This is a genomic window from Chloracidobacterium sp. (assembly GCA_016711345.1).
Taxonomy (GTDB): domain Bacteria; phylum Acidobacteriota; class Blastocatellia; order Pyrinomonadales; family Pyrinomonadaceae; genus OLB17.
This window is the reverse complement of the sequence record JADJTD010000001.1, coordinates 980,415-1,038,085: the sequence shown is the minus strand read 5'-3', so window position 1 is coordinate 1,038,085 and position 57,671 is coordinate 980,415. Positions and strand designations below refer to the sequence as shown.

Genomic DNA, 57,671 nt, shown 5'->3' with positions numbered 1-57,671 from the left:
CTTGACCTCTACGCCAAAGATCGGCTGGCCGACCGTGCCGGGTTTAGAAGGCTTGTCGAAATGATTGAAACAGGCAAGCGGCGATGTTTCTGAAAGCCCGTAACCTTCCCGCACACGAACGCCGAATTTCTCCTCAAACTCCTTCATCACCTCGACAGGCATCGGTGCTCCGCCTGATGTGCAGACCTTCATCGTTTCAGCGATGCGGCTGACATCATAGCCGGTTTCATTGACGTACTTCAGCAAGCCCCAATACATCGTCGGAACGCCGATCCAAAAATTTACTTTCTCTGCAACCATCGTGTCGAGAACAGCTTTCGCATCAAATCGCGGCAGCAGAATAACGCGGCAGCCGCCATACAGATTCGTGTTCATCTGCACGGTCTGCCCAGTCGTGTGAAACAGCGGGAGTGTTATCAACACCGTCTTTTGTTCGCCGTCGGTAAAATCCAGCATCGGCAAATGCGTTGACCAGGTGGTCGTCACATTTGTCATCAGATTTAAATGCGTCAGCTCAGCGCCTTTAGGTTGGCCGGTCGTACCTGATGTATAAAGGATCGCGCAAGTGTCATCTGGTCGCGTTGGAAATATCTCAAAACTATCACTCTTGTCAGCTATAAGTTGCGAGAGTGTCTGATGTTCGGCATACGGACTTGGATCTGCCAGATCTTTGGTCATTACGATCAGGTCGCGACACGCCTCAACCTGGTCAAAGCCTTCTTTTACATTCCGTGCCATTGGCAGATCGGGAACATCTTCAAAAGTGAACACCGCTTTCGCATCGGAATCGGACAGATGATATTCAATATCGCGGGGCTTGAAAAGGACACTGAGTGGCACAACAGCCGCACCAACTTTCATTATCGCGTAATAAATAACGGGGAAGTACGGAATATTCGGACAGCACAGAGCGACCTTGTCACCGTGACCTATACCCATCGCGACAAGCCCGTTTGCGACTTTATTCGACACCTTGTCGAGTTCGCCAAAGGTCATTCGAACGTTTTCCCAAACCACTGCTTCGCGCTGCGGAGTGAGCCGGGCATTATGCGAAATTATAGACGCCAAATTGAGTGTCGTGGCGGTGGTTTCCATAAACGTGATGTTTGATCCAACTAATTATACAACAGTTTTGTCTACAAAATTGATGCTTTTCGTAGCAGATATATCATCGCCTAATTTCTGGATCGAGTGAACTCTCCACTCATCATGCTGTTCTGGGAAATCGGTTCGAAAATGCCCGCCACGCGATTCCTCACGCCAGAGAGCGGCAGCGGCAACTAGTTTTGCAAGCGTCACAAAATTTCGTGACGACGAACTCAGATTTCCGGCCGACATCTGATCAAATTCTTTCAACGCTCGTTTTAAGGAATCGCGATCCCGAAGAATACCGACGCGTTCCCACATAATGCGTTTGATACGTTTTTTTACCGCAGTTGAAATTTCATTTGAACGGTCTTCGGTCTTAGGTCTTTGGTCTTCGAACTCCGCACTCCACACTCCCCCGTCCGCACTGTCAAGGGTTGCTGCTTTGCCTGCCCTTGCTCCAAAAACCAAACCTTCGAGCAGGGAATTTGAAGCTAGACGATTTGCTCCGTGAACGCCGGTGCATGAAACTTCACCGGCAGCATAGAGCCCCGGAACTGAAGTGCGTCCCCACAGATCGGTGCGAATGCCGCCCATGCAGTAGTGCGATGCGGGCGAAACGGGCAGCATGTTCGTCGCGATATTCAGGCCGTAAAATTTGCAGGTTTCGTAGATCTTTGGAAAGCGGTGTTGTAGGAAGTTTTCATCGAGTGCGGTCATGTCGAGAAAGACATTTCGCGTCCCAGTCCGACGCATTTCAGCGACTATCGAACGCGAAACTATGTCACGCGGTGCAAGCTCCGCTCGTTCGTCGTAACGCGGCATAAAGCGTTCGCCGTATTTGTTTTTCAGGATGCCGCCTTCGCCGCGCATCGCTTCGCTCAACAAAAAACGAGGAGCTTTTTCTAGACTCAGAGCAGTCGGATGAAACTGGATAAATTCCATATCGGCCATCTCGGCACCGGCAAAATACGCCATTGCCATTCCGTCTCCGGTCGCGACCGAAGGATTGGTCGTGTGTAGATATAATTGCCCTGCGCCGCCGGTACACATGATCACTGCCTTTGCATAAATTTCACGCGGCGCACGTAGAATCGGGTCGAGAAACCTCACACCAACACAGAGGCCATCGTGAACGAGCAGGCTTTCGGTATTAGCAAAAGGCGTTAGATTAATTGTTTTCTCTTGCCCGGCACGAGCGATCAAAGCACGAACAAACTCAGCCCCTGTCGAATCGCCGTTCGCGTGAATTATCCGCCGCCGCGAATGAGCAGCTTCTTGCGTAAAGACTAGCTTTCCGCCTTCGCGATCAAATTCGGTGCCCCAATCGATAAGTTGTTTTATGTATTTCGTGCCTTCCGTAACAAGCGTCTCAACCGCCTGCGGATCGCACAGCCCCGCACCCGCAACAAGCGTGTCGTCTTCATGGAGCTCCGCATTATCATCGTCCGACAACACAACCGCAACGCCACCCTGCGCGTATTCAGTATTAGATTCACTCGCCTTGTCCTTAGTTAAAACGGTAACTCGCCCGCCGCTAGCGGCAAGCTCGATCGAAGCCCGCAACCCAGCAACACCGCTGCCGATGACAATAAAATCTGTTTCCAATGACATTGAGAAAAATGTAGCAGATTCGTCCGCAACTATCGAATCAAAATAAAAAGCCTGCATGAACAAACATGCAGGCTTTTTATGAATAGATCAAAAATTCCATTAACCCGGAATCTTCAATTCCTGTCCCGGATGGATCATGTCGGGGTCTTTGATGATGTCGCGGTTGGCGTCGTAGATGGCTTTCCAGGTGATGCCGTATTTGGCGCCGATCTTGCTTAGGTTGTCGCCTGATTCGACGGTGTAGGTGTTTGCTCCGCCGCCGGCTGCGCTTGAGTCGGTGACGTTCAGGATCAGGTCGCCCGAACGAAATTCGGGGTCGATGCGTTCGTATTCGTCCCAGATCGCCTGTTTTGCTTCGGCACTTGGTGCGGTTGCATCGATGTGCAGAACTCCGTCTCCTTCGCTCAACTCATAGGTCGTGCCGTTAGAATTGGCGAGTTCAAGAAGTGTTTGATATTTCTCTTGTAATGACATATTTCCTCCCTAATCGGCCTATTTAATTGTGAGCTTGTTGTTTACTTTTTTCACGTCGGCTTCTTGTGCGGCCTTCATGACCTCGGCGAGACGGTCTTTGGCAACTGTGCCGGTTAACGTGACTTCGCCATCTTTGACTGCGACGTTAACTCCGCTAATGCCCATTTTCTTTAATACCTCATCAATGGTGCCCTTTTTCATCGGGTCAGATGCCTGCACGTCATCAATCGGTGCCGGCGGCGGCGGAAGCGGCTTTGTCTTGAGGTTTGCTGCATCGACGGATTTAATGCCTTCGACGCCCTTGACCGCAGCCTCGGCCTTTGTTTTTACGGTTATATCAGCGACCTCGCCGGTCAGCGTCGCAACACCGTCTTTGACGGCCACGGTAACGCCGGCAACCTTATCGGCAGACAGCTTTTCACTAGCCGCTTTCTGTATGTCCGCATCGCTCTTGCCGCACGCACTCAAAAATAGAGCGACGGCCAAAGTGAGAATTGTAAAAAATTTAATTTTCATTACTTCCTCCAAAATGTTTATATTTTGTCCTTTAATTATCAAAAATGGCCTTTAATAAAAGGCGGTACCAAGCATAAATTCTTTCCGACCAAGGGTGCGGAGATACTAATTTATCCAGTAAAAATATATTGATGCAAATCAGGCGGTTTAGCAATGTCGGAGCGGGAATTTCACGAAAAAATTTCCTCTTTCATCATTCGAGCCACATCATACGACGTGAAATCGGGCCGAATGACAAAATGCCATTCAGCCAAACAGTACACTTTTTGTCTGTCTTCAAAGAGCTTTAGTGCCTTTTGCTTGTTTCTCGCAAGCGGGCGATCTTTCCGCGAAAACGCGATGTTCCGCCAGCAATGATCGAACGAAGCCTCGAGCCACACACTCGTAAAGCCATTTTCTTGCAATAATTTGCGGTTTTGCTCAATGGTCCACGCACCGCCGCCAAGCGAAAGTATCTTTATGTCAGAGGCATTCAATACTTCTTTGAGGTTTTCGGTTTCGATCTCACGGTATTTGCCTTCGCCCTCGGCGTCGATGATCTCAGCGATCTTTCGATTCTCACTTGATTCGATGACGAAGTCGAGATCGACCTTTTTGCACTTCAGCATATTCGCAAGGTGCCGTGCGACGCTGGATTTCCCAACGCCCATAAAACCGGTCAACGCAATGTGAGTATCTTTGGCCATTGGTTAGATATTATGTTGACCGGGTGATGCTGGCAAGCACATCAAAAAAGCCCGGAAAGGAAACATCAACGCAATGAGCATCGATGATTTCTGTTTCTCCGTCCGCCAAAATCCCAGCGACGGCAAATGCCATCGCGATTCTATGGTCGCCGAACGAATCGACAACAGCTCCCTTCAGCCGAGATTTTTCGACCTTAAAGCCATCGTCAAACTCGGTTACCTCGGCTCCCATCCGTTTCAGGTTTTCTGTGATCGCGACAATGCGGTCGGATTCCTTTACGCGAAGTTCTCCCGCATCGCGAACCTCGATCCCATGTTCCAATTGCGTGCCGAGTATTGCAATGATCGGCAGTTCATCGATCATTTGGGCGATGATCGGACCGTTAAGTAGCAGTCTTTGTTTACGGGGCAGCAGCCCACCATAGACATTGATCGTTCCAACGCGTTCATTACAAACGTCAGTGAATGTGTGAATCTCAGCATCTGCGCATAGATCAAAAATAAGATCACAAATAGCAGTTCTTGTCCTATTAACGCCAACATTGGTCATCTCAATATTTGAGCCTCTTAAACAAGCCGCCGCCACGATGAAAAAAGCAGCTGACGAGATGTCCGACGGGATCTTCACATCATGTGCCTTGAGAACTTCGCTTCCAGAGACCGTTACTTGCTTCCGATCCTTCCGCATTGATGTCCTTACGTTTACATCAAACCATTCGAGCATGCGCTCAGTGTGGTCGCGGGTCCAGATCGTTTCAATAATCGAGGTGTCGCCATCTGAGTTGAGAGCGGCAAGCAGAATACTCGATTTTACCTGAGCGGAAGCAATATTCTGTACATGTGCAAAAGATCGCAGCGGATAGATTCCCGATATTGTCAGCGGCGGTTTGTCGTCACTTGAACCGATGCGTGCGCCCATTTTTTCGAGTGGATCGATCACGCGCTGCATCGGCCTTTTTTTTAGCGACTCATCGCCGATCAGCGTTGTTTCAAAGTCTTGCCCTGCGAGAATGCCTGCGAGCAGACGCAACGTCGTTCCGCTATTTCCGCAATCAAGCGGCCCTATGGGTTTGCGAAAGCCATTCTTACCAACGCCTTTTACGAGCACATCATTACCAATTTGTGTGATCGACACGCCAAGTTCCTTGAGGCATTTGATCGTAGTTTGGCAATCCTCGGCCGTGCTGAAGTTTTCGATCCGCGTGTCGCCGACGGCCATTGCGGCGATAAGCGCGGCCCTGTGCGAGATCGATTTGTCTCCCGGCAGATGTACTGTTCCGTGCAGCGATTTGGCCGGATAGATCCTCATATCGACAATTTTAGATTTATCGCGGGCGTTTGTCTTGACAGCAACTACTTTAAAACTATAACTTACAAAGCATACATTGTGTCTGAAATACGAGAGATCAAACTGCCCAGCCGTATCGAATCAGTCGAAGAAGCAGCCATGAAGGCCGCTGACTTTGCTGCCGAGCGCGGACTTGACGAAGAATTTACCTATGCCATCGACATGGCCGTCCGCGAATCGGTCGCTAATGCGGTCAAGCATGGCAACAAGTTCGATGAATCCAAACACGTTGAGGTGAAGATGGAAGACTCCGAGGAAGGCTTTGGGATCACGGTTCGAGATTTTGGCGAGGGATTTTCAGTTGAAGAAATACCTGATCCGACCAATCCTGAGAATTTACTAAAGACAAACGGTCGCGGCATTTTGTTCATGCGTTCATTTATGGACGATATTGATTGGTCGAACCACCCCGAAGGCGGCCTCGTCGTAGAGATGTTCAAAAAACGGTAATCTCTGATGTCTGTTTGGATTTTCGATCAGAGTGGACTAAAATCGGCTATTAACCTAACGAAACTAAACTTGAGGAGATAATAATGTCTGATATTAATATTACTGAACGCCAGGCCGGCGACGTTGCGATTCTTGATCTCGCGGGCAAAGTAACGATCGGCGAAGGCAGCGTGGCACTTAGAACAGCTATTCGACGGCTGCTTGGCGAAGGCAAGAATAAGATCCTGCTTAATCTGGCAGGTGTCGGCTATATCGATTCGAGCGGCATCGGCGAATTGGTTTCGAGCTTTACAGCCGTCAAGAAAGAAGGCGGCACGTTGAAGCTTTTGAAATTGACGCAAAAGATCCAGGATCTTCTCGCGATCACCAAGCTCTTGACGGTTTTCGACGTATTCGATGACGAAGGCGAGGCCCTCAGCAGCTATAACTAAGAGCTGCGTGGCTTCACGGCAACAGATCCGAAAATAATAGGATAGAGGAATATTTTATTGTTCCTCTATCCTTTATTCTTTTATTGGCGATCAAATACATCTAACCGAGCAGGACATTCATCTTTTAAGAGACAAACCATCGCCATTGGAGAATTGAATTCATGCGTCTAACAAACCTATTAGCATTTATCTTGTTGCTCTCATTTTGTGTTACCGGACAAGGCGTGCAGCTGGGCTTTGACCTCAGCAATTACGGCGTCAAGATCGAGGCCGATAGGCGGCTGATCGTGGTTCTTGCAGCTCTCGAAATGGCCGAGACAAAGACTCCTGCCGGTAGTGAAAAGCTGATAAACACGCCTCTCTCGGAAAAAGGAACAAAATTCAGGACTCAGTTGCTGCAAGACACTGCGGCGCTCGATCCTGACCTGCGCCGCCGCATCTCTGCGTTTGTCACGCAGTACAAAAAACGCCATCCAAATTTTTCTGATGCTCAGATCGTAGCTCCGTTCATGTCGATGGCACTTACCCTTACTCCCGCACCGGAGTTTGCTGATCCGGTAATAACGAACGACCTGCCCGGAAGCTTGCTCGATGTTTTAGACTTCGCGCCGTTGGCTCGCGAATTTTATCGCCGCTCCGGAATAAATTCAAAATTGGACGAATACGCGCGAAGCTACGGACGCGAAGCCGACGGCGTACTGCGAAGTTCTACTCGCGAAATGGTCAGCGAACTGCTCGATTATCTGCACACGCGGCCGCAGCTATTTTCAACCGAAAAAACGCAGATCGAAACACAAAAGACGAAGAGCAAAACGAAGATCAAAAAAGTTGAGACACGCGTTCTTGAGCGTCACTTTTTCATCGTTCCCGAAATGCTTGCAGCGCAGGGAAACGTTAATTTTCTGAATGCCCGCGACGATTATTATGTGATTCTGCCGCCTGACAAAGACCTCAGTTTTTCCGACGTTCGCCGGGCATTTTTGCAATTTGTGATCGATCCGCTTGTACTGAGCAATTCCAAGGATATTACTGCCTTGCGCGATTGGGTAAGACCGCAGCTCGACGAGCGCCGTAAAACAGATCCCTCGATCACGCCCGATGTGTTCTTGACCGTTTCACGTTCATTGGCGGCGGCTGTCGATATTCGGCAGGCTGAATTCGTTAAAAAGAACATCGCAACCGATCAGGCTCGTCGAAAGATCGACACGATGAAAACCGACGCTGAAAAACGCGCGGTCTCAGCCGAACTTGAAAAATTCAAACAGTCGTTGGCTGACGAATCGGTACTTCGACTATTTGAGGATCATGAAAAAGGCTTGGTGCTTACGTTCTTTTTTGCCGAAAAACTGAAGGAGATTGAAGAATCCGGGTTTGATATTGCGGCATCGCTCGGCGACATGATCGCTTCGTTCGACCCTGCTAAAGAAAGCACTAGCATCGCCGCGACTGTCGATGCGAGAACGAGAGCCCTCGCCGCACGCGAAGAGCGAAAAAGTCAACAGGGAAGTCAGATTGTCGTCGTCGAAAATCCCGTAACCGTTCGGCTTCGCGAAATTCAAAAGTCGATCGACGCAAAAGATCTCACAAAGGCCGCCGCCGATTTGAAACAGCTCCAAACCCAGAACCCAAACGATCCCCGAATCTTTTACAACCTCGGCCGCGTCGCCGCTCTCGAAGCCACAAAGCTCGAAGACGCCGACGCCCAAGCCGCCAAACTCATCGAAGCCAAAGAGGCCTACAGCAAAGTCATCGAGGTAAAAACCGTCGACACCGATCCCGCGCTCCTCTCCCTAACCTACGTCGCCCTCGCCCGCATCTACGAACATTTCAACAACAACGCAATGGCAATCAAACTCTACGACGAAGCCATAAAACTCGGACGTGTCGGCGCCTTCAACGACGCAATGGCTGGCATGCAAAGGCTGATCAAATTGCAGTAGGCAATAATTAAATTCAAGGTTTTCTTGTCTCTAAAGTCACTTGTAAGCGCAAGCTGAGTGTTCCGCCCTTACGGACGTGCGGGCTTATGCATCTGGCTTAGCTACGAAAATACAGGAACAGACACAAAATAAGAACATTTTTGTTTTCGTGTTCGTTCGTGTATTTTCGTGGTTACTTCTTAAATTTTTGTCGGAAAGTTGCGTCAAATCGAGAAAACCACGCCATATCGAGAAAGTTGGTCTTCCAATTTGCCTTGAAATGCGCTAGGTTGATGCGGGATCGTTGTAACGTCGATGATCTTTGATCTTTGAAAACCAGTCGAACGGCAGCGGAAAGCTGTAACGATCTGTGCCACAAACCGCGCATTTTGTAATACTTTGTCAGACAAACGGCGATTCTGAAAAATTAAAGGAATATCGCTAAGTCAAACCATAAACATAATGTTTACATCGTTTAAGGCGTCCAAGCTGGTTACAGATCGCCATATTTTGAACAAAAAAGTTTTTTTCAAAAAAGTGCGGAACGCAGCCAAAAACCGACAATAACCTTATTCGTTACAACATTTACATCGTTCCACACCTATGTGGAACGGTGTGGAACGCTTGGAACGGCATTTTCCGTGAAAAAAAACGGTGGGACAGTGGGACACTTTGGGACAGTCAAAATTCTGAATTCTGAATTCTGAATTCCGAAAACAGTCTGATAACGTCTAATCAATGGTAAATAAAGACTTTCGGAGCGGTTTGGTCGCGTTGATAGGGCGGCCGAATGCAGGGAAATCAACTTTGCTCAACCGTCTGGTCGGTGAAAAGATCGCGGCTGTTTCAAATAAGCCGCAGACGACACGGCATCGGATCAAGGGCATTGTGTCGCGTGATGACGGACAGATCGTATTTGTCGATACGCCGGGCGTGCACAAGCCGGGACATTTGCTAAACCGAAGAATGATGTCGGCTGTTCACGACGCGATAATGTCGGTCGATCTGCTTGTGCTGATGCGTGATGCGAGCGTTTCGACGGGCAATGGCGACAAGTTTGTGCTTGAGCTCGTGAAACAAGCTGAAAGCAAGGCGATACTTGTTCTCAATAAGATCGACAAGATCAAGGACAAAGCTGCTCTGCTGCCTTTGATGGAATTTTATTCAAAGGAATATGAGTTCGCTGAGATCATGCCGGTTTCTGCTTTGAAGGGCGATGCGATCGATGATTTGTTGTCTCTCATCGTTAAACATCTACCCGTAGGCGAGCCTATTTTTGATGTTGACGAGATGACCGACCAGTCGATGCGCAGCATCGTTTCTGAGATGGTCCGCGAAAAGATCTTGCAATCGACCGGCGAGGAAATTCCATATGTGACAGCCGTCGTGACCGAAGTTTTTGACGAAAGCGACCCGACGATGACAACCATTTTCTGCGCGATCTATGTCGAAAAACCTTCGCAAAAAAAGATAGTAATCGGTAAGCAAGGCGCTCGCGTAAAGGACATTGGGACACGGGCGAGAATGGACATCGAAAAGCTGCTGGGCAAAAAGGTCTTTCTGAAATTATTCGTAAAGGTCGTCGAAGATTGGCGCAACCGCGAACGCGATTTGGACGACATAGGTATCCGTGAATAGGGCTTTAACGCAGAGAACGCAGAGAAGGAATGAAAAATTGGTTTGCAGTCGATATTGTGGTTCATGCTGATGCAGCCGAAGCCGTCGAATCGGCGTTCAATCGGCTCGAGTCTCTTGGCAACGAGATCGACAGCTTTCGACATGCGGATGGCGCACCACTGCGTGTAACCGGATACTTCGATGCGTTGCCTAACGAGGCGGATATTCGTCTCGCGGTGGATGCGTCGTTAATGATCTATGGTTTTACATCTGACGCCGTAAAAGATATCACTACTCGCGCAGTGGAACAGACAGATTGGCTCGCAGAGTGGAAAAAATATTGGAAGCCAACTGTTATCGGCAATTTTATCATCGCTCCGCCGTGGGAAGTCGTTGATAAGACCGAAAAGATCGTCATTAGCATCGAACCGAACATGGCGTTCGGCACCGGAACGCACGAGACCACGCAGCTTTGTCTGCAGGCGATCACCGACAATTACCGCAACGGACAATCGTTTCTAGATGTCGGAACCGGAACCGGAATTCTGGCGATAGCGGCAGCGAAATTAGCCAAAGATAAACTTGAAATTCTAGCCTGTGATACCGACGCGGATTCCGTCGCCATCGCAAAAGAAAATGCTATCTTAAATGGTGTCGGCGAGAAGATCGAATATTTTCTAGGGTCGATAGATGGCGATACACCAGCTTTTGATTTTGTATGCGCAAATCTTACGATTGACGTGATCGTTCCGCTGCTGCCATTGCTGCTTGAAAAGACGAAAGAGACATTGGTGCTGTCTGGAATCTTGCTTGAGCAGAGAGACATCATTGTTTTGGATCTTCAGAAATTTGAGATCTCAAATTTCAAATTTGAAACTTCCGGAGAATGGATCGCGGTAATTATTTCAATGGACTAGGTTTGGCAGTCGGCATTGCCAGAGGAATATCGCCGTCGTCGGTAATCGTGATCAAAGGATTGCGCCGTTTTGGTTTTGAACGAGGCATCGCAGTTTTTAGCACCGGACGCTCAATGGGAGATTCTAATTTTTTAGGTGACAGTGGGGCGGTTCTCTTCAAAATCGTTCCGCCTTTGCCTGTGATCCAAAGATTGTTTCCGCCACGATAAACAACTGCCTGCAGCACTCTGCCGGTAATGTTCGGCTGCGTCTGCCAAGTCACGCCGGCGTCTTCGGTTACAAGAACCGTTCCGAATTCACCCGCCGCGATAGCACTCGCAGCACCAAAGGACTGAACAGCAAAGAGGCTGTTTCCCGACGCGGTTTCCATATCCTTCCACGTCGCGCCGCCGTCGGATGTTTTGAGAATTATTCCACCCGAGCCTACAGCAAATCCGCTTTTGTTGTCGGAAAAGCTTACGGCATACAGATTGTCTCGGACGTTGGTCTTGATCTTTTTCCACGTAAGAGCGCCGTCGTCGGTTGTGAGAATAGTGCCGCTGTCGCCAACTGCAACGCCGCGTGTCTCGTCAAGGAATTTTACATCTTCGAGCCACAGCTTGGTGCCGGAATCAGAACGCACCCAAGATTCACCGCCTGAAGATGTGCGCATGACAGTTCCGTTCGCTCCCACAGCGAAACCGACTTTATCCGAAATGAAATGCACGCCAAACAGGTCTTCTGTTACATTGGTGACGTTGCTGACCCAACTCGCACCGCCGTTTATTGTTCTCAGGATCGTGCCGCCATCGCCGACCGCCCAACCCAGTTGACCGTCAGCGAACGAAACGGCATTAAGATTTTTGAGGCTCTCGCTAAATACCGGCAGCCACATACGACCGCTGTCGTTAGTGATCCAGATCTTTCCATTAGATCCGACGGCGACGCCGATCTCATCGCTCAGAAATGTAATATCGTTGACATCTTCGCGGCCGCCCTGAGTAAGCCGCTGCCAGCTGAAGCCGCCGTCGTCCGTACGCAGGATGAGGCCGTTTTCGCCTGTTGCCCAGCCTGTAAACGTGTTGGCGAAATAGATGGCGACAAGTTTCGGGTTAGTCCGAACATTGAACGGCAGCCACGTCGTTCCGCCATCGCCGGTCAACCAGACCATGCCATTGGCGTCTGTTATCGAACCGTTCTTCTCGCTGGAAAACGATACCGAAAGCATGTCCGCACGGCTATATATATTTTGATGCGACCATGTCGCGCCGCCATCTGTGCTTCGTGCCACGCAGCCGCCGTAGCCTGTCGCGATGATGGTGTTGGACCTTAGATAAGCGGAACCTGAGACGATCGCATTGCCGCAGGGATTTGAGTTCTGCCACGAATCGCCGCCGTTTGCAGTGGTCAGCAAGACTCCGTTCATGCCTGTAGCAACCGCGTGGTTGTCATCGAACGCCGACACTTTTAGAAGATGTTCGGTGGTGCCTGACGGTTGGACCTTCCACGTCATGCCGCCGTCGATGGTTTTAAGGATGCGGCCGTATGTGCCGCAAGCCCAACCAGTTTTAGAATCGGCTGATACAAATGTAATCCCGTAAAGATGATCGCGTGTGTCGACCGCAACAGTTTTCCAATCGCTGCCGCCATCATCGGTCGTGAGCACAGTTCCGCGAGAGCCGACAATAAGTGCATTATTCGTGTCGCGAACATAAACTCCAGACAGCGTGACGTTGGTCGGCGAAGACTGCTTTTCCCAACGGAAACCGCCGTCTTTTGTTTTCAGTATCGTATTGTCCGAGCCGACCGCGTATCCGGTTTCATTGTCCTTTGCGAAATGGATCGCATACAGCGGATTACCCTGCGGCAGCGGATTTTGCCACGCCCAGCCAAGTCCGGTCTTCTGCGACGAAAGGGTGTTTTGAGCGACGACCGAATGATGGCTGTAAAAAAGCACAAAAAGAAAAAAAAATGATTTGTAAAATCCTGACTGCATCTGAAGAGCGATAGTTTGTGTCTTTTGCGGCTAAATTTCTATAACGCCGAGTTCCACGACGGCTTCGTCCAAAAGAGCTTCGTCGACAAATCCGAGCTCGGCCATTTTGCGTGCCATCGAATCAGCAACTTCCTGTACTTCATGTCCCGAATGTCCCTTGACCCATTTCCACGCTATCGTGTGTTTTTTGGCGGCGGCATCGAGCCGTTTCCACCAGTCGTGATTTGTCTTACGTTTCCAAGTCCCGCCCATCGTCTCGACCACATATCGCGAATCAGACATCAATGTAACCGTGCAGCTTTCCTTCAAATTCTCTAATCCGATAGCAGCGGCCGCGATCTCGGCTTGCTGGTTGGTTGCATTGCCGAGATATTCGCCGACGGCTTTCCAGTAGCCCCTGAACCCAAGCACGGCAACCGCCGCAGCACGCGGATTTCCTCTACCGTTGCCGAGGCTCGATCCGTCACAAACTATCGTTACATCTTTCATCTAATCGCCTATCGAAAGCACATTATCCACATAGTTATCAAAAGTGTCATCGTGCGAGATAACAAAAAGCTGGTCGAAATGTTTGATGCGACTTATTTGTTCTGCGAAATTCTCGCGCCTTTCGGTGTCCATGTTTGTCGTTGGCTCGTCAAAGAACGCGATGCGAATATCGCTCATCTGTTTTAGTATAGCGAGGCGAACCGACAATGCTGCAGACATCTGTTCGCCACCCGAGAGGCTTTGAAACGGGCGCTCATAGCCGTCCTCTTCGAGAACTATCGAATAATCTTCCGTCCATTTCAGCGTCCGCTCGCCGTTGCCCGTGATCTCGCGGAACATCTGATTTGCTTCGAGCGAAACATGATAAACATAATTCCGTGCGACGCGAGGAGCGGCTTCCTTGAGCGTATCACGAATGAAGGCCGTCGTTTCCGCTACGGTTTCAAGTCTTTCTTTGTCCTTGAACTCGGTTTGAAGCGACTTTCTGATAGCGGCAAATCGTTCTAATTCCGCAGCGATCTGCTCCTCACGCGTTTTCGCGGCAGCGAAGGTCGCATGAGTCTCGGCGAGACGACGTTCCGCGTTCAATAATTCACTTCGCTCGATCTTGTGCCGCTCGACGTCGTATCCACCAGCCGCAGATGCGAAAGCAGCCTGCGCCTTTTCAAGGTTTGTTTTGGCAGCAGCGACCTTGTCGTTGGATACCTGAAGTTCTTTTTTAAGCCCCGCAAGCATTGAGGCTTCACCCTCATTTGCCAAAAAGGTGCGGTGAGCATTGATTGTGGCATCACGTTCAGCCGTTAACTGCGACCAGCGTTTGTCAAAATCTTTAAAGTCGTCAAGTTGTTCGATGAAAAGCTTGCGTTCGCTCTCAAGGCGTTCGAGATTGCTCTCAACATTGGTCAAACCTGTTCGTAACTCAGGCTCGCGGATCAAACTTTTCTCAAGCACACGTATCCGTGCCGCAGGATCAACCAACGCCTTCAATTTCGATTGCAATTCAGAATATCGCTGTTCATATTTACCTAGCTGCTGTGCATCTACTTCAAGAGCTTTCTGTTTTATTTTTAGGCCATCAACATCCTTTTGGAGTTCCATACCGAGTCGCTTGAAACTCTCGTTGTCTTCAACTGCTTGTTGGGTGTCGCTCGCATTTGCCTTCACATCTTCACGGTGAGTTCGATAGATCGAGCGCTTGTTTTCAATTTCTCTGTTTATGCTTTCCAGTCGTTCCACAGCATTTCGCGAACCCGCGATCTTATTGCGAACGTCTTCTGTTTCGGTCTCTATTTCTAACTGCTCCGCTGCTTTGGCTCGCAGAGTTTCGATCTCTTTGCGGGCCGCAGCAATATTATTTAGCTCCTGTTCGTGCCTTCGATGCTCAGCTTTGACATTTACGATCGCAGCATCAGTTTTGGCGAGTTCCGATTTCAATTGATCGCGATGTTTTCGTTCACGTTCAAGTTCGGTAAGCTTGCGGAGCGCGGTCAGATGCTGTTCGTGGTGTGAACGAGTTTTATCGATCTTGGTAGCCGCTTCGGTTGCACGAGCTAAGGCGGCTTCAGCTTGCTGGACAATAATTTCTAATTTTTCTTTGTCCGAACGCCTGCGTTCGAGAGTTGATCTGAGATCCGTTAACTGCTTTTCCTGTTCATTAAGCAACTTTACTCTTGATTGTTTGTCAGCCAATTCGGCGGCGATCTTTTCAATCTCACCGTTAAGCTTGTGGGAATGTTCTTTTATCTTATCGTGCTCGGCAGTTACGGTTTCCGAGCGGGATAGTTCGCCTTCCGCTCTCGCGATGCTTTCACGAATCACTAAAATGCTTTGATCGAGAAAGCGCGACGTGTCACGCAGCTTTTCTGCAGCCTGACGATACTCTTCAACCTTTAGCAGACGGTCAAACGCCGATTTTCGCTCGGTTGATCCTTCAAGAAAGATCGCCGTAAACGTGCCTTGGGGAACGCCGATGGCCTGCCGGAACAACGATTTGAGATCGGTGCCCGGTTCGAGGCCGAGATGCTGCCAGAGAAAACGAAAGACCTCTTCCTTTTTATCCGCGATTCGTGTGTTCAGACGCGGATCGGTAACGTGATAGCCTGCACCGCTGTCGCGATAGACTATGTACTCGCGTTCGTCGAGGCTGCTTTCAAATGTGACCCTTACCGAGCCTTTCTTGGCGCCGCGACGAACAAAATCCTCCTTTTTATACTCGAGCAGGTCAAAAAGTGTCCACGCGATAGCTTCGATGATCGTAGTTTTGCCCGCTCCGTTTTCGCCTGTAATAGCGGTCGTTCCGCGTGAAAATTCGAATGTCGATGAGATGTGAGACTTGATATTCTCAAGCTCGATCTTTGAGATATGCATGACGCGATCTGAACTTATCTTTCAAGCTCAAGTTTAGAATAAAATCGCGGCAAAGAAAAAGACGGCAAATTTCATATGGAAATTGCGTAGGAAGCAGGGAATCGGCGACAATTTGCGTATGAAAATTGAAACCGGAGAAATAGTGATAGCGATCCTGCACAGCCCGCGTGAAAAGCTGCTGGGTATTGTCGATGAGATAAATCCCGCGGGTATTTCTGTTCGCTCGATCGAGTTGGGATATTTTGACGATTGGTGCAAGTCTATAAGTGTGGGTGAAGCGCATTTGCAGATGTCGGACAATTTCTTCCCTATGTGGCGCGTCGAGCGGATCACGAGAGACGAGGCGACGGATGATGTGCCGTCGATGTCGGATCAGTTTCACTTCCGAACAGGAAGGTGGCTGTCCGATCAATAAAATGGCCTGCCGTTTCAAAATTGAATCATTCTTAACTGCTGGGAACCATTTGCGACCGTGACGGATCCTATTTCATTCGCGGTTATAAAATACTGATGGCTGTCATTTCTTTCGTTTAATAGTTGCTCCAAGTCATCATAAACTTCAGGGGTCACTGGATCATCGACAAATACCGGCTCAATTACAGCGAGCCGTTTGAAACAATCATGAAGATGCCCTCGCCCCGAGCCAAAATCGCCTGCGTCAGTTCCGACAATGAGACGGATGCGAGCATTTTCGTCTGCAGACCGACTTAGAATTGCCGCAGCTAGTCGAACGCCTCTCTCAAATTGCTCAGAAACCACGACACCTTCTCCGCGTTGTTCGGCTTCGAGTTTTTCACGCAGAGTCAGCTTTTTCCCACCGGTTTTTGGCATCCGGTCATCTAGTATCACGGTTATGAGTTTGTCGTCCTCAGCAGCAAATTCGCGGACGGTCAAGACTCTTGCCCTCGCGGTCGCTTTCCAGTCAATATGCCGCAGGTCATCATTTGGCCTGTAATCACGCAATGCCAAAAGGTCTTCACCGACACCTCGTTTGTTCGCAGTGAATTTTCCCGTGTTGAGTGGTATGTCCTGAAGGTCATGATTGATCGGCATAGGATGTGGAAAAACGATCAAGTCAGTTTCTCGTGCCGGAAGACGTCGCCGGTGATTAAAAAATCCGAATGGAAATTTTGTTGAGAGTTCGAAATCTTTAATGATAAGGCGCCCGCGATGCGGGAAGGTGTGCTTGGCCTTTGATTCGACCGTCTTTTGCGGGCCGATATATACAAAATGATCCAGAGTGCGTCGAACGATGCTGGCGCGGCCGAGCCATTCGGCTATCCATCGTGGGAAAATCGTTTTCAGATCGTCGTCGGCGATCGAACGCTCGCGTTCTTGTCCACGCACCTTTGCGACGATAGAAAATGCCGGAAAGATGCGTTTCCGATTATTGAGGCTGACGAGAATAGGCGTTGACTCACCTGCAAAGATCGTATCGGGAAACCGCATTTTCACATCGAGTTTCTTTAGGCAGATGTTTCCGGCAAAGAAACCGACGATCAGCGTTGCGATCAAGAAAGAAAGTACAATAAAGAGCAAATTGTTGCCCGTATTCCACGCGGAAAATCCGACGATCATTATCAGCACCAGCATCACCGCTCCGCCTGTCGTGAATTCGAACGGCAGGTTCATTTGCGACGCTTCGCGGCCTGCGTTGCGTGCCAGCGGAGGCACGACAAAGATCAAAATTAGCAGAACGAAGACAAGCGAAATGCCGGCCGAAATGCCTGCGAGCCTTATATTACCGGTTTGATGGGCGTAGAGAGTAAGGATCGAAAGGCCGATGCCGCCGAACACAACAAGCAATCCAAGTGCGCCGTTCCTGAGGTCGCGAAGACTAAAAAGCTGACTGATGGATCGCAAGTTCATTGAGTTTGTCGAGTTTTATGAGTTCGTTGAGTGAGGCAAGAAATTTACTCAATGAACTCAACAACTTATAAACTCAATACCTTAAACAGGAACGGTTATCGTCTGTAATATTTCCTGTAAAACGCGTTCGGCCTCGCGGGTTCGCTGACGCAAAACTCCGCTGCGTGAATTGACAATAATTCTATGCCCAAAGCACGGGACGACGAGCCGTTTAATGTCGTCGGCAATGCAAAAATCGCGTCCTTCGATAACCGCGAGTGCCTGGGCCGAGCGAAAAAGAGCAAGAGTGCCGCGCGGGCTTATTCCAAGTTCCAAGGCTTCAGACTTTCGTGTTGCATCGACGATCTGGAGCAAGTAGTCGAGCAGCGATTCATCAAACCTGACTTCCGAAACCAATTGCTGCAATTCAATAACATCGGCCTGCGTCATTACCGGTTCGACGTTGTCCAGCGGATCGACGCCTGCCCGATCTCGCAGTATGCGACGCTCTTCCTCGATATTGGGATAGCCCATATGAAGCCGCAGCATAAAACGGTCAAGTTGCGATTCCGGTAAGGGATATGTGCCGTGATGTTCGGACGGATTCTGCGTTGCGACGACAATAAAGGGAATCGGCAATCTTCGTGAAACGCCTTCGACGGTGACTTGTTCCTCAGCCATTGCTTCGAGCAGGGCCGATTGCGTCTTTGGCGTCGAACGGTTTATCTCGTCGGCAAGCACGATATTTGAAAATATCGGCCCGGCCTTCCATTCAAAATCACCGCTTTTTTGATTGAATAACGAAAGGCCGATGACATCGGACGGCATCAGGTCGGACGTGAACTGGATACGCTGAAACGACAATTCCAGAGCCCGTGCCAGAGCATTGGCAAGTGTCGTTTTACCGATGCCGGGAACGTCCTCGATCAGCAAATGGCCCTTGGCAAGCAATGCGATAAGGGCGAATTTTACCGTTTCCGATTTGCCCCGAATGACGCTTTCAATAGCCGACTGCAGATCGGCGATCTTTGCCGAGGCATCAAAATTCGAGGCTCTTCTTGTGCCTTCGACGGCTGTTTCCGCTACTATCCAATCTCTCATGAGGCTCAAATGAGCGGAAATCCGCCCGAAACTATATTCTACCCGATTATTAACCACCGCCGCATCAAAAAGTTGCAGTAAGAACATCGAATAGCTGCTGCAGAGTATCGTTAGTCATTGTTTTTTATAATGCTTTAACTTAGATGTCTCTACTCTGTCCCAAGTGTCCCACTGTCCCACCGTTTTTTTCACGCTAACCGCCGTTTCAAGCGTTCCAAAACGTTCCACTTTGAAGTGGAACGCTGTAAACGTTGTAACTGAACGAGTTAACAGCGAAAAAAGTCCGCGTTCCACGATTTTGCGAAAAAACTTTTTTCGCTTTGCGCCGCACTTGCGCCGCACCCGAGCGGCGCAACTTAACCTGTTCAATTAATTAAGGTTACAGCCGCAATTTTGCCCTTTTTCACTCATTTTGAAAAAAAAGTTTCTGCGAATGTCCAACGAACTTCAGTTTGTTGCGCCAGAGCCGTCAAACTAAAGTTTGACGGACATTTGTCAAATATCAAAATCGCCGAAATTACAACGATCCCTGCAACAAAGTAGCGCATACGGCACAAATTGTAAATACCAATTTTCCCGATTCGACGTGGCTTTCTCGATTTGACGCAACTTTCTCGATTTGACGTATTTTTCCGATGGCTGGTCAAAAATATTTAGGGAAATGCGGCCCGGTTGACAGATTTATTTTGGCCGCGGGTGCCCCATTTGGGACGTAAATTCCGTTTTTTTAGGTAGAGGACCTATTTTTTATAGATTACAATCAAAAGTCGCGAAGGAGATTCGTCAATGCTGTACATGTCAACATTTCTGCGTTATTTACATTTTTTATTTCTGATGGCCGCTGTGGCTGTAGTTTTTGCTGCGGCAAATGTCGTCACAAATGGGCAATCTTTTGGGCCTGCGAAGTCTCTGAAGGCTATTCAGGCTGCGACCGCCGATGAAGACTTGTCGGCAACGAATAGTATCATCGCCTCTACGACAGCGATCCTGACGGTTACGAAGACCGCAGACACCAACGACGGTGTGTGCGATGCGGATTGCTCTTTGCGCGAGGCTCTCGATGTGGCGGACAGCAACGGCCAGGCCGATACGATCATCTTTAACATCCCGGTAGCCGATACGGGATGCAATGTGACATTTTGTACTATCACGTTGACGAGCCTGATCGCTCCGGCGGCCGATGGCGGCCAACTGACGATGATCGACGGCGGAGTCGCAGCCAATTCGATCACCCTGAGCGGCGGCGGCAGTGTGCCTCAAATTTTTGGTGTGGGCAGCGGAGTAAATCTTAGCGTCAACAGCCTAAATTTCACGCGCACCAGCGGAAGTAACGGCGATGCGACGGTTACGATCACTTCAGGCGGAAATTTGTCGCTTACCAATTCCGCGCTTTACGACAATGCGAATTTCGGCCCGAACGCGGCGATCAGATGCGCTGCCGGCGGTGTATTAAATCTGACGAACGTCACTCTTTCAGACAATTCGTCGTTTGGCGGCGGCGGCATTAATAATAGCGGCACGGTCACGGCGACCAACCTCACAGTCACGGAGAACTACGGCGGACCCTTTGCCGGCGGCTTGACCAACACGGGCACGTTCAACATCAGCAACTCGATCATCGCCGGAAATTTGTCGAATGACAGCAGCTTTCGCGATGTTTCCGGCGTATTCAACTCGCTGGGATACAACCTGATCGGCGAAACGGACGGGACAAACGGATTTGACGCCACAGGCGATCAGACGGGGCCAATTAATGGATCGTCCCTTGTCATGCTTGCGCCGCTCGGTTTTTACGGCGGCAAAACACTGACGCATACTTTGCAAAGCAATCCGCCAAACCCTTCGCCGGCAATCAACTCGGGAACCTCTACGGGAGCATCTGCAACCGACCAACGCGGAGTTGCCCGAGTCGGCAATGTTGACAAGGGAGCATTCGAAGTCAACAGCTCTTACGTCGCAATACTTCCCGGCGGGACGTTGAACACTCCGTATTCTTTCCAACTCATTCCGAGCACATCTACATTCTCATGGTCGGTTACGAGCGGAGCATTGCCGCCCGGCATAACGTTGAACTCAAATTTTGTCCCAAATGCGACGATCGTCCTAAGCGGTACGCCGACGGCGGGCGGCATTTATAATTTCACCATCAGGGCCGACAACGTAATATCGTCAAGTTTTACCAAATACAGATTGTCGATACCAGGCGGCCCGACACCTTCACCTTTTGTCGTAAATACGACAGTGGATACCCAAGACGTAGCCATCGGCGACGGAATTTGTGCCGATGCGGGAGGGATGTGCTCGCTTAGGGCAGCGATCTCGGAAGTCAACGGGGAGGCAAACTTTTATGGCGGTCGTGTTATTACACTGCCGGCAGGAATCTACACTCAAACTCTTGTGGCCGCCGACGAAGACGCCAATCTTGGAGGCGACTTTGACATCACATCCCGGATAACGATCAACGGCGCCGGTGCGGGAACGACTATCATTCAGTCGAATGCCGTATCGAACACTGCGACCGAAAGGGTGTTCCACGTTCTTGGCGAAGGAGCGACTGAGGTTGTGTTAAACGGCGTGACGATACAGAACGGTAAGGCGCTGGCTTCAACCGACGGCGGACGCGGCGGCGGCATCAAGGTCGGTTTCGGCGGGACCGATCCTAATTCGGACGCAGGCATAAATTTCACTCTCACCAACTCTGTTGTTAAGGACAATGTTGCGGAAAGCCGCGGCGGCGGACTGCTTATAAACAAAGGCAAACTGACCGTTACCGGCTGCACGTTCACCGGCAACCTGGCGGGAAGCTCCATTGCGGACGCTTCCAACGGAGCCGGTGGTATTTGGATCGATTCTCAGGACAATGTGGCAGTTGCTGGCCAAACGGCGACAATTACAAACACTGCTATCAACAATAACACCGTCCAATCGTCCGCCAACAACACTTTTGGCGGAGGCATGGTAGTCCGTGCCGTCGGTGCCGCGATAACGATCAACGGCTGCACGATCGACAACAATCTTTCGAGTTCGACTTCAGACGATCCTGCGAAGGGCGGCTATGCTGGTGGAATCGCTAACCAGCAAGCGAACATGGCCATCATAAACAGTTCGGTCAGCGGAAATACGTCCAACCGTTATCACGTCGGTATCCGAAACCTGTCTAGTACACAAGCCGAAGCGAACCTCACCATTATTAACAGCACGGTTAGCAATAACACCTCAGCCGCAGCAGATGCACAGGGCGGCGGGATCACTAATATTTCCGGCGATGCGTTCAATGCGACAGTGACGGTTGAGCGTTCAACGATCAGCGGAAATACTTTGACCGGAGCAACCAGCATAGGAGGCGGATTCAACAATTTTCGCGTAGCGAACGGTGCGGCCGTGCTGGATATAACAAATTCCACGATAACCGGAAACAGCGCACATGACGCCGCCGGAATCTATACCGAACAATCGCCCGCTACCTGCTTTATTGATTTCTCTACGATCACCTCAAACACTGCAGTTGGTGACGCCGGCGGCATCGGGCCGAATGGCGGAGCCGGTTCGACATTTTTGTCGAACTCGATAGTTGCCGACAACACGGCTTCGACAGCAAACGGCGATATTTTTGGTTCGGTCGTATCGGTTGGCTATAACCAATACGAATCGGCACCTAGCTTCACTCCGGCGGCACATGATGTTCAGGGCGACCCGGCAATGGGTGCGCTCGGAAACAACGGCGGCAGCACGCAAACACAGATTCCCGGCTTGGTGGCAAGAGATACGATCCCTGCAGGAGTGAACGGCTGTGGGAATCCGGTCATTTACGATCAACGTGGATACGTCCGCCCGTTTGGAGCGGGATGCGACAAAGGCGCGGTCGAGGTTTTTATCGGAACGCCGCTGCCGACTCCGACAATGGGGCCATCGCCTAGTTGCGCGACTACGATTACGCAGTCAAAACGACAAGTCGTTACTGAGAACGGCGGGATATACTGCGGCGGCACCTTTCATAACGATAATAGTTTTTGGCGTGCATTTACGCTGTCAAGTTTTGGTGTTCAGCCGACAGATGTGTATAATGTCGCGTCAGTTTCATTTGGCATCGAGTTGGCAAATGCGGCGGGAGAGGGAACGACACAGCCGGTGATTGTTCGGCTTTATGCACAGACATCAGGAACTTTTCCAAATGGAACACGGAGCCAGTTAGCGACGACGACCGTTCAGGTCGCCGATCAGGTGGGCACGGTTTTAACCGCTCCGATCTCTGCGAGTTTTCCTGCGGGAACTTCGCAGTTGATAATGGAAGTATTTACGCCAAGCGGCGTCGCAGACGGACATAGGATATTTATCGGTGCCAATGCCTTTGCTCAGACAGGGCCGAGTTATTTTAACTCTCCGAACTGTGGTGTCTTTAACAACACGACCGACCTCACGAACATTTACCCAGACATACACTTTGTTATGAGCGTGAACGGCAGCAGTTGTCCCGCCGCGACAGCTACGCAGACTTCAACTCCAACATCGACCGCGACGTCAACTCCTACGCCGTCGTCTGTAACTGTCTCCGGAACCGTGACGTATGGCAATCCGGCATCGCCGACTACGAAGTTTATTTCGAACGCACAGGTGACGGGAACGGGTTCGGTTCTTGTTTCGACGAACACCGCAGCTCCCGGCGGAACTGCGGGACAATATACGCTGACCGGATTTGGATCAGGTTCCTACACCGTTTCGCTGTCGAAGACAACCGGGCAGAACGGTGTCTCGTCAGCCGATGCGGCCAGGATTGCTCAGCATGTTTCGGGAAACTTGTTTATCACCAACGACCGTCAGAAAATCGCTGCTGATGTGACCAATAACGGAGCGCTGTCGTCAACTGATGCTGCACAGCTTGCAAGATTTGTGGCGGCTCTCGGTCCGCCAATCGGGCTGACGAACCAATGGAGATTTTTCGTGCCTGACGTTTCACAACCGACGTTCCCGATCGGAGCATCACCGACGACTCGAAGCTACGCTGACCCGATCGGCAATCCGACCGGACAAGACTTTATTGGAATTCTTGTCGGCGAAGTCACAGGCAACTGGAATCCGACTGCGGCGAGGCCGGGAACAGTGGGCAGTGGACAGTGGATAGTGAACCGTGAAGACAAAACACAAAATCCTATTGTGGTTATGGCTCAGTCTGTTGTGTCTGCTGCGGACAAAGAGATTGTTGTTCCGGTCAATGTTCAGGACATTGAGGGCAAGGGAGTGATTTCTTATGAGTTTGATCTGCGATATGATCCTTCGGTGATGCAGCCGGTTGGGGATGTGGTTGATGTTAAAGACACGATCAGCCGCGGGCTTTCGGTGGTGACAAATCCATATGAGCCGGGGCTCTTGCGGGTTGTTGTTTACGGGGCTTATCCGATAGATGGCGATGGTGTGTTGTTGAATTTGAGGTTCGCGGCTGTCGGTGGTGTTGGATCAATTTCAGATTTAAAATTTGAGAATTTGATATTCAACGAGGGCGAGTCGCGGGTGACAGTGATCAATGGAGAACTGAGAATTGAGAACTGAGAACTGAGAAGAATCGGGAAACCCAGTCGCTATCGCTTCCGGTTCGGACTTGTTAGAGTATATGAGAAGGGCGGTATATTCGATGTTGAGTGTATCGCCCTTACTTACGTGCGGGCTTTTGCATAAGAATGCCCTTACTGACGTGCAGGCTTCTGCATAAGCGGGTACCTGTGGCGATGTGCGTGTTTGCGTTGTGCTTTCTGGGATTTTGTTTGCAAAAGATGATTTGCGGGAGTAAGCTATTTGAAAGTTTACGTTTCTCAGACCTATCGTTCCCGCTTTGTATTTCGAGCTTGTTAAGGCTCTTCTGTCGAGCGTGAATTGTATCTTTCGAGTAACGCAAACGAAGCTCGATCGGTATGAAGTTTAACCTTAAATCCGCGGACTGTCCTTATTTTCACCGGCACTTTTGTTTCGGGCCGTTGTATGTTCGCCATTTTGCGAAAATGCGATCGATGTTTGCTGTGGCCGTGTTTGCGGCTGCGATGGCGGCGTTTTCGGTAAATGTGAATGCCGCAACATTTGTAGTTAACGCCCAAAATGATGCTCAGGATGTAGCGCCGGGAAACGGTGTTTGTGAAACTGCTGCGGGAAATGGTATCTGCACGCTTAGAGCGGCGATCACGGAGGCAAATGCACTGGCCGGTGCGGACATCATTACACTTCCGGCAGGAACTTATACTGAGACGCTCGCGGCGGCAAATGAGAATGCAAATGCGGGCGGCGATTTTGATATTACATCGCCCATCACCATCAACGGCGACGGGGCTGCGACGACCATCATACAAGCCAATGCGGCTGCTCAAACGGCGAACGAAAGGGTCTTTCACATTCTCGCGGGCGGAACGGCGGTAACTATCAACGGCGTTACGATCAGGAACGGCGTTAACCGGCAAGCCACTGCGATAGGCGGTGGTGGCATCAGAGTCGAGGGAGCAACGGCAAATTTCACCCTAAACAATTCAACTGTCACTAATAATTTTTCGGAAAGCCGCGGAGGCGGAATTGCTGTCAATAAAGCGAATTTGACGGTGACCAACTCTGCCTTTACTAACAATCAGGCCGGATGTAATTTGGCCGGCACCGCATCGGCAGGCGGCGGTATCGTGATCGATTCGGAAGATAACATCGCGGTCGCAGGCCAGACGGCTAATATTTCTAACACGACAGTTACCGGCAATAAGGCGGAATCGTCCGTCAGCAACACTTATGGCGGCGGCATCTTTATTAGGGCGATCAATGCTCAAGTCACACTGACGGGCTGCACGATCAACAACAATCTTTCGATCACAACTAGTAGTTTGTACGGCGGCTACACGGGTGGCATTTACAATCAGGAAGCTCGCGTAACGCTTTTGAACAGTACGGTCAGCGGCAACACCGCTGGCCGATATTTCGCCGGCATTCGAAATATCGCTTCCTTGAAAGGGCCGGCGACGTTCGACATTATCAACACCACGATCAGCAACAACACCGCTCCTCACGAAAATGCGCTGGGCGGCGGCATCGGCAATATCCCGAGCTCTGTACATAGCGCGACCGTCAATATCGATAGCTCGACGATCAGCGGCAACGCGCTGCCCGGCAACGCAAGCATTGGCGGCGGCATTGTAAATTCATCTACCGCTGCCGGTATCGCTCGTGTGAACGTGACAAATTCCACCATAACCGGCAACAGCGCTACTGCCGGCGCTGGCATTTATACCACGGGAAAAAATACGGTCTTTAATGTCAATTTTACGACGATAACTTCAAACGCTGCGGTCACCGAGGGCGGCGGCTTTTTCCGTAATGCGTCCGGCGTCACTCTTTTGTCAAACTCGATCCTTGCGGACAATTCGGTCACAACCGGCGAAGGAATAGACATTGACGGAGTAGTCGTTTCGGGCGATTACAATCATATCGAACACTCGTGTGACCAGTATTTTCCGGCGGCACACGATGTGATGGACGTTGACCTTGTTATGTCAGCACCGTCGAATAATGGCGGCCCGACGTTCACTCAAATTCCCGGAGCTATGGTCAGAAATACGATCCCAGCGGGAACGAACGGATGCGGCAGCACAGTGATCAACGATCAACGCGGATCGGTGCGTCCTGTCGGCTCCGGTTGCGACAAGGGTTCATTGGAATTTGAAGGCGGAGGGGGAACACCGACGAACACGCCAACAATCGCGCCGTCAAATACACCGACGAATACGCCTTTTAATACGGCGACCAACACGGCAACTCCGACATTCACGCCGACGAATACAGCATCCAATACTGCCACACCTACGAATACAGCTACCAATACAGCGACGGCGACCTTTACGCCAACGAATACAGCGACACCAACAGCGACGGCGACCTTTACACCTACGAATACAGCGACACCGACGATAACAGCGACTCAAACATTCACACCGACTGCGACGGCAACTCAGACATTTACGGCGACAGCTACCTCAACTCAAACGTTTACGCCGACACCAACGGCAACGCTGGCATTTACACCGACTGCGACAGCTACTCAAACATTTACACTGACGCCAACTACAACTCAAACATTCACACCGACTTCGACGACAACTCAAACGTTTACGCCGACTGCGACGGCGACATTTACACCGACTCCGACGGTGACTCAGACATTCACACCAACGGCAACGGCAACTCAAACGTTTACACCGACGGCAACTGTGACTCAGACATTCACGCCGACACCGGCTGCTACATTCACACAAACGGCGACGTTTACAAACACGCCGACGAATGCACCGTCTAATACGCCGACGACAACCCCAACGCCTTCCGGTATTCCTGTATCGCTGCCGAATGTTAACGCGATTCCTGGCGTGGTCGTGATACCGATAACTGTCGGAGACACTACTGGTCAAGAGATAATTTCTTACGATCTGAACATTGATTTTGACCCTGCGAGAATTCAACCCGCATCGCCGCCGATCGACCAAACCGGTACTTTGAGCAGCGCGATGTCGATCACGCCAAATTCCAACAATGCTGGACATCTGGTCATTTCAGCATTTCAGGGTGCAGCACTTTCAGGAGCGGGAACACTAATAAAATTGAGGTTCAATGTTGTCGGAACGCCGGGACAATCGGCCGCTCTTGCCTTTGCGGATTACACCGATCCAAGCAATGTTTTTCATCCGGGATTTATGTTCAATGAAGGCGATCCGGCGGCATCGACAACGAATGGAAGCTTGACTATTACAAACGGAACAACAGGTTCGATAAGCGGAGTCGTTACATATGGCAACGCGATCGGGACGCCGGCGACGCGGTTTGTTAACAATGTTATGATCCGAAGTACTGTAGGTACTCCGCCGGTGTCCTCAATGACGGATTCATTCGGCGTCTTTTCAATCAGCGGGTTCGGGTCAGGCTCTTACACCATAACGCCCATCAGAGAAAACGATCAGAGTGGAGCTATATCTGCATTCGATGCGGCATTGATCGCCCGTCACGTCATTGGCATCCAGCGAATAGCGGGCACTCAGTTGGAGGTCGCCGACGTCAGCGGGAACGGCCTCGTCAATTCGTTCGACGCCGGGCTGATCGCAAGCTTTGTAAATGCGAGTACGTTCCCAAACGGGTTGACCAGCGCATGGAGATTTATCCCCGAGAATAGAACGTATTCTTCGGTCGCCGGAAATATTACAGGTGAAAATTACACGTCATTGTTAATGGGTGACGTATCTGGCAGTTGGGGCGTTCCGGCTCCGCGACCAATTGATAATTCGCACCCGGCAGACGGCAGCGCTCCGGAAAATATTTTTGTCGAATTGCCTTGTCTTGTTGTGGAAGCCGGCAATGAGATCCTCGTGCCATTGAATGTTCAAGGAGCGATCAGCAAAGGAATAATCTCCTATGAGTTTGAACTCAGGTATGACCCATCGGTGATACAGCCGCATGCTGATCCGGCCGAAGTTGCAGGAACGGCGAGCCGCGGGTTCACCGTCATGGTTAACCCTTCGAAACCCGGGGTATTAAGAGTTGCGGTCTTCGGAGCGATGCCTATAAACGAAAACGGTGTCCTGCTAAATCTCAGATTTACGTCTATCGGTTTTAACGGATCGGTATCAAAACTTTCGTTTGAGCGAATAATGTTCAATGAGGGCGAGCCGAAATTGACAATTACCGATGGAAAAATAGAATTATTTTGAAACGTGCCGCCTTTGCAATATCACAGCAAAAAAACAGGGCGGCGCTTTATGAAGCGCTGCCCTGCGTTAAGGTTTATCTGATGTTTAGAACAGCTCGATCTGTCCGTCATTTGTGATTAGATACGGGCTGCCTTCGTTGAGCATCAGGCGTTCCCACGTTAACGGTGACACCATACCGGACGTTCCGACTGCGGTGAATCTGAGGTTTAGTAAAACTCCGCCGGTGCCAATGGACGTCGGGCCGTAAACTGCAACTCTCAAAAGTCCTGGTTCCTCAGCATTGAAAACGGCGGTAAGTCCTCGGCTGACCGTTCCCGTAACATCTACCGCATTCTTCATCGGCTGAATGACCGAGGGATCGTATCTGAGTTCGAACTCGTACGAAATAATCCCCTTATTGGCAATTCCCTGAACTTCAACCGGAACGACGATCTCGTCGCCGGACTTTGTTACGAGACGCGGTGCATTGATCGTGCTACTTCTTTCAGAGCCTCCCCCGACAGCCGGCCGGGCTCCGCTGTTGGTCCAGTTGCCTGAGACCTCACCGACTAAAATTGCTCCGTAATCTTCACCAGCAATATTTCCAGTGATGGTCTCGTAGGTGCGTGATGCCGGAAGAAATTGCCAGAGGGCAGTATTTGCGCCATTGCCCGAAACGACCCATTGAGCTAATTGTCCAGCGTCAAATGAGGTGACATTGCTGTTGCCGCTGGTATCAGCCGCGAGGAGTTGATTCGCATTAAGTAATGGCGGCACGCCCGCTACATGCTGTGCGATCCTGGCAGCGTCGAAAGAGGTAATTCCGTTCACTCCGCCTACTTTGGTGGGCGTTACCGTGTAGGAACCAGCTCCAAAGCCACTGAGTGTATAAGTTCCGGCGATCGGCCCTGGCGCCGCGGTCGTTGTCGAAACATTTGGCGAACCTCCGCCGCTTATGACAACATTAGAAACGAATCTCGGCGTCGACGAAGCGTTAGCATAGGTCACTGTTCCCGAGATCGAATCCGCTGGTGTTGCGGTTGCAGTGGCAGTCGGGGTATTTGTAGGCGTATCTGTAGGGGTGTTCGTCGGGGTCGATGTTGCGGTCGGTGTACTTGTCGCCGTATTGGTAGGTGTCGGTCCGGCCGTATACGCGATGCGCACAAGCGGAGTCCCTGAACGGCGTGACAAATAATACATACTGCCATCATTTGCAACATGAACGTCCACAGTTCCAAATTGTAGCCCGCTTGCAAAAGGCGAAGCATTGCCCATCGAAGACGGATTGAGCGGATCAACATATCTTATCCAACCGGCACAGTAATCCGCAAAAAAGTATTTGCCAACATATTCAGCCGGAAACACGGTAGTTGTCGGATTGTAAAAAGAACCGCCGATCACCGTACACTCCGAAGCTCCGCTTGCCGAAGAGAACTGATAGACAGGATCCGTATAGTTGGCATTTCCACAAGGTGTTACCTGACTGCCCGCTGTAAATGTACCTTCGCATGATGGCCAGCCATAATTCGTTCCGACAACGCCGTTGTTGACCTCTTCAGTAGTGTTCTGGCCAACATCATTGATATAAAGCCTTCCTGTTCCCGGCTGAAATGCGAATGTGAAAGGATTGCGCAAGCCTACCGCCCAGATCGACTGATTTGTTCCGGTTGGTGAACCCGCAATGCCCGGGAATGTGGTCGGGTTATCGCCCGGAATAGTTCCATCGGAATTGATTCGCAGAATTTTTCCCAATTTGTTAGAAAGTAATTGTGAATTTGATGAAACCGCATTTTCGCCAACGGCGATATAAAGCTTCCCGTCCGGGCCGAAATGAATAGCTCCGCCATTATGATTAGTCGCACTGAGAGTTTCCAGATCAAGGAGAATCACTTCGCTTCCGGGAATTGCGATGTCCTCGTTCGCGCTGTCGGCTGTAAAACGGCTGACGCGGTTATGTGTCGTGGGCGTCGTCGCAGTGTAATAAACGTAGACATACTTGTTAGTAGCGTAGTCAGGATCAAAGGCAACACCGAGCAATCCTCGCTCACCTGTTGAAGTCGTCGTAACTGTTGTAAACGGTGTCGCGAGGAGTACATTATTCTTGACAATCCTCAACGCTCCGCCCTGTTGACAGACAAAAATGCGCCCGTCAGGATGAATGGCAAACGACGTTGGCGCGGAAAAACCAGAGGCTATCGTCGTCTCTGTAAATCCGACAGGCACCGTCGCCGTACCCGGCATAGCGAGGGCTAATACGATCAAAAATAATGCTGCACCGCTAAGTGCGGGGCGCAACCAAATGGACATTTTGTTTATAGAACTATTGTGAAAAAGATCGAACTGCATTACTACTAACTCCTTTATGTATCTGGAATTCTATCAGGGCGACGAGGGGAACCTCTATTATACGCGTCGAAGCAGCAGTTGTCTATAACCTATTGGGTTAACGCCGTGCAACTGGTCTTTTGAGTATTTAGCTCTTTATTTATACAATTATTTGTGTAGCTAGCAATGTTCGGCCGGATTTGGCCGTCAGAGCGAGGAATTAATGAGAGAATATTTTAAAGTCCTTTTATTGTTTGTAGGTTTTAGCGTTGTTTTTTCGACTTTGACAGCCTGTGATGGAATGCAGGCAGGAAATGCAAATTTAGCTAATGGTGCCTCAAAAGGCAATTCAAGCAAAAGTGGAAATTATCCTCCGGTAGTTTCGGGTATTGCCGAGGGAGCAATTCATCTTCTCGACGGAACCAAAACAAAACTCTCCGATCACAAAGGTAAAGTGGTAATACTAAATCTGTGGGGCATTTGGTGCGGGCCGTGCCGCGACGAGATGCCGCATCTTCAGGCGATACAAAAGCAGTATGCAGATCAAGGACTTCAGGTCATGGGTCTAAATGTTGGCGACCATGAAGGCAAAGCCGAGCCGGTCGAGAATATTAAGCGGTTTGCTGAGCAAATGAAGATCGACTATACGCTTGCACGTGTCGAAAGCCCTATGATCAATCAGTTTTATCTTCTTTCTAAACAGAATTCCGTTCCGCAAACAATAATCGTTGACCGCGAAGGCCGTCTGCGAGGGCTTTTTGTTGGCGGCGGACCGCGTGTTTACAGCGAAATGAAGTCGGCCGTCGAAAAAACTATGAACGAGTAACCTCGCCTACCTTGGGCTCGACCAACAAGGTCTTAAAGCTGGACAAACTCACCAAGCCGGGAGCCGCACGCCGCGGTTTATTGACAAATTTTTTTTGAGTATAGTTAACGCCAGCTTTTGTCTGTTTGCTTCCGCTGCTGTAAAAGGCAGCAAGCTGAGCGGCTTCGACAAGTGTGCGGTTTGGAACTTCTTTCCGGTTAGGATTTCTGATCACTACATGTGAACCCGGATAATCCGCCGCATGCATCCACAGGTCGAGCGAGCGAGCGATCCGAAAAGTCAGATAATCATTGTCCACCGCTTTCTTACCCACGAGTATCTCAAAGCCATCCGATGACATAAAACGCCGTACACCTTTGAAAGCGGCTTCCTGCTTTTTCTTGCGTCCGACCGGCGCTGCTTTTTTCGGCGACTCAACCAGTGTTAGAAGAAAATCACGGTCATCGGCTTCGATAGCGGCATCCATTTGCTGCAATATCGTTTCAGCAGCATCTATAGCGGCTTTTGTTTTTTCAATGCGTTCACCAATGATGTTCTGGCCATTTCTCGCTTTTGCATATCGGCGAAAATAGCTTTCAGCGTTCTCGCTGAGCGACGCGTTTTCGTCGCCCTCGATCTCAATTGTTGGTTCAGCCTCGTCAAAATAGTCCGTAACAAGAATTCGATCAGCGTTGCGTGTAGCGGTGCCGACATTTGCAAGCAGCAGATCACCGTAACGTTTCCATTTCGCCGGATCGCCGTGTTTTTCAAGATCTGCGAGCAGGTTTGCGATCAATTTTCGTTGCTTTGTCAGCGAGGCAGCGGCCTTTCGCCGGGCGACAGACACCGCTCGTTCGAAGGCAGCTTCCCTTTCAATCTCTTTCGCTGACTTTTGCGACTGCTCGGCACTCATAAAATTGATTGTAACTTCGTTAACTGTAACTAAGATAGCCGCTAAAAAGCGTTACACTCGACCTGAGTGTAACGCCTTTACTTAATACAGTTTTCTAATATCAGGATTACGCTAAAACTCCCTGACAAGGATAGTGCCGGACAAAAGGTCGTGTAGGGCACGCCTTTCTTCATTAAAATATACAGTCAAAAACGGCGCCCCGGCGAACATGATGGAAACAAGGAATACAGAAGAATTGACCGCGGCCTGACGCAGCGTTGGGTATTCATTCTCTATGGCATCAACGAGTTCGAGTTGAAACATTCGCATTCCCATCGTCTTGCCAAAAAAGCCTAGGCAAGCCGTCATATAAACAAACATTACGATCGCCCAGGTTCCGGTAAATGTCAGGAAACTTCCCGCTGTGAACCAATTGCTACTAGTGAACGCAAGCGGCGACAGGACAAGCATCGTCGTGAATCCACCGATAATAAAGTCAAATAAACCAGCCCCAAACCGCATCGAAAACGGAGCAAGATCTTCTATATCGTCCGCGTCAAGAGCCGCGCTATCCAGTTCGTCTATCTCAACATTCTCCGCTGTGATATGTATTCGCGTACTCTCAGGAAACGGTAGCGAGATCGGGCCGCTTTCAAGTTTTTCAACGCGTGCGATCAATGGCTGTTCGACGGCAGCTTTCGATTCAGCCGGTAACTCGATCTTCGGAAGTTTGTTCGTATCACGCTTTTCGGCAACGGTGACCGGCGACATCACGAGCTTTGGTTTTTGCAGCGTTGGTAATTTTGCCTGAGGTGTTCCAAAGATAAAAGTGGGTGTGTTCCCACTTGGCGAAACGACGCCGAACGGCCTGACCGGTGGAGATTGCACGGTCGGAGCCGCCTTCATAGTCTTGGCCGGTGCCTGAAAAAAAGTATTCCGAGATTCGTTGATCCGACGCATCGCATTTGCAACTCGCGGGTCGCCGATGTTTGGACTCGCTTCCATTTCAGGCTGTCTCACCGGCTCAGTTTTCAGCGCCAGATTTCCGTGATTTGCATGCTGCACTTCCGACTCGGACACTGCGGTCACAGAATCATCGGCCCGCCCTCCTTTTCGCTGCTGAACAGCATTCTGAAGCTGAATTCGCCAATCGGGCATCGCGGAGTTTTTGTTCTGAAATTCAACCAGCGTCTGACTCGTTTTGTGTGTGACAAGGTTTGCGGTGACGGTCTTCTTCTTGACTGGCGGCGGAGGCAAGGGTTGACTCGCTCGTACAGGTTGAGGCTGCGGAGCCGACTTGGCTTTGATCTGTTTTGGAACAAGGCGGCCGCTTGTTATTTTTGATTCGAGATCTTCCCTGACCGAATCATTCATCATCGCTCCGCATCCAGGGCAAATCGATAGTGTTGGGGCCAGACTCCGTTGGCATACCGGGCAGTTCATAGGCTTAGGCAAAAGTACTTAAAGTTTAAACGATTTACGCAGAGAGTTTCCAAAAACTACCTGATGGTATCAGGATTTACTTTAAGCGGTCAACTGTAAAGCGCAGAAAACTTTAAATCTTTTGAACTTTATCAAGAATGAGGTTTTCGATATGCATAAGTTTAATCATTTTAAGGAATCGGCGCTATTTAGAGTGGCTGTCGACCAGCAAAACCCCCATCCGTTTCATGCCACCATCCGATCTCTTCGTCTTCGCCAAGCTGCCAGCATAGCAAAACAACGCGATCGCCGCGCATACTGGGGAAATCGATCAAGCCACGACTTGGATCTTTTATTTCGATGCCAAGCTCATACAGGTCCGTTGTGAGCTTTCCGATCTTGTAGAGCGTGTTTACATAAGTGGTGCCGCCTTCCATTCCGCCGCCGAAATCTGAAGCACTGGCCGCAGCTCGGGCAGCATCGCGCAACCCCTCAACTCTTGCATAAAGGCTGCGAATCAATTCCAGCTTCGGGATGATCGATGGCAGGATAGCGTTGGCTTCGGCAGGTGTAAACAACTTCATCTCTGATCTCTGATCGGCACAAAATCGGCAATATTTTCCGATTCAACTTCGTCAAAATTGCTTTCAAAGTTTGCCGGAGAGCCGGCCGGAACAAAGGACGGAATTTCGTAGCCGCCAGGCTGTGTAACATCCTTTCGTATCATGTCGGCGATTTCGCCGAGATCAATAAAAAAGTCACCTACATCGATCAGCCGAGGCGCAGTGTTCGAGCGAAATCCGGCGATCTCGACGCGGCAGCCTTTGTAAGCAACGGCGTTGATAGCGTAAACAAAATCTTCGTCACCGGAAACGAGCACAGCTGTATCGTATCTACCGGCAAGGCTGAGCATATCAACTGCGATCTCTACATCGAGATTGGCCTTTCGTGTGCCATCGTAGAATGTCTTTAGTTCTTTTTGAACGACGCGGAACCCGTTTCGCCTCATCCAAAGCAGAAATCCCTGCTGGCGTTCTGCACCAACATCGACGCCAGTGTAGAAAAACGCCCGCAGCAGGCGACCGTCGCCTAAGAGTAGACGCAGCAGCTTGTTGTAATCAATGTCTATGTTGTGAAAGCGTGCCGCATGAAAAAGATTGTTGCCGTCAATAAAAACGGCGACGCGGCCACGATGCCCAAACTGCCAGGACAAACTGGTAGTCGTGTCGAACTGCATTTCGTTATACCTCAAACAGCGAGTATTAACGGCCAGTTATCGATCGGGATAAATTAGGAACGGCGATGTGCGTGAATGTTTTACAAAATCAGAGTCTATTTTTTTGTACTGCTTATGTTGAAAATATTATTAAATAAATACTTTAAATCTATCTTTACATTACCGCTAACCATCATTAATCTACCTTTTTCGAAACAAGCCTATCCTTAGTTTGCCTACCGCTTCGCTCGCGGTCAAGCATTTTGGAAGGCTAAGTGTTAAAATCGTGCTTTCGCTCTATGGCCGTTGATCCCGAAAAACAAGGAAAACCTTTTCTCGATTTTGATCCGGAATTCCAGTCGGAAAATATCGCATTTAATCCGAAAGAGATGCTCGCATGCGACGGCTGCAGTAGGGCAAATCCACCAAATAGACTCAATTGCATGTACTGCGGCAACGAGCTTAATATACGGATCGAAGACGCAGCTTTGATCAAAGCGAATCGTCGAAAGCTTGAACTGTGGGAATGCGGCTTCAACGTAATTGTTCGCAAAAGCACAGCAGAAAAGCCTGCCATCGATAAAATCGCCGCACTCTTGTCGCTAGATGCATCCGTCATCACATCGATCCTCGACCTCAGCACGCCTTTGCCGATTGCACGGGTCGAAAGCGAAAATGAAGCCGGTATCATACTCAACGCATTGGCAACGCTCGGCTTGAGATGTTCGGTAATTCCGGACGACGGTCTCTCCGTCGACAAACTACCGGTAAGGCTGAGCAAAATCGATATTATTGAGGGCGGCTTTGTGTTAAGGGATTTCAATACAGGCAATGTCACTATAGTCGCGAAGGATGATCTGGCATTGATCGTGCCGGGTCTTCTAACCACAGACAAGATCGATTCGCTTGAAAAGAAGCGACGCGGAAAGGAAACAAAAATTCTTGCCGAAACCATCACGGCAGAAGACGAAGCGATCCTCGACATCTATTCCCGCAGCGACTCTAATGGTTTTCGAATTCGCTTGGCCGGATTTGATTTTTCATGTCTCGGCGAAAAGAAAGGATTGCTTGCTGCTGAAAACCTAAAAGCTCTTATACATTTTTTGAAAGAGCGGTCTCCAAACGCAAAACTCGTTTCTAATTATTCGGCGATCAAACAGGTCCTCGGCATTGTTTGGGAGATCGAATCACGAAAAGACTCGAAGGGACTTCAGCGTGTTGGATTTGGAAAGACCGAGTTCGGAGCGGTCGCCTCAACAAACAACTTGAACCAGTTCACAAAATATTCACGGCTGCAATGGCATCTTTTATGAAACACAAGCCACCGATTTCGCGAGATAAGAGACGAGGGAACGATCCACGTCCGGAGCGTGAACGCCCACAAATTGCTACGCAGAATTCAAATCTCATTTTCGGCCTGCTGCCAGTTCTCGAAGCCTTGCGGGCTGACAATCGCCGCATCGATAAGGTCTTACTTGCTGAAGGCGCGAAAGAAAAACGTTTGTCAGAGATCGTCGACATGTGCCGCTCGCGGTCAATTTCGTTTGCCTGGGTGCCGCGTGAAACTTTTGCAATACATCTCGAATCGGGGATAAATCACCAGGGCGTAATGGCGTTTACGGCTGCATCAGATTATGTCGAGACCGACGACATTCTGGACAATGCCGGCGAAACGCCGCTGATCCTCCTTCTCGACGGTGTCGAAGATCCGCGAAATTTGGGAGCCATTATTCGCGTTGCCGAATGCTCGGCTGTTGACGGTATCATCATTCCCGAACGGCGAGCCGTCGGTCTGACCGACACCGTCGCCAAATCCTCAGCCGGTGCCATCGAATATGTAAAGGTCGCCAAGGCCGTAAATCTGAACCGCTTTATCGAAAAATTGAAGGAGAAAAACATCTGGGTCGTCGGAACGAGTATGGACGCCGAGATGGAATATTCCGATTGGGACTGGACACGGCCAAGCGCTCTCGTACTTGGCGGCGAAGGCAGCGGTTTGCACAGGCTGGTTGCCGAGAACTGCGACGTCTTGGTAAAAATACCGATGTATGGAAAAATAGATTCCTTGAACGTATCGGTCGCCGCCGGCGTCATACTTTTCGAAGCAAAGCGACAGCGAGCGAAGGACAAATAAAACTATGTTTTGCCAGAAATGCGGTGGACAAAATCCTGATAACGGAAAATTCTGCAGAAGCTGTGGAACGGATCTCGGCAACGTATCGAGCTCCCTGCCAACTCCTCAACAACCACAGCAGCTTCTCAATCACAAAGGCAAACCTATTCATTGGGAGAGCGCGATCACAAAGATCGGTACGGGCTTGGCTTTTTTCGCTATCGCGATAGCTCTTTCATTTTCAAAAATGGGGCAGAACTGGTGGTTTTGGATGCTGATACCTGCATTCGGCTCACTTGGGAGCGGAATTGCCCAATATATGCAGCTTCGTCGGGCCGAAAAAGGCCCAACAGCATTTGTTGGTTCGAATACCGGTAATACGATTAGCGGTTCTCCAAACACCGCACTTCCACCGCCCCAAACCGAATGGGCATCACCCGAATCAAGCTACAAAACGGGCGATCTCGTTCCTCCAAGTGTCACCGAGAATACTACGCGCCATCTCGAGATCGACAGCGAAGGCCGGACGATGACCCTGCCCAAAAAGTAGCTGTTTTTGTTCCATGTTCCGTTTCACTCAAAGTGGAACAAACGCTGGAACAAAATGGAACAGAAAGAATAATCCGTAAATAGCTGATTTATAAAGTCTTAGCGACCCTCTATTTTTTCCGGACAATTTGCCTTGCATTGCCCGCATTTCCATTCACATCGAAAACACGCAAAATCACGGCGTATTCGCCGGGAGATTTCAGCGGCACTTCGATCGTATAGGTTTCACGCGGGCTGTCGGAAATGCCGTCGTTGGCATAAAAGGAGATCCAATCACCGCCATTAACGCTGTATTCGGCGCGTGTCAGGTAGCTTGCGGCGTCCGAGGCCTCGAAAGTGAGCCTGGTAATTTCGCCTGTTGTTTGCGGGACGCCAACAGCGTTTACAACGGGCGGCGTGTTGTCGATATCTATCGGTTCGGTCAATTTTTCGCCGGATAGTGCTAGGTTTAATGGATTCGAAGGCGAATCTCTGCTGACGATCTTAAAAACATATCGCCCATCTGCGAGCGACTGGCCGTCGATAGCAAGAAAATTGTCAGTCATGTCGCCACGAAGCAATTTGAAATTCGCGTCACCAACCTCCTTGTAATAAACGTCGTAAATTATCTTGTCGCCATTGCGGTCCTCGGCTGTCCATTGAAGAGATGTAGCTCCGCGCTGATAAACACGTCGCGGCGGCACTGCAGTATTCGGGATGCCGAATGTCACAGGATCGAGACCGTTGATCTCGATATTCGGGTCGATCTGCATCGGCGGATTTGCCGCAAGACCGACGTTTGTCGGCAAAACTTGGATAGACAGAACTTCAGGAGCGATGTTGCGGGCAACAAAAGCTAAATTGACCTCACTAAGCAACGCAGCCGAAGCCGAACTCCTGAGAACTGCACGCCATTGAAAATACCTTGCCTTCGGACTCGCGACCTGGCCGCCTTTTGGATCGATTAGCGCCGCACTCCAGACACTCCATGTTTCATCCGGCTTTTCTGTGTTTCCGGTTCGAGTTTGTATGGAAACGCTTCCCGAGCTGTTCCACCATATTCGTCCCCAAGTCGCTGTATTTTTTGCATCGAGCACAGCGGAATCATATGTTCCTTCGGCAAGCGTGTCGGGCGCGAATCGGAACAGCGAACCTTGATTGCTGGATGTTGCGATGAGACCATTTCCTGCAGCCTGAAGCGTCGAGATTTGATTCGCATCGGTCTGCAGTACCAACGTATCGCGTCCATCATTGCTGATGTTGTAAATGCGGCCTTTGTCAGAAGTTCCGAGCAAGACGCCGTTACCCGTCTGATGTGCGTATAAGGAAAATCCTGTAACCGTCGCCGATGCCCACAAAATATCTGTGCTGCCGTCAGGTAAGATACGATAAACAGCAGATTTCGCACCGGTTAGATCGTAGCGGCTTTTTGCGGGCGGCTCAGGATTTGAGCTTGATCTTTCAACTGAAACAGTTTTATTGTCGGGCGTCGAGACCGGCGAAACTTCGCTCTTCGCAGATGCCGATTCGCCAAGAGCGAGTACATAGATTGAACCGTCCGGGCCAATGGAAATATCGTGAATTTCACGCAGCGAAGAATCGAGCAAACCGAACGGCTTGCCATCAGTTCCAAACCGCATTACCAGTCCATTCGAATCCGTTCCGGCGTATAAATTTCCTTGTTTGTCAGTCGCAAGCGTAATAATATGAGTCTCGCTCGTGTCGAACATTAATGAAGATTCCGGCGTTGCATTCGCCGACTTTACCTTATATAGCCTGCCGCCATCGCCGGTTGCCACCGCAAGACTGCCGTCAGCCAAAACGGCGAGCGACCAAATATATTTTTCCTTTGGAGCAAAATAGACCTCAGCTTTGCCGCTGGAATCGATCTTGTAAACTTTACCGTCAGGCGAAGTTCCAGCAAATAATTCTCCGCCATTGCCTATCGCAAGCGAAGTGACATTCATTTCTGCGAGATCGGTGAGTAACGCACCTTTTCCGTTGGCATCGACCTTAAAGATCTTTCCGTCGCCGCCCGTGCCAAGATAGATGTCGCTTTTTGTATCAACCGTACTCGACCAGATGTAAGACTGTTCGGTCTTAAAAATTTCAGTCAATTTTGGAGCAAGCGTAATCGTTCCGTCCGAAGCGATGGAGACGCCGCGAGCGTCACCCTTCAAAATGTCGGCTCGCGAATTGACCGACCAAATTGAAGGCCCGCTGCCAAATGCGAACGTGGTAAAGATAAAAATTGAGACAAAGATCAGAAGAAATTTTTTCATTTTAATGATGTTATTTAGATCAACTTACTTGCGAACCTTTAGGCGTGTTCATTTCGCAGGCGTCGCCGGTTATGAGCCGTGCGCTGCGTTCACGCGTGAGATAGGCCCAAAACCATTCGAAAAGCACGGCCAGCCGGTTTCGAAAACCGATGAGGAAAAAGACATGAAGGAACAGCCACATCATCCATGCGATAAAACCTGTGAACTTCAGGCCCGCGAGCTGGGCAATCGCTTTTTTTCGGCCGATCGTCGCCATTGTGCCTTTGTCATGGTAAACAAAATCCTCGCGCGGCGTCCCTTTTAACTCGGCGAGAATGTTATTCGCGGTCGCGGTTCCCATCTGCATCGCGGCGGGACTGACGCCGGGAACAGGCTCGCCGCCTTTCTGCAGCAAAAATGCCATGTCTCCGATGACGAAAATATTCTGGAAGCCTTTTAGCGAAAGATCGTTTTCGACAAGAACGCGTCCAGCCTTATCGATCTCGACGCCGAGTGCTTTGCTCAGCGGCGAAGCGGCAACTCCAGTTGCCCACAGAACTACATCACAGTCGATCCAATCGTCGCCTACCTTCACGCGGCCAGGCTCGATGTCGGTAACGAAACTGTTGAGATGCACTTCTACTCCGAGCGATTCGAGCTGTTGCTTGGCACTTTCGGAAAGGTCCTTGCCAAAGGTGCCGAGAATTTTGTCTGAACCTTCGAAGAGCATCACTGAAGCATTTCGCGTGTCAATGGCCTTGAAATCTTTCGCAAGCGCCTTTCGCGCAATGTCGGCGATCGCTCCGGCAAGTTCAACGCCCGTCGGGCCGCCGCCTACTACGACAAAATTCAACTGTTTTTGGTTGCCGGTGAGATACGCATCGCGTTCGGCGGTCTCGAATGCAACGAGGATACGGCGACGCATCTCAACGGCGTCCTCGATCGTCTTCAATCCCGGCGCGTCGCGTTCCCATTCGTCATGTCCAAAATATGAATGCCGAGCTCCGCCGGCGACGATCAAATAGTCGTAAGAAATCTGCGAGCCGTCCGACAGCGTAACGCACCCATTCTCCTTATCAAAACCGACAACCTCGCTAAGAAGGACCTCGATATTATCAGCCTTGTGAAGAATGCGTCGTATCGGCTGTGCGATCTCGCCAGGACTAAGCACCGCTGTCGCGACCTGATAAAGCAGCGGCTGAAAGACGTGATGATTCTTGCGGTCGATCAGCGTGACATCGACAGGCTTATCAGCAAGCGCCTTGGCAGCCCACAAGCCGCCAAATCCGCCGCCGATGATCACAATGTTTGGCCGGTCCTTCATATGATCAATTCCCGATATATTTTGCGTAAAGAGAACGTGCAGCTGAAACGTCGTTTGTTCCTTTTACAATGGCTCTGCCATCACGAAATACGGTAATTTCATTTTCACCGGAGGTGAACCGTAACAAATATTCATTCTGTTTTACTTCAGTCACACTATTAATACGTTCTGCGAGCGACACAAGATCGATCTTTGTTTGCGAAGGCGGTGCTATCTGAACAGCATTTCGCCCGCAAAGGACAGCAGAAAATTCCTGCGATTCAGCATCAAGAAATTCAAATATTTTTTGCCCGCAACATTTACAGTCCGGATTCGGATCGCTGAGTTTGATGCGTTGACGGTCGTTGGCCCATATGTCGAATTGCATTAACGAACGATGCAGAGAATCAGTGTCACCAACAAGTATCTTCAAAGCTTCAGCTACTTGCGTCGCTGAAACCGTCGCGATTATCGGCATTATCACGCCTGCCGTGTCACATGTTGGAGCCGAGCCAGCGTCGGGCATTTCGTCAAAGATGCAACGCAGACAAGGTGTCTGGCCCGGAATGATCGTCATTGTCGTCCCGTAGCTCGAAACTGCAGCACCATAGATCCACGTCTTGCTGTGCCGTACGCAGACGTCGTTTACAAGATAGCGAACTTGAAAATTATCACTGCCGTCGAGGATTAGATCGCAGCCGTCAATGAGCGATTCTATATTCGAGAGATTTACATCGGCGACGATCGCTTCCACATCGATCTCGGAATTGATCTCGGTGATGCGTGACTTTGCGGCGATGGCTTTCGGCAGACGCTCAGCGGCGTCACTTTCCTTGAATAATGTCTGCCGTTGAAGATTAGTGAACTCGACAAAATCGCGGTCAACAATTCGTAATCTTCCAATGCCTGCTCGTGCAAGCATTTCTGCGTGCGACGCTCCTAACGCTCCACAGCCGACAAGCAAAACACGCGAATTCAGCAGTTTTTCCTGACCGCTCTTGCCGATCTCGCGAAATAATATTTGGCGACTGTAACGGTCGTTCATATATCAAAAAGTTTACTCAAAAAACCTTGCACCCCGCGATCGTCGTCTCTGTCAGAAATATTTGCAGTGCCAAATTTCGCGTCGAATTTTGCCTGTCTACGCAGATCTTCACGCAAACGCCCGCGTTCGTTTTCTATCTCCATTCGTTCTCGTTGACGAGCGATGTCCATTCCCCCTTTTTGGATAAACTCGATCACCTTCGGCAATTCTTCGGCATCAAACCATACGCCATGCTGCTTACAAGTATCGATGATCACGCCGGAAGCTTTTGCAAAGTTGCTGCGGTTCATCAGTTGTTTGCATTTGGGACAAGGAACGTAGCTGATCTTTGAAAGCGGCTCAGCATTTAATTCACGATCACCGATAAATCCTAAAACAGACGATTGCTTTTCTCGATCGACACAAATATTCTGAAAAGTCTCCACATCTGCCCACATTCCGCTGCACTTTTTACATTCGCTGAGCGTCACGTCGCCGATCTGCAAAGAATCGAGTCTTCGTCGGCAACGCGGACATTCGCCAAGATTATCGCCATCAGCAGCCTCTGCCTGCACCGCTTTTGCTCCGCAGTGTCCGCAAAATTTGCTGCCGACAAACATCAGCCCAAAACACGACGGACACGCCATCGTCTTTAATCGCGATTTGCAAAATTCACACTGCGTGCTGTCGCTTGCAACACCGGCACCGCAGTTGGGACAATTTAATGCTTCAACTGTCATTGTTGTGTCAATCTATCTTCTTCTGAATTGCCTCTTTCATCTTTACAATCGGAGCCGACTGTCCGGTCCATATCTCAAACTGCTTTGCACCCTGATGAATCAACATATCAAACCCGTCAAGGTAAGGAATATTCGCTTTTTTTGCCTCGTGAATTATCGGTGTCTTTACCGCACTTGTCACAAGGTCATACACAAATTTTACACCTTCAAGCTGTTCGGCAGAAAACAACGATTCGTTTTCGAGTGGGCCTTTCATTCCTACAGGAGTTGCATTGACGATGATGTCAAAATTATCGAACAGGATTTTGGGGATTTGAGATTTGAGATTAGAAATTTGAGATGTCACCAGATCAAATTCATCGGCGAACACTTGCGTTTTTTCTTTGTCTCTGGCGAGAAGGTTAACGTTAGCACCTTCTTGCTTTAGAGCATAAACACAAGCTCGGGCAGCGCCGCCTGCACCGAAAACTGCAACTCTTGCCCTACTAACATCACCAAATCTCTCTTTTAGCGGCGTGATAAAACCGTAAGCATCAGTGTTGTAGCCAATCAATTTGCCGTCGTCGATCTTTACTGTGTTGACGGCTCCGATCTTTTCAGCAGTTGGATCTATGGCGTCGAGGTGTTTGATGATCGCCTGCTTATGCGGCATCGTGACGGCGAATCCAGCGAAATTAAGTTCAACTTCACGGGTTTTCGGTCTCACCATTCGAAGGATAAATTCGTCAAGATCTTTTACCTGTAAAGGAATAAAAACGGCATTAATATTCTGGTCGGCAAATGCCGCATTGTGCATATATGGCGAAAGAGATTCCGAAACGGGATCGCCGATCACACCGTAAACTTTTGTTTCGAGATCGAGTTCTTTAACGCGATATGTTTCTATTAGATCTTTCGCAGTTATCTGACCGGACGCGGTTTCATCGCCTTCGCCAATAGACGCATACGTCAAGAATGTACCGTGAGCCAGACCCAAGATCCGCGTCCATTTTCCGACTTCGCCCATCGCGATAGGGATGACGTTTCTACCGTCGACGTTCGTCTGTTTGAACAGTTTCCAGACCGGGATCGCATCTGATATATCGTTAGATTGAACGGCGATCTTTATCACATCGGCATCGGTGGAACATAAATTTTCAAAAACGGCTTCGAGTTTTGCAGTAACGCCATCAAAATCGTGAAAGGAAGCTATCCGCTTGTTCCAGTGTCCAGCAAACTGAAAAACATCTTCCTCAACATCGGCCGCATAAAATCGTGTATGCGTTTTTTGCCAAAACTCTTTACGCTGATCGAATGTTGCAGAAGTTTTCGCACCTTGTTCCGCCGAGCGAAATGTCGCAATCAATGGCTTTGAGACCTGATAACTCTCCATCAGCTCGAATGTCAGTTCGAGCTGATCCGCGGATACACAATCAAAACGAATCTCTATCAAGTCAGCGAGTTCTTCCGCTCGCTTGATCTTCGTGATCATTTCGTCGGGTGTTTCGGCGCAGATTGAAATGCAGACCTTTCCGTTATTCACTGCTGGAATCCTTTAGATCGACAACGACGCTGCCCGCGGTAACGAGGCACGAAACGACACCGATCGCGGCAGCGACGAGTATCGACGTGTTGCCACCTTGTTTAACTGCGATCGCTGTCAACGCCCAGGCGACGGCTATCGGGTAAACATAATTTTTCAGCTTCGCTCTTACAAGGATCGCGATCAGGGCAGCGAAAATTATCAATACCGCGCCAAGAAGATTCCACGCAAAATTTGATAATTCCACACCTTCATATTTCAGGAAGATCACAAAATTCACCAGCGATGCCGCCGTCACCCAGCCTGCATAAATGCCAAATGGAACTTTTGTAAATAACGTCCCGCCAGACGCCTCAGACCGTCGAAATAAAATAAGCATCAGGAAAAGTGTGGCGAGCAGAGCAAAGATAAAAACTAAGCAGATGGCGATCTGATCGCGATGCCAAAAATAGATCCAGCCGCAATTCAGCAGGCAGCTGAAAATATACAGCGACCTGATGGCTCGGAAACGCACCAGATTCGCACCCAAAAATTGATAGATGCTAAAAGCAACAATTCCGAGGTAGATCAGGCTCCAGATCGAAAATGCGTAGCCGGCAGGCGTTAAAATATTGGGATATTTGTCCGAAATAACGTCGGGCGTAACCCCGTTGACGCTGCCGGTCGCGGCTAGGAAGTTGAACCAAATGGTACCGATCGTGGCAACTATTACGAGTACTGCCCGCATCCGATCACGGGAATTTGCTGCTGCTGTCATGCTTCAATTATCGCATTTAACCGAAAAATCATTGCATGCGGATATTGCCGAATTCACGTTTTCGTATGAAAATAACGGAAAACGTAATTTTTTAAGATAGGTTTTAGACTAAAGAAATTGTTTTCCAACCAAAATATGGGCAAATACGTCAAATACTAGGTTGTGGCATTGGGATTGCTTTGAATGAAAGTGGTTCCGACTTTCCCTCTCTTCCGAACGTTAGAAACACGAAAGAGGCGAAAAAAAATGAGAGTTTTACAAAAAATATTATTTAGCTTTGTGATGGTCCTTGGCCTGTCCATAGCTGTTTACGCACAGAAGGATGAGCAGAAGAAACCACCGCCCAAGCAAGCACCGCCGGTGATTACACCTGCACCGACAAAACCACCTCCGAAAAAAGACGATAAATCAAAGAGATCGTCGGTGGACATCATCATTACATCCAAAGAGTCATTGAACGTTCTCGCGTAACCCAAAACCAGGACATCCAATATACAAACAGGGCAAGGTCATTTCTGGCCTTGCCCCGATTTTAGCTTTAAAGCTTGTATCTACTACTGGTGCCGTCTACAAGATTTGAACTTGTGGCCTATCGCGTGTGAAGCGTGATGGGTTGGTTTTGTTGTGGTGCGTTTTGGTGTTTATTAGAGGTTTTTCATGGCGTTTTTAAGATTTGGCGGTGAGTTAGGTGTTGTTGGGTTGCGTTCAGTTGTTCTCGTTTCGGTTTCGGGGGGGCAAACATGGGGGCAGGCTTTCTGTCGGCGCGTCGCCCAGACCTAGTGTGAATATGAGGGATTTGTTGGCGGTTATTGATTACTAAAATAAGAATCTATCACCGGCGGGCCGTGGCAGTTGATGCATACCAAAGTCGCTAATTATAGTCTGGTATTTAATATTTACGCTGCTGCTCGGTCAAGTTTTAAAGCGATTTCCATAATACTTTGCTCGGTTTGGTTGACGTAACGCATAAACGTTCGCTGTTGCGTGTGGCCAGAAATTTTCATCACCAGCGGCGGCGAAATTCCCTTTTCAAGCATTCGCGTGATTGCGGTATGACGCAAATCGTGAAAATGTAGGTCGGTAATTTCAGCATCGGAGCAGGCTCCCGCAAATGCTTTCTTAAAATCACCGGATTGGAATACTCTGGAATTGGGTCGCAGTTGATGTTGCCGGAGTTGTGCCAGCGTTTCTTTGAGCCTTTGGCTGATAGGCACGAGCCGTGTCTTGAGCGTCTTTGTATTGGATGCGGCGATACGAATCAAGCGGCCGGTCAAATCGATGTTTGACCATAGTAATGATTGAATCTCACCGCGTCGCATGGCTGTCTCGATAGCGAGTATGATGATTGGCTTTAAATGCTGCCGCCATTTATCGCAGGCAGCGAGCATCTTAGTTTCCTCGTCTGCCGTGAGAATGCGTGTTCGCTCGACTTCGAAACTTTCGACGATCAGCGAGCCCCCCTTTTCAAAAGGATTGACGGAGAGCCAACTTTGTTCGACGGCGATGTTAAAAAGGCGCCGCACCCGTTTCAAATGATGATTCGTATCAGACACGCTACGCGCGCCGCTTTTTGTCGGCAGGTTTTCGATGCGGCGTTTGTATTCGCGAACGTCGGCGTAGGTGATCGCGTCGATCGGTGTGTCGGCAAAATGTTCGAGTGCCCTGTCGAGATAGCGTTCAACCGTCGCCGTGTCCTGTCGAAAACCGCTTACCAGTTTGCCGCCGACAAACTTTGCGGCGTGAACATATTGCTTTCTGAAAAAGGCGTCCAGTTCGCGGTAGGTTTTCCGCTCGCGGGCATCGTCGGCAACTTCGGCCTTTAGATTTTTTATTTCGGCTTTTGCCTTTGCGTGACTGATACAGGTTCGCTTTTTCTCACGTTGCGTGCCGCTTTTGTCCGTGTAACGCAGTCGGGCAAACCATCTCGACCCATCCTTTGTTTTGTAAATAGAACCTTCGAAAGATCGTTTCATTTTCCACCTAAATCTAAATCTTGTTAATCGCCTCGACTTTCGGAAAAATAACTTAGGTTAACTTTACACGACGATGGTGATAACAGAAAAGTCACTATTCAGAGAATGCCTCGTCACTACAGATTGAACCTGTGACAATCGTACGGCAGTCGTGCCAAGATCGGTTGACACCTGCACTACTTAAAGTAAACTTAATTTTACCGAAATCTAATCGTGATGTTAATCGGGGATTTACCGATTGAGGGCGACTCATAGTGCCAAAAACAAAAAAGCTCGAAAAAGACGAACCGTTAGAGAAGAAGCTTTGGAAAGCTGCGGATAAGCTGCGTAAGAATATGGACGCGGCGGAGTACAAGCATATTGTGCTTGGGCTTATCTTTCTCAAATACATCTCGGATGCGTTCGAGGAGCTTTACGAAAAGCTTTCCTCGCCTGAGATGAAGGCCGAAGGTGCTGATCCTGAGGATAAAACCGAATATTCGGCAGAAAAGGTTTTCTATGTTCCGCCATCCGCGAGGTGGAAATGGATCCAAGGCCGCGCAACATTGCCGACGATCGGGAAAGATGTTGACGATGCGATGGAGGCGATCGAGAAAGATAATCCTTCGTCGCTTCGCGGAGTTCTGCCGAAAGTCTTCGCTCAGGAAAAATTGGACAAAGCGAGTCTTGGCGGATTGATCAATCTGATCAGTTCTGCGGTTCTCGGTACAAAAGAAGCTCAGAGCAAAGATATTCTTGGCCGTGTGTTCGAATATTTTCTTGGCGAATTTGCTTTAGCCGAAGGAAAGAAAGGCGGGCAGTTCTACACACCGGGAAGCGTTGTCCGGCTGCTAGTCGAAATGCTCGAACCTTACGAAGGCCGTGTCTTTGATCCTTGTTGTGGTTCAGGCGGGATGTTCGTTCAGTCTGAAAAGTTTGTTGATTCGCACCAAGACAGATACAAGAACGGCCACGGACTAAAGTTCAATCCTAAAGATCGCATTTCGCTTTACGGACAGGAGAGCAATCAGACGACGTGGCGGCTGGCGAAGATGAATCTTGCTATTCGCGGCATTGACAGCTCAAACGTCAAATGGAATAACGAAGGCTCGTTTCTCAATGACGCTCACAAGGACCTGAAAGCCGATTTCGTCATCGCCAATCCGCCGTTTAACGACAGCGACTGGAGCGGCGAGCTTTTGCGTGATGATGCTCGTTGGAAAGTTCTCGGCAAAAACCTGCCGCCGCCGGTAAATGGTGCCAATTACGCGTGGATACAGCATTTCCTTTTCCATCTCGCCCCAAACGGTTTGGCCGGATTTGTTCTTGCCAAAGGTTCGCTTACATCCAAAACGAATAACGAAGGCGAGATCCGAAAAGCTCTCATCGAAAACGATCTGGTCGATTGCATCGTCAATCTGCCGACCAAATTGTTTCTAAACACACAGATCCCAGCGTGTCTCTGGTTCCTGCGAAGAAATAAGCAGCACCGCAAAGGCCAGATACTCTTCATCGACGCTCGCAATCACGGCTTTCTAATAAATCGAAAAAACCGCGACCTCGCCGAAGAAGATATCAAGCAGATCGCCGGCACATATCACAACTGGCGAACCGGAGAAGCCGAGTACGAAGACATTCCCGCATTCTGCAAAAGCGAATCAATTACCGAGGTCGAAAGATTAGGTTTCGTCCTAACTCCCGGCCGCTACGTCGGCCTCGCCGATGACGAAGATGATTTCAATTTCCCCGAACGCTTTACTTCTCTAAAAGCCGAACTCGAAAACCAGATGGCCGAAGAAGAAGAATTAAACAATCGGATCAAAGCGAACCTTTCCAATATCAAATTGGAGGTTGCGGCGAATGGGTGAGTGGACAGAGATAGAGTTCGGGAGAATTCCGGCTCGCTGGGAGATTAAGCGAATCAGTGATTTAAAGTCCCTGGAAAAAAGCGCAATCGCTATGGGACCATTCGGTTCAAACATCAAGGCCGAGAACTTTGTTTCGGATGGTGTTCCCGTCATCCGCGGTACGAACCTAAACTTTGACAAGTATGTTGGCGGTGATTTCGTCTTCCTAAACGAAGAAAAGGCTGATGAACTTAAAGGAAGCAATTGCAAAGCGGGAGATTTGGTGTTCACTCACCGTGGAACAATTGGACAGGTTGGGCTTATCCCTAAGGACCGGTATTCCAGGTATGTGATTTCTCAATCTGGAATGAAATTCACTGGGGATGAATCGCTGGTTGACAGCGAATATCTTTTTTATTTTTTTAAGTCGAAATACGGACAGCATCAGCTACTAAAAAACGAATCGCAGGTCGGCGTGCCGTCTATAAGCAATCCGCTTTCTTCGCTTAAAGAAATTGAGGTTCCGACGCCACCTCTTCCCGAGCAAAAAGCCATCGCGGAAGTTCTTAGCAGTTTGGACGATAAAATAGATCTGCTTCACCGCCAAAACAAAACCCTCGAATCTCTCGCCGAAACCCTTTTCCGTCAATGGTTCATCGAGGAAGCCGACGGACAAGTGGGGAAGCTCGGCGATCTTGTTGAACTTCATTACGGGAAAGGTCTGAAAGAAGAAAAAAGAACGGGACAAGGATTTCCCGTCATCGGCTCAAGCGGAATCGTTGGTTACCATTCGGAATACATTGTCGAAGGTCCAGGAATCGTTATCGGACGAAAAGGAACTCTCGGAAAGGTAGTTTACGTTTACGATAACTTTTTCCCAATCGACACGACGTATTTCGTGAAGCCAAAAGACGGTACGGAGAGCATGTTTTACGAATACTTTCTTCTTCAAACACTTAACTTTGAGGAAATGAACTCCGATTCCGCCGTTCCGGGTCTTAATCGTGACATCGCTCTTGCGACCGAAGTTAGAATTCCGTCGCGTGATCGTCGAAAGGATTTCAACAATCAGTGCGATCAGCTTTTCCAAAAGAAAAGGCAAAATACTGAGCAGATCCAATCTCTTGAAAAACTCCGGGATTCACTTTTGCCGAAACTCATGAGCGGCGAGATTTCCGTTAAGTAGGTATGGCGGAACTAAAACCATTAGAAACAACTCTGCTAGAAACTCTATTGGAAATGAACGGCGGTCATGTCCTTAACTTTAGTCACGAATCGTTTAGGCAGTTTATCCGGGATTCTATTCAACTGGATATTCAGAACTCTAAGATCGACTTTGTTAATCTCTCGAAGGCTCGGAGCTTAAGAAAACTCTGGATTCACGTCCCAGATCGCTGGGTCGGTAAACTAATTGAAGATATTATCGAAGCTCTGATGGATAAATATTCTGGAATCACACGGTCCGAACCCGCTGACGAGGAATTGGTTACGAGGAGTCTTCAAATTGCCTACAGGCTTCAAGGAAAAGAAATCTCTGCGTCGGAAGCCACAAGCCAGGTCGATGACTTCATGAACCATGAATTCGATGAAATCGACATTGGCACCTTAAGTCACGATGGAGACTTGACGGCCATTCTTAAAAGTAGAATCCAGGAGGTCAAGAAGTGTCTCCATGCAGAGGCTTCGCTGTCGGTAATTTTTATGTGCGGGAGCATCTTGGAAGGACTGTTACTCTCTCTTGCTCAAGCGAAGCCAAAAGAATTCAACTTGGCTAAAGCGAGTCCGAAAGAATTAAGTTCTGGAAAGGCAAAACCCTTCGGTGAGTGGTCGTTGTTAAACTTCATTGATGTTGCACATGAGTTGGGCATTTTGGGACTTGATGTTAAAAAGCACAGTCATTCATTACGAGACTTCAGAAATTACATTCATCCTTTCCAACAGATGACATCGGGCTTTTGCCCGGATCTGCATACAGCGCGCATTTGCTGGCAGGTTCTAAAGGCAGCCCTTCATGATATTCACGAAAACATGAAAGGACGAGGCATCGCGTAGTCACCCGATATGAAAAAAGACGAGCTTATTGCGATTCAGAAACAGGAGCGTATTGATTGCGGCCTAGCGATTGTAAACTCGACTGCGCAAAAGAAAATAATTGTCGCGGGTGCTGGAACCGGCAAAACGTATACATTTGGAGAAGTTCTGAAGGCGAACGGAACCAACAACAATTTGGCCATGACTTTTATTAACATGCTTGCAAAGGACATGGAAAAATCATTCGGCAATATTGCTGAAGTGAAGACATTTCACGCTTATTGCAAGCGGATACTTCATGCTCAAAACGGACAGGTCAACTTGATTCCCTACCTCACAAAGATAATTGAGGAGGACGCAAACGCGCTCGGATTGCCTCTATCGGATTTCAACGAAAAATTCCAGCTTCTTGATGAAAGCAGTGCGGAGATTGAATTTTATCTGAAGCGAGGCGATTACTACGATGCGGTTTCCTTTGACGATTCGGTCTATCGTCTTTTCAAATTGCTGCAAAATAAGCCGGACGTGTTGCCAAAATTTGAACAGATAGTAATTGATGAGTTTCAAGACTTTAACCCGCTCGAAGTTGCGTTTATCAAGGAATTGGAACAGAAGGGAAATATCTTGATTGTCGGCGATGACGATCAGGCCGTTTACGACCGCAGAAACGCGTCGCCAGTTCACTTGCGGGAGCTTTGCGATTCCGGTAAGTACGAGGTTTTCGAGCTTCCATACTGTAGTCGATGTACTCAAGTAGTTGTCGATGCGACAAACGCCATTATTGAAAGAGCCGAGAAGGACGGCCACCTTGTTGGTCGGAGAACGAAGCGATATGAGTGCTACATCCCAACGAAAGACGCTGATAGTACAAAGTATCCGAAAATCATTGCGGCAAAAACCAAAGTCGGAAAGGGAGTAGCTAAATATGTTGATTCCGTAATTGGGTCGGTTAGTCCTGAAGAGATTGCTGAATCGTGGGTCGAAGGAGAGGAGTATCCAACGATCTTAATTGTGGGATCAAAACAATATCTCAACTTGGTTTACAAGGAGCTGTCGGGAAAATACCCACAGATGGCTATAAGGACTAGTCAAGATATCGGCTACTCAACTATTGACGGATACGATCTACTTTTGAACGATGCCGCGTCAAACCTTGGTTGGAGAATATTGGCCGCCCTGCTCATTGATGCCAAGACTCTTCGGGTTGTGATTGAAAAGAGCCAGGATGGCACACTGATTCGTGATCTGCTTGAGAAGGACTTCGTACAGAAACAGGAAAGAGTTTTGGAATTTATCCGAACCCTCGCGGAAAGTCCTGAAGTTGACAATGCTGTCGAAGCGGAAATTAGACTCATTTTAGATGAACAATATGACGGTATTCTGGAAAACTATATACCCGATATTGAAGAGGAAGTTGTCGAACCGGATAAGACTCAGCCCTCGATATTGTTAACCTCTTTCGTCGGTTGTAAGGGCTTATCGGCAGGTAAGGTAGTTATTGTCGGAGCGAATAATGGTTCATTCCCAAGGGACCCGAATAATATTAAAGATGTCGAAATTGCCCAACTCGTGGTTGCTCTAACAAGGACACGAAAAGAATGCCATATCATAACGAATGAGTGGCTGATCGCACCGAAGATTAAGGACGTTTGGCAACCGAGATACAGTCAGTCCATTTTCTTTAGTTGGATTCCCAAAGACTTTTTCACATTTGTCGGCTAGGATTCGTATCGACCAGACATGAAACCGATCACCGAAAATCATATTGAGCAATATGCCATCGAGGAACTTGAGGGGCTTGGTTACAGTTATGTTTACGGTGGTGATATTGCTCCAGGTGGAGATGCGGGGGAGCGTGAGAGTTATGAGCAGATCGTCTTAACAGATCGTTTGCGGCGACAAGTTGCGGTTATCAATCCTGACATACCAGAAAATGCAAGAGAACAGGCGATCCAAAAGGTTCTGCGGATATTCTCGCCGGACCTTTTGGCCAATAACGAGACATTTCACGAGTTCCTGATCGAGAAAGTCAGAATCCCGTATCAAAAAGACGGTTTCGAACGCAGCCACGAGGTTGCTCTGATCGATTTTGAGAATCCGGCAAACAACGAATTCCTCGTCGTTAACCAATTCACGATCTTCGAAAACAATCAAAACAAACGGCCCGATGTTCTTTTGTTCGTAAACGGCATTCCTTTGGTCGTGATCGAACTCAAAAACCCAACAGACGAAAACGCCACGATCCTTTCGGCATTCAAGCAGATCGAAACCTACAAAGAGATAATCCCGTCCTTATTCACCTACAACGCTATCTGCGTAATCTCCGACGGCCACGACGCCAAAGCAGGTAGCTTATCAGCGGGCCTTTCACGGTTTATGTCGTGGAAGTCCTCAGACGGTGAAAAGGATGCTTCAAGGTTCACACCACAGCTTGAAACTCTTATTAAGGGAATGCTGAACAAGGAGACGCTTCTCGATCTCGTAAGGAATTTTATCGTTTTTGAGAAAACCAAAAAGGAAGATGCGAAAACCGGGATCACACAGATCGAAACAGTTAAGAAGCTGGCGGCTTATCACCAATACTACGCAGTCAATAAGGCGATCTCGAGCACACTAGAAGCAGCTTCAGAAGACGGCGACAGGAAAGGCGGCGTTGTATGGCATACGCAAGGCTCGGGCAAATCACTTTCAATGGTTTTCTACACAGGAAAGCTGGTCTTGCGGCTTAATAATCCAACCGTAGTCGTTATCACCGATAGAAACGATCTCGATGAACAGCTCTTTGGAACATTTGCCGGCGCCAAGCAGCTACTACGACAGGAGCCGGTTCAAGCTACGAGCCGTGAACATCTCAAAGAACTGCTGACAGTCGCAAGCGGTGGTATCGTGTTCACGACAATACAAAAATTCCTTCCCAGCGACGGCGGAAATGTTTACGACGAGCTTTCCGATAGAAAGAATATTGTCGTAATAGCCGACGAAGCCCATCGAACACAGTATGGATTTGAGGCTGAGGTGCGAGATGTTGTGGATTCCAAAAGCAAAGAAGTTTTGGGCCAGCGCATTGCTTACGGGTTTGCTAAATATCTTCGCGATGCTTTGCCCCACGCAACATATATTGGCTTTACCGGAACGCCTATCGAAAAGGAGGATGTAAACACTCCACAGGTATTTGGCGACTACGTTGATAAGTACGACATTCAGAATGCAGTCGATGACGGAGCGACGGTCAAGATCTATTACGAGAGTCGTTTGGCAAAGGTCAATCTAACCGACGAAGGCCGACAGATGCTCAAACAGCTCGACAAAGAGTTGGACGATAACGCGGCAGTCACTGACAAACAAAAGGCAAAAGCCAAATGGACTCAGGTCGAAGCGGTCGTTGGCAACAGCCAGCGCTTAAAGAATCTAGCGAATGACATCGTTAAGCATTTCGAGGCGAGGCAAGGAGTTTTTGAAGGCAAGGCAATGGTAGTCGCCATGAGCCGAAGAATTGCGGTCGAACTTTACGGCCACATCGTAGCACTTCGGCCTAACTGGCACGACAAAGACAAAGCAAAAGGCAAGATCAAAGTGATCATGACCGCCACAAGTGCCGATGGGCCGGAACTTGCACGGCATCATACAAACAAACAAGACAGAAGAAGCCTTGCCGAGCGATTTAAGGACGAAACAGACCCGCTTGCAATCGTGATCGTTATCGATATGTGGCTAACGGGCTTTGACGCACCGTGTTTACATACGCTTTACGTCGATAAGCTGATGCGAGGCCATACGCTTATGCAGGCGATCGCTCGCGTCAATCGGGTATTCAAGGACAAGCCCGGCGGTTTGGTCGTTGATTATCTTGGGCTCGCCGGTGATTTAAAGAAGGCCCTTTCGTTCTATGGAAACGCCGGAGGTAAAGGTGATCCAACCGAGGACATCGAAGGTGCTGTCCACGTGATGATGGAAAAGGTCGAGGTCGTCGAGCAGATGTTCTCCGCATCGAGCCGATCACGAGACGACATCATTCAGGAATCAGCGGACGCATACGACGAAAACGGGTTCGATTTCCAGCGCTTCTTTGACGCCGACCCTCGAACAAAGATGGAAGTGATTCTTCAAGCCGAAGAACATCTGTTGGGAATTGATGACGGGAAGAACCGCTTTATTCGCGAAGTTGCTCTGCTCGGTCAGGCATTTGCTCTGACAATGCCACATCCGAAAGCTGTCGAGGTTACTGAAAAGGTGGCATTCTTTCAGGCTGTAAAGGCAAGGCTTGCAAAATTTGATGGCGGAACCGGTGGCGGTAAAACCGATGGCGAAATTGAAACTGCGATACGCCGAATCGTTGACGCCGCAGTCAAGTCCGACAAAGTCGTCGATATCTTCGATGCCGTCGGAATGGACAAACCAAACATCTCGATCCTATCCGAAGAATTCCTTTTAGAAGTAAAAGGAATGAAGCACAAAAATCTCGGGATCGAACTTTTGAAAAAGATCCTGAATGATGAGATCAGTGTTCGCATGAAGAAGAATCTGGTTAAGAGCAAAGCAATGCTCGAACTGCTTGAGACCGCCATAAAGAAATATCAAAACAATTTGCTCTCGACCGCACAGATAATTGAGGAACTTCTCAAGATCGCTCGCGAGATTCGCGAATCAGACCTGCAAGGCGAACGGCTCGGCCTTTCAGACGATGAGGTCGCCTTTTATAATGCCTTGGAAGTAAACGAAAGCGCCGTTCAGGTTCTCGGCGATGACACCTTGCGAGACATCGCACGAGAAATAGCCGACAAGGTAAAAGCGAACGCAACAATCGACTGGACGATCCGACAAAGCGCACGCGACAAAATAATGGTTCTAGTTCGTCGAACACTAGCAAAGCACGGATATCCCCCCGACAAACAGCAAAAGGCAGTCGATACCATTTTGAAACAGGCCGAATTACTAGCGGACAATACGGTAGCCGCATAGGTTATCAATCTAAGTCTAAAATGGTCAGCGGCGTCAAAAAACCTCTGGCCCGCCGCCGCGACGTGAGAACCACGACCCGCGAAAGAAGGACCGTATCGACACAGTCCCCGAACTTTTTCTGTTTTGTTAAGCCAGGTTTTTGAATATTTCTGCAAAAGTGGTGAAATGCATCCAGTGGTAAGTAACATTAATCTAGGCCTGTCACGCTAAGCCGGCTTGTGCGTAAAACCCATCCCACTTTCTTGCTCCCACTTGCGGAGTTGCTACAAAACTATATGGAGCTTCATACAAGTATTTCATACCATCTAAATTCATAACTTCTAAAAGAGATGAAGCAGTTCCGTCACTTTTTCCAAATTTAGATAAAAAACAATCAGCTCCTAAATATAAGGCCCAATGTTGTATTGAGTTCGGTAGGTCCTTGGTTTTTGCCAGAACAATAATGTCTCCTATGCTTGCCTCCCTGGATTCATAATTAAACTCAGGGTTACTTGGGGAAACTTTCACATCACTCAAAAGGCTAACAAATGCGTAGCAGTCAAAACCTTGGAAAGCCCGGGTAAAATGCTGGATATCGAACTTGAGGTATTCAAGCAACTTTCTCTTGTGATCAGCGCTTAGTGAAATTTCCGTCTCATGGCCATTCTCGACCTTCGTGACAATGACCTCTTCAAGATTATCGACATACTCAAGGGTCATTTTATTGTTGCCGTCATCCTTTATATATATTTCTTTGAGCGACGCGTGTTCTTGAAAATAGTTAAATGGACACCAGATGAAGTTTCCATAATCATCCTTTGGTACAAAGACAACAGTCTCCACTCTAGGCCGTACCCTGCCTTCAATCTTTACACCTCCAATATGACTTACAGGATTAATCTGTAACACCAACTGGGTTGTATTGGAAAATTTAGTGGCAGCTGGGTTCATACCTTGCTAGTCGGTTAATCATAATTGAGTTTCCCAAATTCGTCAAAAAACTACAGTTTTATGACAGTTTGTCGAGTTAATTCTTTGTTAAATTCGATCAAAAGTTAAAGGTGAGCTTGACTCCGAATCGCATAGGGGAGTACTTTTGTTTTATTCGTTTTTCGATCGATTTGTTTCTTTCATATTCATAAATCGCGGGTATTCCGATTCGGCCTTATACAATCCCTTCGATCGAGGAGACGAAAAATGCCGAACCCTATTCTTGCTCTCAAAAGCACCATCAATATATCTGCGCTAACACGACTGATTAAACTCATTGTTGAAAAGAAAGGGGTTGTGCGGATTGCGAGTCTTTTCCTAATCTATTCGCTCTTGCTGTCGGGCCTTTTCATCGCGCCTGTCCAAGTGGCCAAATCGAGCAGTCGTCCTCCTGTTCAAGCTCCTTTCAACCTTCCACCAGAACCATTTAACGTTAATTCTCCGTCTTCCCGCATGGTGCCGACAGTTTTGGCTA

At 49.1% G+C, this 57,671-nt stretch carries 43 protein-coding genes (2 of these 43 cut by a window edge); 19 read left to right on the top strand and 24 right to left on the bottom strand.

Annotated elements, in window-relative coordinates; all coding sequences use genetic code 11:
* From IPL32_04200 to aroA, 6 genes are all read right to left on the bottom strand, one after another.
* Positions 1-1,095, bottom strand: the 5' portion of a protein-coding gene (locus IPL32_04200; protein ID MBK8465011.1) for a long-chain fatty acid--CoA ligase. The gene continues 498 nt to the left of window position 1, outside the view; the window shows 1,095 of its 1,593 coding nt (coding positions 1-1,095); the start codon lies at positions 1,093-1,095; the stop codon falls past the left edge of the window.
* Between the two features lie 24 nt (positions 1,096-1,119).
* The gene (locus tag IPL32_04195; protein ID MBK8465010.1) at positions 1,120-2,700 is read right to left on the bottom strand and encodes an L-aspartate oxidase; all 1,581 of its coding nucleotides are present in this window, start codon (positions 2,698-2,700) and stop codon (positions 1,120-1,122) included.
* A 99-nt stretch (positions 2,701-2,799) separates the two neighbouring features.
* On the bottom strand, positions 2,800-3,174 hold the full coding sequence (locus IPL32_04190) for a LysM peptidoglycan-binding domain-containing protein (protein MBK8465009.1): 375 nt from the start codon (positions 3,172-3,174) through the stop codon (positions 2,800-2,802).
* A gap of 18 nt (positions 3,175-3,192) precedes the next feature.
* Positions 3,193-3,690: a BON domain-containing protein gene (locus tag IPL32_04185; GenBank protein MBK8465008.1), complete on the bottom strand. Its 498-nt coding sequence runs from the start codon at positions 3,688-3,690 to the stop codon at positions 3,193-3,195.
* 170 nt (positions 3,691-3,860) lie between these two features.
* Positions 3,861-4,376, bottom strand: coding sequence for a shikimate kinase (locus IPL32_04180; GenBank protein ID MBK8465007.1), 516 nt, complete (start codon positions 4,374-4,376; stop codon positions 3,861-3,863).
* Positions 4,377-4,386: 10 nt separating this feature from the next.
* Positions 4,387-5,685: a 3-phosphoshikimate 1-carboxyvinyltransferase gene (aroA, locus tag IPL32_04175; protein ID MBK8465006.1), complete on the bottom strand. Its 1,299-nt coding sequence runs from the start codon at positions 5,683-5,685 to the stop codon at positions 4,387-4,389.
* Between the two features lie 78 nt (positions 5,686-5,763).
* Here aroA and IPL32_04170 point away from each other — a divergent pair, with 78 nt between their 5' ends.
* The 5 genes from IPL32_04170 to IPL32_04150 all read left to right on the top strand — a co-directional run bounded on the left by IPL32_04170 (position 5,764) and on the right by IPL32_04150 (position 11,058).
* On the top strand, positions 5,764-6,174 hold the full coding sequence (locus IPL32_04170; protein MBK8465005.1) for an ATP-binding protein: 411 nt from the start codon (positions 5,764-5,766) through the stop codon (positions 6,172-6,174).
* 83 nt (positions 6,175-6,257) lie between these two features.
* Positions 6,258-6,605 carry an STAS domain-containing protein gene (locus tag IPL32_04165; protein MBK8465004.1) on the top strand — a complete coding sequence of 116 codons (348 nt, stop codon included), beginning with the start codon at positions 6,258-6,260 and terminating at the stop codon, positions 6,603-6,605.
* A gap of 161 nt (positions 6,606-6,766) precedes the next feature.
* Entirely contained in the window at positions 6,767-8,545 is a 1,779-nt protein-coding gene (locus IPL32_04160) for a hypothetical protein (GenBank protein MBK8465003.1), read from the top strand.
* A 717-nt stretch (positions 8,546-9,262) separates the two neighbouring features.
* Positions 9,263-10,162 (top strand): GTPase Era, encoded by a 900-nt coding sequence (gene era / locus IPL32_04155; GenBank protein MBK8465002.1) that lies wholly within the window; start codon positions 9,263-9,265, stop codon positions 10,160-10,162.
* A gap of 29 nt (positions 10,163-10,191) precedes the next feature.
* Positions 10,192-11,058 carry a 50S ribosomal protein L11 methyltransferase gene (locus IPL32_04150; protein MBK8465001.1) on the top strand — a complete coding sequence of 289 codons (867 nt, stop codon included), beginning with the start codon at positions 10,192-10,194 and terminating at the stop codon, positions 11,056-11,058.
* On the opposite strand, the gene IPL32_04145 is transcribed toward IPL32_04150, so the two are convergent.
* The 3 genes from IPL32_04145 to IPL32_04135 are packed head-to-tail and all read right to left on the bottom strand — an operon-like array spanning position 11,042 to position 15,889.
* Positions 11,042-13,033: a hypothetical protein gene (locus IPL32_04145; protein ID MBK8465000.1), complete on the bottom strand. Its 1,992-nt coding sequence runs from the start codon at positions 13,031-13,033 to the stop codon at positions 11,042-11,044. The two genes, IPL32_04150 and IPL32_04145, sit on opposite strands and share 17 nt — an antisense overlap.
* A gap of 30 nt (positions 13,034-13,063) precedes the next feature.
* Positions 13,064-13,522 (bottom strand): ribonuclease HI, encoded by a 459-nt coding sequence (locus IPL32_04140; protein ID MBK8464999.1) that lies wholly within the window; start codon positions 13,520-13,522, stop codon positions 13,064-13,066.
* Complete coding sequence (locus tag IPL32_04135) at positions 13,523-15,889, bottom strand: hypothetical protein (protein MBK8464998.1); 2,367 nt, start codon at positions 15,887-15,889, stop codon at positions 13,523-13,525.
* 118 nt (positions 15,890-16,007) lie between these two features.
* Here IPL32_04135 and IPL32_04130 point away from each other — a divergent pair, with 118 nt between their 5' ends.
* Positions 16,008-16,304, top strand: coding sequence for a hypothetical protein (locus IPL32_04130; GenBank protein ID MBK8464997.1), 297 nt, complete (start codon positions 16,008-16,010; stop codon positions 16,302-16,304).
* A 14-nt stretch (positions 16,305-16,318) separates the two neighbouring features.
* Here the strand turns inward: IPL32_04130 and IPL32_04125 are convergent, their stop codons facing one another.
* Together IPL32_04125 and IPL32_04120 are read right to left on the bottom strand one after the other, a co-directional pair.
* Positions 16,319-17,758 carry a DUF58 domain-containing protein gene (locus IPL32_04125; protein ID MBK8464996.1) on the bottom strand — a complete coding sequence of 480 codons (1,440 nt, stop codon included), beginning with the start codon at positions 17,756-17,758 and terminating at the stop codon, positions 16,319-16,321.
* A gap of 81 nt (positions 17,759-17,839) precedes the next feature.
* The gene (locus IPL32_04120) at positions 17,840-18,838 is read right to left on the bottom strand and encodes a MoxR family ATPase (GenBank protein MBK8464995.1); all 999 of its coding nucleotides are present in this window, start codon (positions 18,836-18,838) and stop codon (positions 17,840-17,842) included.
* A gap of 786 nt (positions 18,839-19,624) precedes the next feature.
* On the opposite strand from IPL32_04120, the gene IPL32_04115 reads away from it, so the two are divergent.
* Together IPL32_04115 and IPL32_04110 are read left to right on the top strand one after the other, a co-directional pair.
* Positions 19,625-24,382 carry a CSLREA domain-containing protein gene (locus IPL32_04115; protein MBK8464994.1) on the top strand — a complete coding sequence of 1,586 codons (4,758 nt, stop codon included), beginning with the start codon at positions 19,625-19,627 and terminating at the stop codon, positions 24,380-24,382.
* Between the two features lie 446 nt (positions 24,383-24,828).
* Positions 24,829-28,551 carry a hypothetical protein gene (locus IPL32_04110; GenBank protein ID MBK8464993.1) on the top strand — a complete coding sequence of 1,241 codons (3,723 nt, stop codon included), beginning with the start codon at positions 24,829-24,831 and terminating at the stop codon, positions 28,549-28,551.
* An 84-nt stretch (positions 28,552-28,635) separates the two neighbouring features.
* Here IPL32_04110 and IPL32_04105 read toward each other — a convergent pair whose 3' ends face one another.
* Positions 28,636-30,837 (bottom strand): PQQ-dependent sugar dehydrogenase, encoded by a 2,202-nt coding sequence (locus tag IPL32_04105; GenBank protein MBK8464992.1) that lies wholly within the window; start codon positions 30,835-30,837, stop codon positions 28,636-28,638.
* A gap of 241 nt (positions 30,838-31,078) precedes the next feature.
* On the opposite strand from IPL32_04105, the gene IPL32_04100 reads away from it, so the two are divergent.
* A complete protein-coding gene (locus IPL32_04100) occupies positions 31,079-31,681 on the top strand; it encodes a TlpA family protein disulfide reductase (protein ID MBK8464991.1) in 603 nt (200 codons plus the stop codon).
* Here IPL32_04100 and IPL32_04095 read toward each other — a convergent pair.
* The 4 genes from IPL32_04095 to IPL32_04080 form a co-directional block, all read right to left on the bottom strand.
* Complete coding sequence (locus tag IPL32_04095) at positions 31,668-32,573, bottom strand: DUF814 domain-containing protein (protein ID MBK8464990.1); 906 nt, start codon at positions 32,571-32,573, stop codon at positions 31,668-31,670. The two genes, IPL32_04100 and IPL32_04095, sit on opposite strands and share 14 nt — an antisense overlap.
* A 111-nt stretch (positions 32,574-32,684) precedes the next feature.
* On the bottom strand, positions 32,685-33,929 hold the full coding sequence (locus IPL32_04090) for an RDD family protein (protein MBK8464989.1): 1,245 nt from the start codon (positions 33,927-33,929) through the stop codon (positions 32,685-32,687).
* A 254-nt stretch (positions 33,930-34,183) separates the two neighbouring features.
* On the bottom strand, positions 34,184-34,558 hold the full coding sequence (locus IPL32_04085; protein MBK8464988.1) for a DUF2203 domain-containing protein: 375 nt from the start codon (positions 34,556-34,558) through the stop codon (positions 34,184-34,186).
* Positions 34,555-35,211, bottom strand: a complete 657-nt coding sequence (locus IPL32_04080; protein ID MBK8464987.1) for an NYN domain-containing protein — start codon at positions 35,209-35,211, stop codon at positions 34,555-34,557. Before IPL32_04080 ends, IPL32_04085 begins: the two co-directional genes overlap by 4 nt.
* A gap of 278 nt (positions 35,212-35,489) precedes the next feature.
* On the opposite strand from IPL32_04080, the gene IPL32_04075 reads away from it, so the two are divergent.
* From IPL32_04075 to IPL32_04065, 3 genes are read left to right on the top strand one after another with little or no spacing between them, the layout of a single operon-like run.
* The gene (locus tag IPL32_04075; GenBank protein ID MBK8464986.1) at positions 35,490-36,503 is read left to right on the top strand and encodes a hypothetical protein; all 1,014 of its coding nucleotides are present in this window, start codon (positions 35,490-35,492) and stop codon (positions 36,501-36,503) included.
* On the top strand, positions 36,500-37,324 hold the full coding sequence (gene rlmB / locus IPL32_04070; GenBank protein MBK8464985.1) for a 23S rRNA (guanosine(2251)-2'-O)-methyltransferase RlmB: 825 nt from the start codon (positions 36,500-36,502) through the stop codon (positions 37,322-37,324). Before IPL32_04075 ends, rlmB begins: the two co-directional genes overlap by 4 nt.
* Before the next feature lie 4 nt (positions 37,325-37,328).
* Positions 37,329-37,853 (top strand): hypothetical protein, encoded by a 525-nt coding sequence (locus IPL32_04065; GenBank protein MBK8464984.1) that lies wholly within the window; start codon positions 37,329-37,331, stop codon positions 37,851-37,853.
* A 109-nt stretch (positions 37,854-37,962) separates the two neighbouring features.
* Here IPL32_04065 and IPL32_04060 read toward each other — a convergent pair whose 3' ends face one another.
* Genes IPL32_04060 through IPL32_04035 form a run of 6 tightly spaced genes read right to left on the bottom strand, consistent with a single transcriptional unit; the run spans position 37,963 to position 45,438 of the window.
* The gene (locus IPL32_04060) at positions 37,963-40,113 is read right to left on the bottom strand and encodes a hypothetical protein (GenBank protein MBK8464983.1); all 2,151 of its coding nucleotides are present in this window, start codon (positions 40,111-40,113) and stop codon (positions 37,963-37,965) included.
* Between the two features lie 19 nt (positions 40,114-40,132).
* Entirely contained in the window at positions 40,133-41,416 is a 1,284-nt protein-coding gene (locus IPL32_04055; GenBank protein ID MBK8464982.1) for an NAD(P)/FAD-dependent oxidoreductase, read from the bottom strand.
* Between the two features lie 4 nt (positions 41,417-41,420).
* Positions 41,421-42,440 carry a ThiF family adenylyltransferase gene (locus tag IPL32_04050; GenBank protein ID MBK8464981.1) on the bottom strand — a complete coding sequence of 340 codons (1,020 nt, stop codon included), beginning with the start codon at positions 42,438-42,440 and terminating at the stop codon, positions 41,421-41,423.
* A complete protein-coding gene (locus tag IPL32_04045; protein MBK8464980.1) occupies positions 42,437-43,159 on the bottom strand; it encodes a zf-TFIIB domain-containing protein in 723 nt (240 codons plus the stop codon). Before IPL32_04045 ends, IPL32_04050 begins: the two co-directional genes overlap by 4 nt.
* Before the next feature lie 7 nt (positions 43,160-43,166).
* Positions 43,167-44,681, bottom strand: a complete 1,515-nt coding sequence (gene aroE / locus IPL32_04040; protein ID MBK8464979.1) for a shikimate dehydrogenase — start codon at positions 44,679-44,681, stop codon at positions 43,167-43,169.
* Positions 44,674-45,438: a tryptophan-rich sensory protein gene (locus IPL32_04035; protein MBK8464978.1), complete on the bottom strand. Its 765-nt coding sequence runs from the start codon at positions 45,436-45,438 to the stop codon at positions 44,674-44,676. Before IPL32_04035 ends, aroE begins: the two co-directional genes overlap by 8 nt.
* Before the next feature lie 246 nt (positions 45,439-45,684).
* Between IPL32_04035 and IPL32_04030 the strand changes: the two genes are divergently transcribed.
* On the top strand, positions 45,685-45,909 hold the full coding sequence (locus IPL32_04030; protein ID MBK8464977.1) for a hypothetical protein: 225 nt from the start codon (positions 45,685-45,687) through the stop codon (positions 45,907-45,909).
* 425 nt (positions 45,910-46,334) lie between these two features.
* Here IPL32_04030 and IPL32_04025 read toward each other — a convergent pair whose 3' ends face one another.
* On the bottom strand, positions 46,335-47,411 hold the full coding sequence (locus tag IPL32_04025) for a tyrosine-type recombinase/integrase (protein MBK8464976.1): 1,077 nt from the start codon (positions 47,409-47,411) through the stop codon (positions 46,335-46,337).
* 254 nt (positions 47,412-47,665) lie between these two features.
* Between IPL32_04025 and IPL32_04020 the strand changes: the two genes are divergently transcribed.
* From IPL32_04020 to IPL32_04000, 5 genes are read left to right on the top strand one after another with little or no spacing between them, the layout of a single operon-like run.
* Entirely contained in the window at positions 47,666-49,258 is a 1,593-nt protein-coding gene (locus IPL32_04020; protein ID MBK8464975.1) for an SAM-dependent DNA methyltransferase, read from the top strand.
* On the top strand, positions 49,251-50,423 hold the full coding sequence (locus IPL32_04015; GenBank protein MBK8464974.1) for a restriction endonuclease subunit S: 1,173 nt from the start codon (positions 49,251-49,253) through the stop codon (positions 50,421-50,423). The genes IPL32_04020 and IPL32_04015 overlap by 8 nt, the downstream gene beginning before the upstream one ends.
* A gap of 2 nt (positions 50,424-50,425) precedes the next feature.
* Positions 50,426-51,289: a hypothetical protein gene (locus IPL32_04010; GenBank protein MBK8464973.1), complete on the top strand. Its 864-nt coding sequence runs from the start codon at positions 50,426-50,428 to the stop codon at positions 51,287-51,289.
* 9 nt (positions 51,290-51,298) lie between these two features.
* The gene (locus IPL32_04005; GenBank protein MBK8464972.1) at positions 51,299-52,990 is read left to right on the top strand and encodes an ATP-dependent helicase; all 1,692 of its coding nucleotides are present in this window, start codon (positions 51,299-51,301) and stop codon (positions 52,988-52,990) included.
* Between the two features lie 18 nt (positions 52,991-53,008).
* The gene (locus IPL32_04000; GenBank protein MBK8464971.1) at positions 53,009-56,227 is read left to right on the top strand and encodes a type I restriction endonuclease subunit R; all 3,219 of its coding nucleotides are present in this window, start codon (positions 53,009-53,011) and stop codon (positions 56,225-56,227) included.
* A gap of 201 nt (positions 56,228-56,428) precedes the next feature.
* On the opposite strand, the gene IPL32_03995 is transcribed toward IPL32_04000, so the two are convergent.
* Entirely contained in the window at positions 56,429-57,157 is a 729-nt protein-coding gene (locus IPL32_03995) for a hypothetical protein (GenBank protein MBK8464970.1), read from the bottom strand.
* Between the two features lie 246 nt (positions 57,158-57,403).
* Between IPL32_03995 and IPL32_03990 the strand changes: the two genes are divergently transcribed.
* Positions 57,404-57,671: the 5' portion of a hypothetical protein gene (locus IPL32_03990; protein MBK8464969.1), read on the top strand. It continues 6,230 nt past the right edge of the window; the window shows 268 of its 6,498 coding nt (coding positions 1-268); it begins with the start codon at positions 57,404-57,406; the stop codon falls past the right edge of the window.

Excerpts from the sequence above, each read along its gene's own strand:
- IPL32_04080 (MBK8464987.1), bottom strand. The coding sequence starts at position 35,211 with ATGCAGTTCGACACGACTACCAGTTTGTCCTGGCAGTTTGGGCATCGT.
- IPL32_03995 (MBK8464970.1), bottom strand. The coding sequence starts at position 57,157 with ATGAACCCAGCTGCCACTAAATTTTCCAATACAACCCAGTTGGTGTTA.
- IPL32_04035 (MBK8464978.1), bottom strand. The coding sequence starts at position 45,438 with ATGACAGCAGCAGCAAATTCCCGTGATCGGATGCGGGCAGTACTCGTA.
- IPL32_04185 (MBK8465008.1), bottom strand. The coding sequence starts at position 3,690 with ATGAAAATTAAATTTTTTACAATTCTCACTTTGGCCGTCGCTCTATTT.
- rlmB (MBK8464985.1), top strand. The coding sequence starts at position 36,500 with ATGAAACACAAGCCACCGATTTCGCGAGATAAGAGACGAGGGAACGAT.
- IPL32_04075 (MBK8464986.1), top strand. The coding sequence starts at position 35,490 with ATGGCCGTTGATCCCGAAAAACAAGGAAAACCTTTTCTCGATTTTGAT.
- IPL32_04085 (MBK8464988.1), bottom strand. The coding sequence starts at position 34,558 with ATGAAGTTGTTTACACCTGCCGAAGCCAACGCTATCCTGCCATCGATC.
- IPL32_04115 (MBK8464994.1), top strand. The coding sequence starts at position 19,625 with ATGCTGTACATGTCAACATTTCTGCGTTATTTACATTTTTTATTTCTG.
- IPL32_04195 (MBK8465010.1), bottom strand. The coding sequence starts at position 2,700 with ATGTCATTGGAAACAGATTTTATTGTCATCGGCAGCGGTGTTGCTGGG.
- IPL32_04140 (MBK8464999.1), bottom strand. The coding sequence starts at position 13,522 with ATGAAAGATGTAACGATAGTTTGTGACGGATCGAGCCTCGGCAACGGT.
- IPL32_04165 (MBK8465004.1), top strand. The coding sequence starts at position 6,258 with ATGTCTGATATTAATATTACTGAACGCCAGGCCGGCGACGTTGCGATT.
- IPL32_04055 (MBK8464982.1), bottom strand. The coding sequence starts at position 41,416 with ATGAAGGACCGGCCAAACATTGTGATCATCGGCGGCGGATTTGGCGGC.
- IPL32_04130 (MBK8464997.1), top strand. The coding sequence starts at position 16,008 with ATGAAAATTGAAACCGGAGAAATAGTGATAGCGATCCTGCACAGCCCG.
- era (MBK8465002.1), top strand. The coding sequence starts at position 9,263 with ATGGTAAATAAAGACTTTCGGAGCGGTTTGGTCGCGTTGATAGGGCGG.
- IPL32_04010 (MBK8464973.1), top strand. The coding sequence starts at position 50,426 with ATGGCGGAACTAAAACCATTAGAAACAACTCTGCTAGAAACTCTATTG.
- IPL32_04145 (MBK8465000.1), bottom strand. The coding sequence starts at position 13,033 with ATGCAGTCAGGATTTTACAAATCATTTTTTTTTCTTTTTGTGCTTTTT.
- IPL32_04060 (MBK8464983.1), bottom strand. The coding sequence starts at position 40,113 with ATGAAAAAATTTCTTCTGATCTTTGTCTCAATTTTTATCTTTACCACG.
- IPL32_04045 (MBK8464980.1), bottom strand. The coding sequence starts at position 43,159 with ATGACAGTTGAAGCATTAAATTGTCCCAACTGCGGTGCCGGTGTTGCA.
- IPL32_04090 (MBK8464989.1), bottom strand. The coding sequence starts at position 33,929 with ATGATGAATGATTCGGTCAGGGAAGATCTCGAATCAAAAATAACAAGC.
- IPL32_04135 (MBK8464998.1), bottom strand. The coding sequence starts at position 15,889 with ATGCATATCTCAAAGATCGAGCTTGAGAATATCAAGTCTCACATCTCA.
- IPL32_04105 (MBK8464992.1), bottom strand. The coding sequence starts at position 30,837 with ATGTCCATTTGGTTGCGCCCCGCACTTAGCGGTGCAGCATTATTTTTG.
- IPL32_04190 (MBK8465009.1), bottom strand. The coding sequence starts at position 3,174 with ATGTCATTACAAGAGAAATATCAAACACTTCTTGAACTCGCCAATTCT.
- IPL32_04160 (MBK8465003.1), top strand. The coding sequence starts at position 6,767 with ATGCGTCTAACAAACCTATTAGCATTTATCTTGTTGCTCTCATTTTGT.
- IPL32_04120 (MBK8464995.1), bottom strand. The coding sequence starts at position 18,838 with ATGAGAGATTGGATAGTAGCGGAAACAGCCGTCGAAGGCACAAGAAGA.
- IPL32_04150 (MBK8465001.1), top strand. The coding sequence starts at position 10,192 with ATGAAAAATTGGTTTGCAGTCGATATTGTGGTTCATGCTGATGCAGCC.
- IPL32_04015 (MBK8464974.1), top strand. The coding sequence starts at position 49,251 with ATGGGTGAGTGGACAGAGATAGAGTTCGGGAGAATTCCGGCTCGCTGG.
- IPL32_04000 (MBK8464971.1), top strand. The coding sequence starts at position 53,009 with ATGAAACCGATCACCGAAAATCATATTGAGCAATATGCCATCGAGGAA.
- aroA (MBK8465006.1), bottom strand. The coding sequence starts at position 5,685 with ATGAGGATCTATCCGGCCAAATCGCTGCACGGAACAGTACATCTGCCG.
- IPL32_04025 (MBK8464976.1), bottom strand. The coding sequence starts at position 47,411 with ATGAAACGATCTTTCGAAGGTTCTATTTACAAAACAAAGGATGGGTCG.
- IPL32_04180 (MBK8465007.1), bottom strand. The coding sequence starts at position 4,376 with ATGGCCAAAGATACTCACATTGCGTTGACCGGTTTTATGGGCGTTGGG.
- IPL32_04050 (MBK8464981.1), bottom strand. The coding sequence starts at position 42,440 with ATGAACGACCGTTACAGTCGCCAAATATTATTTCGCGAGATCGGCAAG.
- IPL32_04125 (MBK8464996.1), bottom strand. The coding sequence starts at position 17,758 with ATGAACTTGCGATCCATCAGTCAGCTTTTTAGTCTTCGCGACCTCAGG.
- IPL32_04100 (MBK8464991.1), top strand. The coding sequence starts at position 31,079 with ATGAGAGAATATTTTAAAGTCCTTTTATTGTTTGTAGGTTTTAGCGTT.
- IPL32_04095 (MBK8464990.1), bottom strand. The coding sequence starts at position 32,573 with ATGAGTGCCGAGCAGTCGCAAAAGTCAGCGAAAGAGATTGAAAGGGAA.
- IPL32_04065 (MBK8464984.1), top strand. The coding sequence starts at position 37,329 with ATGTTTTGCCAGAAATGCGGTGGACAAAATCCTGATAACGGAAAATTC.
- IPL32_04110 (MBK8464993.1), top strand. The coding sequence starts at position 24,829 with ATGCGATCGATGTTTGCTGTGGCCGTGTTTGCGGCTGCGATGGCGGCG.
- IPL32_04005 (MBK8464972.1), top strand. The coding sequence starts at position 51,299 with ATGAAAAAAGACGAGCTTATTGCGATTCAGAAACAGGAGCGTATTGAT.
- IPL32_04030 (MBK8464977.1), top strand. The coding sequence starts at position 45,685 with ATGAGAGTTTTACAAAAAATATTATTTAGCTTTGTGATGGTCCTTGGC.